Origin of the sequence: Streptomyces sp. NBC_00252 (assembly GCF_036187565.1) — a bacterium.
In the GTDB taxonomy this organism is placed as follows: Bacteria; Actinomycetota; Actinomycetes; order Streptomycetales; family Streptomycetaceae; genus Streptomyces.
The window spans coordinates 1,203,063-1,259,702 of the sequence record NZ_CP108087.1 but is presented as its reverse complement, the minus strand read 5'-3'; the positions used below and the strand labels follow the sequence as shown (position 1 = coordinate 1,259,702).

Annotated in this window: 49 protein-coding genes and 2 pseudogenes (2 of these 51 running past the window's edge); 27 read left to right on the top strand and 24 right to left on the bottom strand. The window is 71.1% G+C overall.

Going from position 1 to position 56,640, the window contains the following annotated elements; all coding sequences use genetic code 11:
- A protein-coding gene (locus tag OHT77_RS05565; protein ID WP_328826858.1) for a family 78 glycoside hydrolase catalytic domain crosses the window boundary here: on the top strand, nt 1-2,440 show its 3' portion. Its footprint begins 683 nt before the window's first position; the window shows 2,440 of its 3,123 coding nt (coding positions 684-3,123); the start codon falls outside the window, past its left edge; the stop codon is at nt 2,438-2,440.
- Here OHT77_RS05565 and OHT77_RS05560 read toward each other — a convergent pair.
- From OHT77_RS05560 to rhaI, 6 genes are all read right to left on the bottom strand, one after another.
- Nucleotides 2,413-3,081: a LutC/YkgG family protein gene (locus tag OHT77_RS05560; RefSeq protein ID WP_328826857.1), complete on the bottom strand. Its 669-nt coding sequence runs from the start codon at nt 3,079-3,081 to the stop codon at nt 2,413-2,415. The two genes, OHT77_RS05565 and OHT77_RS05560, sit on opposite strands and share 28 nt — an antisense overlap.
- A complete protein-coding gene (locus OHT77_RS05555) occupies nt 3,078-4,565 on the bottom strand; it encodes a LutB/LldF family L-lactate oxidation iron-sulfur protein (RefSeq protein ID WP_328826856.1) in 1,488 nt (495 codons plus the stop codon). Before OHT77_RS05555 ends, OHT77_RS05560 begins: the two co-directional genes overlap by 4 nt.
- Nucleotides 4,562-5,365, bottom strand: a complete 804-nt coding sequence (locus OHT77_RS05550) for a (Fe-S)-binding protein (protein WP_328826855.1) — start codon at nt 5,363-5,365, stop codon at nt 4,562-4,564. The genes OHT77_RS05555 and OHT77_RS05550 overlap by 4 nt, the downstream gene beginning before the upstream one ends.
- 73 nt (nt 5,366-5,438) lie before the next feature.
- Nucleotides 5,439-6,878: a rhamnulokinase gene (locus tag OHT77_RS05545; protein ID WP_328826854.1), complete on the bottom strand. Its 1,440-nt coding sequence runs from the start codon at nt 6,876-6,878 to the stop codon at nt 5,439-5,441.
- 8 nt (nt 6,879-6,886) lie between these two features.
- The gene (locus tag OHT77_RS05540) at nt 6,887-8,926 is read right to left on the bottom strand and encodes a bifunctional aldolase/short-chain dehydrogenase (protein ID WP_328826853.1); all 2,040 of its coding nucleotides are present in this window, start codon (nt 8,924-8,926) and stop codon (nt 6,887-6,889) included.
- Between the two features lie 115 nt (nt 8,927-9,041).
- Nucleotides 9,042-10,202, bottom strand: coding sequence for an L-rhamnose isomerase (rhaI, locus tag OHT77_RS05535; RefSeq protein ID WP_328826852.1), 1,161 nt, complete (start codon nt 10,200-10,202; stop codon nt 9,042-9,044).
- 261 nt (nt 10,203-10,463) lie between these two features.
- Here rhaI and OHT77_RS05530 point away from each other — a divergent pair, with 261 nt between their 5' ends.
- The 9 genes from OHT77_RS05530 to OHT77_RS05490 all read left to right on the top strand — a co-directional run bounded on the left by OHT77_RS05530 (nt 10,464) and on the right by OHT77_RS05490 (nt 20,223).
- Nucleotides 10,464-11,981, top strand: a complete 1,518-nt coding sequence (locus OHT77_RS05530) for a sugar ABC transporter ATP-binding protein (RefSeq protein WP_328826850.1) — start codon at nt 10,464-10,466, stop codon at nt 11,979-11,981.
- Between the two features lie 43 nt (nt 11,982-12,024).
- Nucleotides 12,025-13,065 (top strand): ABC transporter permease, encoded by a 1,041-nt coding sequence (locus OHT77_RS05525; RefSeq protein WP_328826849.1) that lies wholly within the window; start codon nt 12,025-12,027, stop codon nt 13,063-13,065.
- Nucleotides 13,058-14,032, top strand: coding sequence for an ABC transporter permease (locus OHT77_RS05520; RefSeq protein ID WP_328826848.1), 975 nt, complete (start codon nt 13,058-13,060; stop codon nt 14,030-14,032). Before OHT77_RS05525 ends, OHT77_RS05520 begins: the two co-directional genes overlap by 8 nt.
- A gap of 104 nt (nt 14,033-14,136) precedes the next feature.
- On the top strand, nt 14,137-15,219 hold the full coding sequence (rhaS, locus tag OHT77_RS05515) for a rhamnose ABC transporter substrate-binding protein (RefSeq protein ID WP_328826847.1): 1,083 nt from the start codon (nt 14,137-14,139) through the stop codon (nt 15,217-15,219).
- Nucleotides 15,220-15,250: 31 nt separating this feature from the next.
- The gene (locus tag OHT77_RS05510) at nt 15,251-15,571 is read left to right on the top strand and encodes an L-rhamnose mutarotase (RefSeq protein ID WP_328826846.1); all 321 of its coding nucleotides are present in this window, start codon (nt 15,251-15,253) and stop codon (nt 15,569-15,571) included.
- Between the two features lie 19 nt (nt 15,572-15,590).
- A complete protein-coding gene (locus OHT77_RS05505; protein WP_328826845.1) occupies nt 15,591-17,003 on the top strand; it encodes a BNR repeat-containing protein in 1,413 nt (470 codons plus the stop codon).
- Nucleotides 17,004-17,091: 88 nt separating this feature from the next.
- A complete protein-coding gene (locus OHT77_RS05500; RefSeq protein WP_328826844.1) occupies nt 17,092-18,123 on the top strand; it encodes a LacI family DNA-binding transcriptional regulator in 1,032 nt (343 codons plus the stop codon).
- A 101-nt stretch (nt 18,124-18,224) separates the two neighbouring features.
- Complete coding sequence (locus OHT77_RS05495; RefSeq protein ID WP_328826842.1) at nt 18,225-19,529, top strand: alpha/beta fold hydrolase; 1,305 nt, start codon at nt 18,225-18,227, stop codon at nt 19,527-19,529.
- 88 nt (nt 19,530-19,617) lie between these two features.
- The gene (locus OHT77_RS05490; RefSeq protein ID WP_328826841.1) at nt 19,618-20,223 is read left to right on the top strand and encodes an FxLYD domain-containing protein; all 606 of its coding nucleotides are present in this window, start codon (nt 19,618-19,620) and stop codon (nt 20,221-20,223) included.
- Nucleotides 20,224-20,247: 24 nt separating this feature from the next.
- Here the strand turns inward: OHT77_RS05490 and OHT77_RS05485 are convergent, their stop codons facing one another.
- Nucleotides 20,248-22,407, bottom strand: a complete 2,160-nt coding sequence (locus OHT77_RS05485; RefSeq protein ID WP_328826840.1) for a PI-PLC domain-containing protein — start codon at nt 22,405-22,407, stop codon at nt 20,248-20,250.
- Nucleotides 22,408-22,518: 111 nt separating this feature from the next.
- Here OHT77_RS05485 and sigJ point away from each other — a divergent pair, with 111 nt between their 5' ends.
- Both sigJ and OHT77_RS05475 read left to right on the top strand, forming a co-directional pair.
- Complete coding sequence (sigJ, locus tag OHT77_RS05480; RefSeq protein ID WP_328826839.1) at nt 22,519-23,412, top strand: RNA polymerase sigma factor SigJ; 894 nt, start codon at nt 22,519-22,521, stop codon at nt 23,410-23,412.
- A 5-nt stretch (nt 23,413-23,417) separates the two neighbouring features.
- The gene (locus OHT77_RS05475; protein WP_328826838.1) at nt 23,418-24,248 is read left to right on the top strand and encodes a pentapeptide repeat-containing protein; all 831 of its coding nucleotides are present in this window, start codon (nt 23,418-23,420) and stop codon (nt 24,246-24,248) included.
- On the opposite strand, the gene OHT77_RS05470 is transcribed toward OHT77_RS05475, so the two are convergent.
- Complete coding sequence (locus tag OHT77_RS05470; RefSeq protein ID WP_328826837.1) at nt 24,210-25,742, bottom strand: cytochrome P450; 1,533 nt, start codon at nt 25,740-25,742, stop codon at nt 24,210-24,212. The two genes, OHT77_RS05475 and OHT77_RS05470, sit on opposite strands and share 39 nt — an antisense overlap.
- Nucleotides 25,743-25,850: 108 nt before the next feature.
- On the opposite strand from OHT77_RS05470, the gene OHT77_RS05465 reads away from it, so the two are divergent.
- Together OHT77_RS05465 and OHT77_RS05460 are read left to right on the top strand one after the other, a co-directional pair.
- The gene (locus OHT77_RS05465) at nt 25,851-26,459 is read left to right on the top strand and encodes a TetR/AcrR family transcriptional regulator (protein ID WP_328826836.1); all 609 of its coding nucleotides are present in this window, start codon (nt 25,851-25,853) and stop codon (nt 26,457-26,459) included.
- 100 nt (nt 26,460-26,559) lie between these two features.
- A complete protein-coding gene (locus OHT77_RS05460; protein WP_328826835.1) occupies nt 26,560-27,285 on the top strand; it encodes a DUF2470 domain-containing protein in 726 nt (241 codons plus the stop codon).
- Here OHT77_RS05460 and OHT77_RS05455 read toward each other — a convergent pair.
- The 3 genes from OHT77_RS05455 to OHT77_RS05445 all read right to left on the bottom strand — a co-directional run bounded on the left by OHT77_RS05455 (nt 27,253) and on the right by OHT77_RS05445 (nt 31,008).
- Complete coding sequence (locus tag OHT77_RS05455) at nt 27,253-28,473, bottom strand: lactonase family protein (protein ID WP_328826834.1); 1,221 nt, start codon at nt 28,471-28,473, stop codon at nt 27,253-27,255. The two genes, OHT77_RS05460 and OHT77_RS05455, sit on opposite strands and share 33 nt — an antisense overlap.
- A gap of 138 nt (nt 28,474-28,611) precedes the next feature.
- Nucleotides 28,612-29,664, bottom strand: coding sequence for a hypothetical protein (locus OHT77_RS05450; protein WP_328826833.1), 1,053 nt, complete (start codon nt 29,662-29,664; stop codon nt 28,612-28,614).
- A gap of 90 nt (nt 29,665-29,754) precedes the next feature.
- The gene (locus tag OHT77_RS05445; protein ID WP_328826832.1) at nt 29,755-31,008 is read right to left on the bottom strand and encodes an FUSC family protein; all 1,254 of its coding nucleotides are present in this window, start codon (nt 31,006-31,008) and stop codon (nt 29,755-29,757) included.
- A gap of 115 nt (nt 31,009-31,123) precedes the next feature.
- Between OHT77_RS05445 and OHT77_RS05440 the strand changes: the two genes are divergently transcribed.
- On the top strand, nt 31,124-31,717 hold the full coding sequence (locus OHT77_RS05440; protein WP_328826831.1) for a TIGR03086 family metal-binding protein: 594 nt from the start codon (nt 31,124-31,126) through the stop codon (nt 31,715-31,717).
- A gap of 45 nt (nt 31,718-31,762) precedes the next feature.
- On the opposite strand, the gene OHT77_RS05435 is transcribed toward OHT77_RS05440, so the two are convergent.
- Nucleotides 31,763-32,329 carry a CGNR zinc finger domain-containing protein gene (locus OHT77_RS05435; protein ID WP_328826830.1) on the bottom strand — a complete coding sequence of 189 codons (567 nt, stop codon included), beginning with the start codon at nt 32,327-32,329 and terminating at the stop codon, nt 31,763-31,765.
- Nucleotides 32,330-32,479: 150 nt separating this feature from the next.
- On the opposite strand from OHT77_RS05435, the gene OHT77_RS05430 reads away from it, so the two are divergent.
- Nucleotides 32,480-33,481 (top strand): quinone oxidoreductase family protein, encoded by a 1,002-nt coding sequence (locus tag OHT77_RS05430; protein WP_328826829.1) that lies wholly within the window; start codon nt 32,480-32,482, stop codon nt 33,479-33,481.
- A gap of 2 nt (nt 33,482-33,483) precedes the next feature.
- Here the strand turns inward: OHT77_RS05430 and OHT77_RS05425 are convergent, their stop codons facing one another.
- Nucleotides 33,484-33,978, bottom strand: a complete 495-nt coding sequence (locus OHT77_RS05425; protein ID WP_328826828.1) for an FBP domain-containing protein — start codon at nt 33,976-33,978, stop codon at nt 33,484-33,486.
- A gap of 131 nt (nt 33,979-34,109) precedes the next feature.
- Between OHT77_RS05425 and OHT77_RS05420 the strand changes: the two genes are divergently transcribed.
- On the top strand, nt 34,110-35,039 hold the full coding sequence (locus OHT77_RS05420; protein WP_328826827.1) for a DUF3626 domain-containing protein: 930 nt from the start codon (nt 34,110-34,112) through the stop codon (nt 35,037-35,039).
- Here OHT77_RS05420 and OHT77_RS05415 read toward each other — a convergent pair.
- Nucleotides 34,970-35,581 carry a PAS domain S-box protein gene (locus OHT77_RS05415; RefSeq protein ID WP_443048200.1) on the bottom strand — a complete coding sequence of 204 codons (612 nt, stop codon included), beginning with the start codon at nt 35,579-35,581 and terminating at the stop codon, nt 34,970-34,972. The genes OHT77_RS05420 and OHT77_RS05415 overlap by 70 nt on opposite strands.
- 91 nt (nt 35,582-35,672) lie before the next feature.
- Nucleotides 35,673-36,104: a DUF6234 family protein gene (locus OHT77_RS05410; protein ID WP_328826824.1), complete on the bottom strand. Its 432-nt coding sequence runs from the start codon at nt 36,102-36,104 to the stop codon at nt 35,673-35,675.
- A gap of 207 nt (nt 36,105-36,311) precedes the next feature.
- On the opposite strand from OHT77_RS05410, the gene OHT77_RS05405 reads away from it, so the two are divergent.
- From OHT77_RS05405 to OHT77_RS05390, 4 genes are all read left to right on the top strand, one after another.
- Complete coding sequence (locus tag OHT77_RS05405) at nt 36,312-39,488, top strand: cytochrome P450 (RefSeq protein WP_328826823.1); 3,177 nt, start codon at nt 36,312-36,314, stop codon at nt 39,486-39,488.
- A gap of 24 nt (nt 39,489-39,512) precedes the next feature.
- Entirely contained in the window at nt 39,513-40,478 is a 966-nt protein-coding gene (locus OHT77_RS05400) for a phosphotransferase family protein (protein WP_328826821.1), read from the top strand.
- A gap of 66 nt (nt 40,479-40,544) precedes the next feature.
- Nucleotides 40,545-41,834 (top strand): ROK family transcriptional regulator, encoded by a 1,290-nt coding sequence (locus OHT77_RS05395; RefSeq protein ID WP_328826820.1) that lies wholly within the window; start codon nt 40,545-40,547, stop codon nt 41,832-41,834.
- A 31-nt stretch (nt 41,835-41,865) separates the two neighbouring features.
- Entirely contained in the window at nt 41,866-42,516 is a 651-nt protein-coding gene (locus OHT77_RS05390; RefSeq protein WP_328826819.1) for a M15 family metallopeptidase, read from the top strand.
- Between the two features lie 14 nt (nt 42,517-42,530).
- Here OHT77_RS05390 and OHT77_RS05385 read toward each other — a convergent pair whose 3' ends face one another.
- Together OHT77_RS05385 and OHT77_RS05380 are read right to left on the bottom strand one after the other, a co-directional pair.
- Nucleotides 42,531-43,493, bottom strand: a complete 963-nt coding sequence (locus tag OHT77_RS05385) for an SDR family NAD(P)-dependent oxidoreductase (RefSeq protein ID WP_328826818.1) — start codon at nt 43,491-43,493, stop codon at nt 42,531-42,533.
- Nucleotides 43,494-43,757: 264 nt separating this feature from the next.
- Nucleotides 43,758-44,780, bottom strand: a complete 1,023-nt coding sequence (locus OHT77_RS05380; RefSeq protein WP_328826817.1) for a PHP domain-containing protein — start codon at nt 44,778-44,780, stop codon at nt 43,758-43,760.
- Nucleotides 44,781-44,860: 80 nt separating this feature from the next.
- On the opposite strand from OHT77_RS05380, the gene OHT77_RS05375 reads away from it, so the two are divergent.
- Nucleotides 44,861-45,097 carry a hypothetical protein gene (locus tag OHT77_RS05375; protein WP_317771483.1) on the top strand — a complete coding sequence of 79 codons (237 nt, stop codon included), beginning with the start codon at nt 44,861-44,863 and terminating at the stop codon, nt 45,095-45,097.
- 11 nt (nt 45,098-45,108) lie between these two features.
- Here the strand turns inward: OHT77_RS05375 and OHT77_RS05370 are convergent, their stop codons facing one another.
- From OHT77_RS05370 to otr(A), 4 genes are all read right to left on the bottom strand, one after another.
- Nucleotides 45,109-46,350, bottom strand: a complete 1,242-nt coding sequence (locus tag OHT77_RS05370; RefSeq protein ID WP_328826816.1) for a ricin-type beta-trefoil lectin domain protein — start codon at nt 46,348-46,350, stop codon at nt 45,109-45,111.
- 152 nt (nt 46,351-46,502) lie between these two features.
- Nucleotides 46,503-47,105 carry a VanZ family protein gene (locus OHT77_RS05365; RefSeq protein WP_266777834.1) on the bottom strand — a complete coding sequence of 201 codons (603 nt, stop codon included), beginning with the start codon at nt 47,103-47,105 and terminating at the stop codon, nt 46,503-46,505.
- 40 nt (nt 47,106-47,145) lie between these two features.
- Nucleotides 47,146-47,808, bottom strand: a complete 663-nt coding sequence (locus tag OHT77_RS05360; protein WP_328826815.1) for a DUF4230 domain-containing protein — start codon at nt 47,806-47,808, stop codon at nt 47,146-47,148.
- Between the two features lie 287 nt (nt 47,809-48,095).
- Nucleotides 48,096-49,955 (bottom strand): tetracycline resistance ribosomal protection protein Otr(A), encoded by a 1,860-nt coding sequence (gene otr(A), locus OHT77_RS05355; RefSeq protein WP_328826814.1) that lies wholly within the window; start codon nt 49,953-49,955, stop codon nt 48,096-48,098.
- Nucleotides 49,956-50,150: 195 nt separating this feature from the next.
- On the opposite strand from otr(A), the gene OHT77_RS05350 reads away from it, so the two are divergent.
- Both OHT77_RS05350 and tuf read left to right on the top strand, forming a co-directional pair.
- Entirely contained in the window at nt 50,151-51,104 is a 954-nt protein-coding gene (locus OHT77_RS05350) for a ribose-phosphate diphosphokinase (protein ID WP_328826813.1), read from the top strand.
- Nucleotides 51,105-51,159: 55 nt separating this feature from the next.
- On the top strand, nt 51,160-52,353 hold the full coding sequence (tuf, locus tag OHT77_RS05345; RefSeq protein ID WP_328826812.1) for an elongation factor Tu: 1,194 nt from the start codon (nt 51,160-51,162) through the stop codon (nt 52,351-52,353).
- A gap of 15 nt (nt 52,354-52,368) precedes the next feature.
- Here the strand turns inward: tuf and OHT77_RS05340 are convergent, their stop codons facing one another.
- Both OHT77_RS05340 and OHT77_RS05335 read right to left on the bottom strand, forming a co-directional pair.
- A complete protein-coding gene (locus OHT77_RS05340; protein WP_328826811.1) occupies nt 52,369-52,749 on the bottom strand; it encodes an anti-sigma factor antagonist in 381 nt (126 codons plus the stop codon).
- A gap of 178 nt (nt 52,750-52,927) precedes the next feature.
- Nucleotides 52,928-53,389: a MarR family winged helix-turn-helix transcriptional regulator gene (locus OHT77_RS05335; protein WP_328826809.1), complete on the bottom strand. Its 462-nt coding sequence runs from the start codon at nt 53,387-53,389 to the stop codon at nt 52,928-52,930.
- Here OHT77_RS05335 and OHT77_RS05330 point away from each other — a divergent pair.
- Nucleotides 53,355-54,166, top strand: a pseudogene (locus tag OHT77_RS05330) (aldehyde dehydrogenase family protein); the annotation flags it as partial. The gene OHT77_RS05335 and the pseudogene OHT77_RS05330 sit on opposite strands and share 35 nt — an antisense overlap.
- Nucleotides 54,166-54,711 (top strand): annotated as a pseudogene (locus tag OHT77_RS05325) (NAD(P)-dependent alcohol dehydrogenase); the annotation flags it as partial. The pseudogenes OHT77_RS05330 and OHT77_RS05325, both read left to right, overlap by 1 nt.
- A gap of 27 nt (nt 54,712-54,738) precedes the next feature.
- Here the strand turns inward: OHT77_RS05325 and OHT77_RS05320 are convergent.
- Nucleotides 54,739-55,689 carry an NADP-dependent oxidoreductase gene (locus tag OHT77_RS05320; protein ID WP_328826808.1) on the bottom strand — a complete coding sequence of 317 codons (951 nt, stop codon included), beginning with the start codon at nt 55,687-55,689 and terminating at the stop codon, nt 54,739-54,741.
- Between the two features lie 71 nt (nt 55,690-55,760).
- Here OHT77_RS05320 and OHT77_RS05315 point away from each other — a divergent pair, with 71 nt between their 5' ends.
- On the top strand, nt 55,761-56,640 hold the 5' portion of the coding sequence (locus tag OHT77_RS05315; protein ID WP_328826807.1) for a GlxA family transcriptional regulator. The gene runs 68 nt beyond the window's last position; 880 of the gene's 948 nt are visible here — the first part of the coding sequence; it begins with the start codon at nt 55,761-55,763; the stop codon falls past the right edge of the window.

Genomic DNA, 56,640 nt, shown 5'->3' with positions numbered 1-56,640 from the left:
CGGCACCACGTACGAGTTCCTGCCCCCGGGCTGGACCAACTACGACGCCACCGTCAACTACTTCGCCTACGACGTCACGGACCTGCTCGCGGACCCGTCCCAGGTCACCCTGGCGGCCGTGCTCGGCAACGGCTGGTACAACGGCCGTATCTCCGAGAACAGCAACCACTACTACTCGGCCGACGGCAACTCCCTCGCCCTGAAGGCGAAACTCCTCGTCCGGTACGCCGACGGCTCCACCCAGACGATCGTCACCGCCCCGGACGCCGGATGGCGGGCCACCGACACCGGCCCCTACCGCACCGACGACCTCTACGACGGCCAGTCCTACGACGCCCGCAAGGAACTCCCTGGCTGGACGGCGAACGGCTTCGACACCTCGGCCTGGTCGCCCGTCGAGGCCCAAGACCCCTTGCCCGACGCCCAGTTGATCGCCTATCCCGGCGAAAGCGCCCGCCTGATGCCCGAATGGGACCTCAAGCCGGAGTCCGTCACCGTCTGCACGGGCGTCTCGGGAGAGGAGACCATCGCCAACGGCAAGGGCCGTATCGTCGTCGACCCCGCCCGTACGGTCACCGACCCCACGCGTGCGTCCACCGTCTCCGTCACCCTGCACCCCGGCGACACCGCCGTCATCGACCTCGGCCAGAACCTCGTCGGCGTGCCGCGCTACACGCTGCGCGGCCCGGCGGGCGCCCAAGTCGCCTTCAAGCCGGGGGAGATGCTCAACGACGACAGCGCGGGCGCCGACGGCCCTGCGGGCTCGGTGTACCGCGCGAACCTGCGCAGCGCCGAGGCCACCAGCACCTACATCCTCAAGGGCGACCCGGCGGGGGAGACCCACCAGGACTCGCTGACGTTCTACGGCTTCCGGTACGTCTCCGTCACCACGACCGAGACCGTCACCCTCGTCGACCTCACGGGCAAGGTCGCCACCTCCGCCCTCCACGACATCGGCACCGTCACCACCGACGACGCCGACGTCAACCAGCTGATCAGCAACGTCCGTTGGGGCCAGCGCGGCAACTACCTCTGGATCCCCACCGACTGCCCCCAGCGCGACGAACGCCTCGGCTGGACCGGAGACACCCAACTCTTCGCCGGCACCGGCCTGTACAACACCGACGCCGTCCCCTTCCTCAGCCACTTCCAGGACACCCTGATCGACTCGCAGCGCAACTACGGTGCGGGGAAAGCCCAGTTCCCCTGGGTCGCCCCCGGCCACCGCTACAGCCAGGCGCTCCCGGCCAGCGGTTGGGCGGACTGCGGGCTGGTCGTGCCGTGGACGGTGTGGCAGATGTCCGGCGACACCACGATCATCGACCGGAGCTGGGCGTCGATGACCACGTACCTGGACTGGATCCGGAGTCGCACCGGCGACACCTACGCCGGCCAGGGCGCGATCTTCGGCGACTGGCTCGCCTTCCAGATCACCAGCACCCAGCTCATCAGCGACGTCTACTACGGCTACAGCGCCCGCCTCATGGCCGACATGGCCCGCGCCACCGGCCGCACCGCCGAATCGGCCGCCTACGAGCGGCTGTTCACCCACATCAAACAGGCCTTCATCGCCAAGTACCTCGTCACCGACGCCCTCACCGGACGGCTGACCGTCCGCTCCAGCCTCGGCGACCCACCGCCCCACACCCCCGGCAACAGCGCGGGCAGGACCGAGGACGACACCCAGACCGCCCTGCTCTGGATCCTCAAACTCGGCTTCTACGACACCGAGTCGCAGCACCGCCAACTCGTCACCCTGCTCACCGACAACATCGGCAACAGCCCCGCCTACAAGGCGACCCACCCCGACAGCACCCGCGTCGACTACCCGGAGGACACCCTCGCCGTCGGCTTCCTCGGGGTGAACGTCCTCGCCCCCGTCCTCACCGCCGAGGGCCAGGTCGACCTCGCGTACCGCCTCCTCCACCAGAACGCGATGCCGTCCTGGCTCTACTCGGTGGCCAACGGCGCCACCACGGTCTGGGAGCGCTGGAACTCGTACTCGAAGGACGACGGCTTCGGCCCGGTCGACATGAACTCCTTCAACCACTACTCCTACGGCGCGATCGTGGAGTGGATGTACGAGAGCATGGCCGGCATCGCCAGAGACCCCGAACACCCGGGCTTCCAGCGGTTCCGGCTCCGCCCGCACCCCGACCCGACGGGCAGGATCACGAGGGCGAGCGGCTCACACGTCTCTCCCTACGGCGAGATCGTCAGCGAATGGGCCGTGCGGGAAGGGCAGTTGACGTACCGGGCGATCGTCCCCGCGAACACCACGGCCACCCTGCACCTCCCCACCACCGACCCGTCGACCGTCCAGGAGGGCGGCAGGCCGCTGGCCGAGGCACTGGGCGTGCAGTTCCTCGGCTTCACGGACGGCACCGCCGTCTACCGACTCCCGCCAGGGCGCTACGAGTTGACCTCCGCGCTCACCTGACCGCCCACCAGCACGACTTCAAGGGTGCGCGGACCGTGCACCCCCTCGACCCGGTCCAGCTCGATGTCACTGGTCGCCGACGGACCCGAGATCCACGTCAACGGGCGCGCGGGGTCCAGGCGTTGGAGCGCCTGCGGGACCGAGGACACCACCTGGTCCGGCACCCGTACGACACAGATGTGATGGTCGGGGACGAGCGTGATCCGGCGACGCCCCTGGTCCGGGCCGCCGTCCAGGACGATGGTGCCGGTCTCGGCGACGGCCACCGCGCACGCCGTGACGACACTGTCGACCCGGTCCAGCTCGGCCGGGGTGCTCTCACCCCGGTCCCCGACCTGTCCGGCTTCGGCCGCGGCGAGCCAGGACGGCTCCAGACCCGACGGTACGACGACCGTCCTGGACCCCCGCTCGGCGAGCAACCCGGCGATCACGCCGGGCAGTTCGGCCTCCGCGCACCGGTGCACGATCGCCCGGTAGTCGGCCAGGTTCTCCGCCAGCAGCTCCACCGTCTGCGCGACACTCCGGTCCCCGTGCTCGCGCAGATAGCCGCGCTCGAAGGCCTGCTCATAGGGCGTTTCGTCCCGTGGCACGTCCGCGAGCGCGCGCTCCACGCGGCCCAGGATCCTTTCCCTGCTGCTCACTTGGTCTCGCCCTTTCCACCGTTCGTGCGCTGCCACCAGTCGCGGAACGGCTCCGCCGGTACGGCGGGCAGATCGCGGGTGCCGGTCCATGCCCTGCCAGGTCCCGGCACGGTCCGTGGATGGAAGCGGCGGGTACGGGACGCGAGCCGCTGGCCGGTGCGCAGGGCACCCGGGTGCGTGAACGTCCAGCGCGCCGCCCGCATCGCCGCACGCTCGGCGGCATGCCCCTTGGCGGGCTGCAGGACGACCTTGTTGCCCTCGCGGGTCACCGGCCCGCCCTCCACGACCCGTTCCCGCAGATGCACCAGCACCTCGGGGATGTCGATGGCGACCGGGCACACCTCGTAGCAGGCACCGCAGAGGGAGGAGGCGTACGGCAGCGAGGCGTCGATCTCGCTTGCGGTGCCCCGGAGTTGGGGGCTGAGGATCGCGCCGATCGGGCCCGGGTAGACCGAGCCGTAGGCGTGACCGCCGGCCCGCTCGTACACCGGGCAGACGTTCAGGCAGGCCGAGCAGCGGATGCAGCGCAGGGCCTGGCGGCCGACCTCATCGGCGAGGGTGTCGGTGCGGCCGTTGTCGAGCAGGACCAGGTGGAAGGTGCGCGGGCCGTCGCCGTCGGTCGTCCCGGTCCAGGTGCTGGTGTACGGGTTCATGCGCTCGGCCGTGGAGGAGCGGGGGAGGGTCTGCAGGAACACCTCCAGGTCCTGCCAGGTCGGCACGATCTTCTCGATGCCCACGACCGAGATCAGCGTCTCGGGCAGGGTGAGGCACATCCGGCCGTTGCCTTCTGACTCGACGACGACGAGCGTGCCGGTCTCGGCGACCATGAAGTTGGCGCCGGAGACGCCGACCTTGGCCCGCAGGAACTTCTCCCGGAGATGGAGACGGGCGGCCTCGGCGAGTTCGGCGGGGGTGTCGGTCAGCCCGTCCGGGGCCGGGCGGCCCCACTCGCTCATCTCCCGCGCGAAGATCTCCCGGATCTCACCCCGGTTGCGGTGGATCGCGGGAACCAGGATGTGCGAGGGGCGGTCCTTGCCCAACTGCACGATGAGTTCGGCGAGATCGGTCTCGTAGGCGCGGATGCCCGCCTCCTCCAGCGCCTCGTTGAGCCCGATCTCCTGCGTGGCCATCGACTTGACCTTCACGACCTCCGACTCGCCCGTCTCCTGGACGAGCCGCGTCACGATCCGGTTGGCCTCGTCGGCGTCGGCGGCCCAGTGGACGGTGCCACCGGCGGCCGTCACCGACTCCTCCAACTGGATGAGGTAGCGGTCGAGATGACGGAGGGTGTGGTCCTTGATCTGCTTGCCCGCCTCGCGCAGCGCGTCCCAGTCGGACAGCTCCGCCACGGCCTTGGCCCGTTTGGCGCGGATCGTGTGGGTGGCGTGGCGCAGATTGCCGCGCAGGGTCCGGTTGTTGACGGCCTCGTGCGCCGCGACGGGGAAGGCCGGGAAGGCGGGCATTCCGACGAAGGTGCCGCTCATGCGCCCGTCTCCTCTTCCGTGACGACCTCGGCGCCGGCTTCCGTGGCGCCTTCCGTGCTGTCCTCGGTCGCGGCCAGGATCTCCGCGATGTGCACCGGCCGCATGTCGGTGTGCAGCCGTGTCATGGTGCCGCCGATGTGCATCAGACAGGAGTTGTCCGCCGCACACAGCACCCCGGCGCCCGTCGACTCGGCGTTGCGCACCTTGTCGGCGCCCATCGCCGCCGAGACATCGGCGTTCTTCACGGCGAACGTCCCGCCGAACCCGCAGCACTCGTCGGCACCCGGCAGCTCGACCAACTCCAGCCCCTTGACGGCCTGGAGGAGCTTGAGCGGCCGGTCGCCGAGCCCGAGGCTGCGCAGCCCGTGGCAGGTGGGGTGGTAGGTCACCTTGTGCGGGTAGTAGGCCCCGACGTCCGTCACCCCGAGCACGTCCACGAGGAACTCAGTCAGCTCGTACGTCTTCGGCACGACCGGCGCCAGCGTCGCCGCGAGGGTGTCCCCGCGCCCCTCGGCCCGGGCCCGCTCACCCATGCGCGGATACAGCTCCCGCACCATCGCCCCGCACGACCCGGACGGCGTGACGATCGCCTCGTACTCCCCGAAGACATCGGAGAAATGCCGGGCGAGCGGCTCGGCCTCATGGCGGTAACCAGTGTTGTAGTGCGCCTGCCCGCAGCAGGTCTGCGCCATCGGGAAGTCGACCTCGACGCCCAGCCTGGTCAGCAGTTTCACCACGGCGCGCCCGGTGTCCGGATACAGCGTGTCGTTGACACAAGTCAGGAACAGGGCGACACGCATCGCGGCTCCTTAGTGATCGGTCATCGGATGGATGCAGCGTAGTCGGCGACCACCGTCTCGGGGAGTCCCCAGTTCACCGCGCGGCGAGCCGGGCCTCCGCGGCCTGCCAGCGGGCGGTGTCGCCCTGTGGTTCGTACCGGGTCGACGCCTGCGTACGGGCGAGCAGCCGCCGCATCCCGGCCAGGTCACCGACGAGCCCGTGGGCCCGCGCCTGCACGAGGACGTTGCCGAGCGCAGCAGCCTCCGTGGGACCGGCCACCACCGGCAACCCACAGGCGTCGGCGGTCAGTTGGCACAGCAGCGCGTTCCGCGTGCCGCCGCCGACGATGTGCACGACGTCGACCGGATGCCCGGCGAGTTCCCGCGCCTCGCCGACCGCGCGCCGATGAGCGAGCGCGAGCGAGTCGAGAATGCAGCGCGTGATCTCGCCCCGGGACTCCGGCACTGGCTGCCCGGAAGCGCGGCACGCGTCGGCGATCCGCTCCGGCATCCGCCCCGGCGCGAGGAACCCCGCGTCACCCGCGTCCACGACCGACCGGAGTGCCGGCACCCGGGCCGCCTCGCGCAGCAGCTCGCCCAACTCCGGTTCACCCCAGGCCCGTACGCACTCCTGGAGCAGCCACAGCCCCATGATGTTGCGCAGATAGCGGACCGTGCCGTCGAGTCCCAGCTCGTTGGTGAAGTTCGCGGCCCGGCTCGCCTCGGTGAGCACGGGCGCGTCCAGTTCCAGTCCGACCAGGGACCAGGTCCCCGTGCAGATATAGGCGAACCGCTCCTCGACCGCCGGAACAGCGGCGACAGCTGACGCCGTGTCATGCGACCCGACCACCGTCACCGGCACCGCCCCCCGAAGCCCCGTCTCCTCCAGCACCTCGGCCCGCAACACCCCCGCGGGATCGCCCGGTTGCCGCAGCGGCGCGAACAGTCCGAGGTCGATACCGAGCCGCGAGGCGATGTCGTACGACCACTCGCGCGTCCGGGGGTCGACGAGCTGGGTGGTGGAGGCGTTGGTCAGCTCGGTGCCCTGCTCGCCGGTGAGCCAGTAGGACAGCAGGTCGGGGATGAGCAACAGGCGCTCGGCCGCGGCCAGTTGAGGCGAGTCCCGGGCCGCCGTGAGCTGGTACAGGGTGTTGAACGGCGCGTACTGCAACCCGGTCGAGGCGTACAACTCACCCGCCGGCACCGTCGCCCACACCTTCTCGGCGACCCCCTCCGTGCGGGCGTCCCGGTAGTGCACGGGATTGCCCAGCAGGGCCCCGTCCGCGTCCAGCAGGCCGTAGTCCACGGCCCAGCTGTCGATGCCGACGGAGTCGAGAGCGGGTCCCGCCGCCCGGAGCCCGTCCAGGACGCCCGCGTACAGCGCGAGGATGTCCCAGCGCAGACCCTCCGGGGTGCGGACGGGCCGGTTGGGGAAGCGGTGCGCCTCCGTCAACTCCAGGGAATCGGGGCCGACACGGCCGACCATGACGCGCCCGCTGGACGCGCCGAGGTCGACCGCGGCGTACACCTTCATGTCAGCGTTCACCGAAGGAAAGCCGCCGCGACACCGGCGTCGACCGGGACGTGCAGCCCGGTGGTGTGCGTCAAGTCGCCGCCGGTGAGGGCGAAGACGGCGTTGGCGACATGCTCCGGCAGCACCTCACGCTTGAGGATGGTCCGCTGGGCGTAGAACTCGCCGAGCTTCTCCTCCTCGATCCCGTAGGTCGCCGCCCGCTGCGCACCCCAACCACCCGCGAAGATGCCCGAGCCCCGCACGACCCCGTCCGGGTTGATCCCGTTGACCCGGATGCCGTGCTCACCCAACTCGGCGGCCAGCAAACGGACTTGATGGGCCTGGTCGGCCTTGGTCGCGGAGTACGCGATGTTGTTGGGACCGGCGAACACGGCGTTCTTGGACGCGATGTAGAGGATGTCGCCGCCGAGCCCCTGCGCGATCATCGCCCGGGCAGCCTCACGCGAGACGAGGAAGGAGCCGCGGGCCATGATGTCGTGCTGGAGGTCCCAGTCCCGGGCCGAAGTCTCCAGCAGGGGCTTGGAGATGGAGATCCCCGCGTTGTTGACGACGAGATCGACCCCGCCGAAGGCGAGCAGCGCGGCCTTGAAGGCGGCGGCGATCTGCGCTTCGTCGGTCACGTCGACGGTGACGGCGACGGCCTTGTCGGGCCCGCCCAGTTCCTCCGAAACGGCCTGCGCGTTCTCGGAGTCGAGATCCGCGACGACGACACAGGCACCCTCGTCCACCAGCCGCCGGGCGATGGCCTTGCCGATCCCGCTCCCCGCACCGGTGACGAGCGCGACCCTCGTGGCAAGCGGCTTGGGCTTCGGCATCCGCTGGAGCTTGGCCTCCTCCAACGCCCAGTACTCGATACGGAACTTCTCCGACTCCTCGATGGGCGCGTATGTGGACACGGCCTCGGCGCCACGCATCACGTTGATGGCGTTGACGTAGAACTCACCGGCGACGCGCGCGGTCTGCTTGTCCTTGCCGAAGGAGAACATCCCCACACCCGGGATCAGCACGATCGCCGGATCGGCCCCACGCATCGCGGGGGAGTCGGGCAGCGCGTGCCGCTGGTAGTAGGCGGCGTACTCCTCGCGATAGGCGGAGTGCAGCTCCTTCAGCCGCGCGATGGCTTCGTCCAGCGGGGCGGTCGGCGGCAGATCGAGGACGAGCGGCCTGACCTTGGTCCGCAGGAAGTGGTCGGGGCACGAGGTGCCGAGCGCGGCGAGCCGGGGATGCTCGGCCCGCGCGAGGAAGTCGAGCACGACGTCGGAATCGGTGAAGTGCCCCACCTGCGGCCGGTCCTGAGAGGCGACAGCGCGGACGTACGGGGCGAGCGCGGCCCCCCGCTCCCGCCGCTCGGCCTCGGGCAGCGCACCGTACCCCTCGACGACGGGCCCGAAGGGCTCCGGCTTCCCGCGCTCGACGAGGAACGCCTCGGCGGTCCGGATGATGTGCAGCGAGTTCCGCTCGCACTCCTCGGAGCTGTCACCCCACGCGGTGATGCCGTGCCCGCCGAGCACACAGCCGATGGCCTGCGGGTGGGCGGCCTTGACGGCGGCGATGTCGAGTCCCAGCTGAAACCCGGGCCGGCGCCACGGCACCCACACCACGCTGTCCCCGAAACACTCGGCGGTCAGCTTCTCCCCGTCGACGGCGCAGGCGAGCGCGATCCCGGAGTCCGGGTGCAGATGATCGACATGAGCGGCGTCCACCAGTCCGTGCATGGCGGTGTCGATGGAGGGCGCCGCACCTCCCTTGCCGTGCAGGCAGTAGTCGAAGGCGGCGACCATCTCGTCCTCGCGCTCGACCCCCGGATACACGTCGGCCAACGCCCGCATCCGGTCCAGCCGCAACACGGCCAGCCCACCCTCGGTGAGCGTCCCCAGGTCCCCTCCGGACCCCTTGACCCACATCAGCTCGACATCCCCACCGGTGACGGGATCGGTGTCGACGCCCTTCGCGGACGTGTTCCCGCCGGCGTAGTTGGTGTTACGGGGATCAGAACCAAGCCGATTGGATCGAGAGAGCAGAGCTTCTGCTTCGGGGTGCGGAGCCATGAACTTCCAGTCCTTTTCGAGAGAGGGTGAGCGCATTACCTTCAGGGGCGCGGGCAACGGCGCGACCAGCCACGTACGGCGCGCACCCGCGAACAGACGACGACCAGGCGGACGCTCAGGCGCCCCACCCCGCCTGCTGCCCCCCGACCCGCTCGACGACGATCCGCTCCTGCCACCCGCTGGAGCGATACGCCGCGATCGGATCAGGGTCGAGCCCCTGCTCCTCCCGCAGCTCCCTCAGCAACGGCCGCACATCGGTGTTGTACGCGTCCATGACCACAGCGTTGGCCCCGAGCACGTCCCCGTCCCGCTGCGCCACACCCAACGCGTCCCGATCCACCAGCAAGGCCTTCGCCGTAGCTTCCTGCACGTTCATCACCGACCGGATGATCGCCGGAATCTTCGCCTCGATGTTGTGGCACTGGTCGAGCATGAAAGCGACATCGGCGGTGAACCCGCCACCCCGGATCACCTCGTACATGATCCGGAACAGCTGGAAGGGGTCAGCCGCCCCCACCATCAGGTCGTCGTCGGCGTAGAACCGTGAGTTGAAGTCGAACGCCCCGAGCTTCCCCTCGCGGAGCAGCGTCGCGACGATGAACTCGATATTGGTGCCCGGCGCATGATGACCGGTGTCGACCACGACCTGAGCCTTCGGCCCGAGCTTCAGGCAGTGCGCGTACGCGGTACCCCAGTCCGGCACATCCGTCGAGTAGAACGCCGGCTCGAAGAACTTGTACTCCAGCAGCATCCGCTGCCCGTCCCCGAGCCGCTCGTACACCGCCGCGAGCGCCTCGGCCAACCGGTCCTGCCGTGCGGAGAGATCATCCTGGCCGGGATAGTTCGTCCCGTCGGCGAACCACAGCTTCAGATCGGCGGAGCCCGTCGCGTCCATGATGTCGACGCACTCCAGCAGATGATCGAGCGCCTTGCGCCGCACCGTCGCGTCGGGGTGGCAGACACTCCCGAGCCGGTAGTCGTCGTCCTGGAACGTGTTCGAGTTGATCGCGCCGAGCTTCAGCCCGTGGTCCTCCGCGAACTTCCCCAGCGCCCCGAAGTCGTCGACCCGGTCCCAGGGGATGTGCAGGGCGACCGTGGGAGCCACGCCGGTGAACTCGTGGACCTTCGCCGCGTCCTCCAGCTTCTCCTGCGGGGTGCGCGGTACGCCTTCCTGGGCGAAGACCTTGAACCGGGTCCCGGAGTTCCCGTACGCCCACGAAGGCGTCTCGACTGCCTGGGTCCTGAGAGCGGCCTTCACCGCGGCGAGATCGGTCACTTGAGGGCTCCTGTGACGTGCGACGGAACGACGTGTGTATGAAACGATTCAGAGAGCGAAGTTATGAGCCTCCCGTAGGGGTGTCAAGCCCTTCGGCGAAGCCTGTGTCCCGTGACTTCAATGTGACCTTTGGCTATCGAAAGTTTTTCGACGCGGACCCATTGACGTGACAAGGCTGGCGCGCCTAACGTCCCGGCAACCAAGTTGAAACCTTTCACGACGCCGTGAGGGCCCACCCCGGGCGTCGTCGAGGAGCCCCTCATGACCCACCCGTCAGACGCGGGTCCGGCCCCGGTGCTCGCGCTCAAGGGCATCTCCAAGTCCTTCGGCGCGGTACGCGCCCTGCGGGACGTGTCCCTCGAACTGTTCCCAGGTGAGGTGCACGCACTCGCCGGTGAGAACGGCGCGGGCAAGTCCACTCTCATCAAGACCCTCGCCGGTGTGCACCGGCCCGACGCCGGCCAGGTGCTGCTCGACGGCGCGCCCGTCCTCTTCCACGGCCCCGGCGACGCCCGCGACGCGGGCATCGCCGTGATCTACCAGGAGCCCACGCTCTTCCCGGACCTGTCGATCACCGAGAACATCTTCATGGGCCGCCAGCCCCGCCGCGCGCTGGGCCGGATCGACCACAAGGCCACGTACGCGGCGACCGCGGAACTGATGAAGCGGCTCGGCGTCGAACTCGACCCCGACCGCCCGGCACGCGGACTGTCCATCGCCGACCAGCAGATCGTGGAGATCGCCAAGGCGCTCTCCTTCGACGCCCGCGTCCTGATCATGGACGAGCCGACCGCGGCCCTCACCGGCAGCGAGGTCGCGCGCCTCTTCGGCGTCGTCCGTACCCTGCGCGAACAGGGCGCCGCCGTCCTGTTCATCTCGCACCGCCTGGAGGAGATCTTCCAGATCTGCCAGCGGGTCACCACCCTGCGCGACGGCGCCCTGATCTCGAGCGAGCCGATCGACGGCATGACCGAGGACGATCTCGTACGGCGCATGGTCGGCCGCGATCTCGACGAGCTCTACCCCAAGCAGGACGTCGAGGCCGGTGAAGTCGCCCTGAGCGTCAAGCGGTTGACCCGCGAGGGCGTCTTCACCGACGTCTCCTTCGACGTACGGCGCGGAGAGATCGTCGGACTCGCCGGGCTCGTCGGCGCCGGCCGCACCGAGGTCGCGCGGGCCGTCTTCGGCATCGACCGCTGGGACGCCGGCGGGGTCGAGGTGGACGGCAGGTCGCTGACGAACGGCGCCCCGTCGACCGCGATGGCCGCGGGCCTCGCCCTGGTCCCCGAGGACCGGCGGGCACAGGGCCTGGTGATGGACATGTCCATCGAGCGGAACATCGGCCTGACCGGGCTGCGGACGACCGTCAGGGCGGGCTTGGTCGACCGGGCCGCCGAGCGCAGCCGCTCCCTCGACTGGGCGGTGAAGCTGCACGTCAAGTACGCGCGGATCGCCGACACCGTCAACACCCTCTCCGGCGGCAACCAGCAGAAGGTCGTCCTCGCCAAGTGGCTGGCCACCGGCCCCAAGGTGCTGATCGTCGACGAGCCGACCCGCGGCATCGACGTCGGCACCAAGGCCGAAGTGCACCGGCTGCTCAGCGAGTTGGCCGCCGACGGCGTGGCCGTCCTGATGATCTCCTCCGATCTGCCCGAGATCCTCGGCATGGCCGACCGCGTGCTGGTGATGCACGAGGGCCGCCTCACCGCCGAGATCCCCCGTTCCGAAGCCACCGAGGAAACCGTGATGGCCGCAGCCACCGGGAGGGCCGCCGCATGAACAAGGCCTTCATGACGACCGCAGCTTTCGGGAGGGCCGCCGTATGACGGTCACCGCGCCCAATCCCGCGCCCGCCGCCGAGGTGCCCGAGTCGAGCAGCACGCGGCTCGTCGACCGGGTGTTCAAGATGCGTGAACTCGCCATCCTGGTCGTCTTCCTGGTGATGATCGGCATCACCCAGGCGGGCAACAGCGAGTTCCTGTCCGAGCAGGGCATCAAGGACCTGCTCCTCAACGCGACCATCCTCGTGCTGGTCGCCACCGGTCAGTCGCTGGTCGTCATCACCCGCAACGTCGACCTGTCCGTCGGCTCCACGCTCGGCATCACCGCCTTCGCCACCGGCACGTATCTGCAGGGCGGCGGCAACCCTGTCGTCGCGATCGTGCTCGCGGTGCTGCTGGGCATCGGACTCGGCCTGGTCAACGGGCTGTTGGTCAGTCTCGGCCAGGTGCCGGCGCTGGTCGTCACCCTCGGCACGCTCTACATCATCCGGGGCGTCGACTCCATCTGGGTCGGCTCACGGCAGATCACCGCCGCCGATCTCCCGGGCGGCTTCGTGGACTTCGGCTCCGGCGGCCTGTCGGCCGTGCCCTGGCTGGCGCTCATCGCGCTCGCCGTACTGGTCGCCACCGCCTACTACCTCAAACACTTCGGCAGCGGGCGGGAGTTGTACGCGCTGGGCTCCAATCCCGAGGCCGCGCGGCTGGCCGGCATCCCGGTCCGCAAGCGGATCCTCGCCGCGTACACCTTCTGCGGCGGGCTCGCCGGACTCGCCGGCGCGATGTACCTCGCCCGCTTCGGCAACGTCGACTCCGGCACCGGCACCGGGTACGAACTCACCGTGGTCAGCGCGGTGGTCGTCGGCGGTGTCGTCTTCACCGGCGGCTCAGGCAGCGTCTACGGCGCGGCTCTCGGCGCGCTCCTGCTGACCTCGATCAACAGTGTGCTGCCCGCCCTCGGCGTCAGTTCCGTCTGGGTGCTGGCCATCAACGGCATCCTGCTCATCCTCGCCATCGCCGTCGACCGGATCGTCGCCCTGCGTGTGGCCACCGCACTGAAGAAGAGGAACGCCCGCCATGCCTGAGTCGTTGACGCGCGCGATCCGCTGGGACACGGTCGTCGGCGCCCTTCTGATCGTCCTGCTGCTGTTCTCCTTCTCCTTCGTGGACGGCTTCGGGAACGCGCTGAACCTGTCGTTCCTGATCGGCAACACGCTTCCCATCGCGCTGATCGCCCTGCCGATGACACTGCTCGTCGTCTCCGGCGAGATCGATCTGTCGGTCGCCTCCACGGCGGGTCTTTCGGGTGCGGTGATGGGCAAGCTGTGGAACGACGGCATGACCATCGAGACGATCATCCCGATCTGCCTGCTGCTGGGCGTGGTCTGCGGGCTCGTCAACGGGCTGCTGGTCACCCGGCTCGGGCTGCCGTCGCTCGCCGTCACGATCGGTACGCTCGCCGCGTATCGGGGGATCGCGCAGATCGTGCTCGGGTCCGATGCCGTGACCGATTTCCCTTCGCAGTACCTGGACTTCGCGTCCGGGCGGCTCGGGGGCACGTTCCTGCCGCAGGCGTTCCTGCCCTTCCTCGTGCTGCTCGCCATCGCTGTGGTCGTGTTGCACGCGACGCCGTTCGGACGGTCGTTGTTCGCGATCGGGGCGAATGTGGAAGCGGCGCGGTTCGCCGGCATTCGGGTCCGGCGGCAGAAGCTGATCCTGTTCACGGTGACGGGGTTGATGGCTTCGCTGACCGGGGTGTTCTGGGCGCTGCACTACGCCAGTGCGCGCTACGACAATGCCACGGGACTCGAACTGTCCGTCGTCGCCGCGGTGTTGCTCGGTGGTATCGACTTCGACGGTGGAAAGGGGACGTTGGGAGGTGCGGTCGCCGGGGTCTTTCTGCTCGGGGCGTTGCAGAACGTGATGAGTCTGCTGAACGTCTCCGCGCAGTCGCAGATCGTTGTCACCGGTGTGCTGCTTGTTGTTTCGGTGCTTGGGCCTCGGGTTGCTCGGCAAGTGGCTGTTTCTCGGGCCGCTGCACGATCCACCTGATCGGTCGGTTGGCGGCTGCGGGTCCGATGTGGCTGGTCGCGCCGTTCCCCGCGCCCCTGAAGGGGGCGCTATCACTCAAACCTCGTATCAAAGGAACCCGTGTCATGCGTAAAACATCCCTTCGCCGTTCCCTTGCGGCCCTCGTCGCCGTCACTTCTCTCACGCTCGTCGCCACCGCTTGCGGCGGTACCACCAAGAAGGACGTCAAGGACGAGAACACCGGGGCGGCTGTCTCCGGTGGCAAGGCGGATCCCAGTGCCGCGCTCAAGAAGGGGCTGACCGTCGCCTTCCTGCCCAAGGCGGTCAACAACCCGTACTTCACCACCTCCGACAAGGGTGGCGAGAAGGCGCTGACCGAGCTGGGCGAGAAGTACAAGGAGGTCGGTACGACCAACGCCACCGACACCGCCGGGCAGGTCTCCTACGTCAACACGCTCACCCAGCAGCAGGTGAACGCGATCGCCGTGTCCGCGCAGGACCCGGGCGCGCTGTGCACCGCGCTCAAGCAGGCCATGAGCAACAAGATCAAGGTCGTCACCTACGACTCGGACACCAACCCCGAGTGCCGCAACGCCTTCGTGTCGCAGGCCAGCGCCGAGGACCTCGGCCGTACCCAGGTGCAGCTGCTCGCCCAGCAGATCGGCTACAAGGGCGAGATCGCGATCCTGTCCGCCGCGCAGACCGCGACGAACCAGAACACCTGGATCGACTTCATGAAGGACGAGCTGAAGGACCCGAAGTACAAGAACATCAAGCTGGTCAAGGTCGCCTACGGCAACGACGACGCCCAGCAGTCCTTCCAGCAGACCCAGGGCCTCCTCCAGGAGCACCCGAACCTGAAGGGGATCATCTCCCCGACCACCGTCGGCATCAAGGCCGCCGCCCAGTACCTCTCCGGCTCCAAGTACAAGGGCAAGGTCAAGCTGACCGGTCTCGGCACCCCCAACGACATGCGCAAGTACGTCAAGAACGGCACCGTCGACGGCTTCGAGCTGTGGGACCCGGCGAAGCTCGGCGCCCTCGCCGCGCAGACCGCGGTGGCGCTGTCGTCGGGGCAGATCACCGGCAAGGAGGGCGAGACCTTCAAGGCCGGCGGGACGTCGTACACCATCGGCAAGGACGGCGTGATCAACCTCGGCAAGCCGACCGTGTTCGACGCCAAGAACATCGACCAGTTCAACTTCTAGGCCCGAAGTCCCTTTCCCCAAGGGGGTGTTGATGCAGCGCGTGTGTTTCCTGCTGAAGGTCAGGGCGGACCGCCTCGACGAGTACCGCGAGCGGCACGCCGCCGTGTGGCCCGAGATGCTCGACGCACTCTCGGCCACCGGCTGGCACAACTACTCGCTCTTCCTGCGTGAAGACGGCCTGCTGGTCGGCTACGTGGAGACCGAGGACTTCGCCGCCGCCCAGGCCGGCATGGAAGCCACCGACATCAACTCCCGCTGGCAGGCGGAGATGGCGCCGTTCTTCGAGTCCCTGGACGGCGCCCGTCCCGACGAGGCGATGAAGCCCCTCACCGAGGTCTTCCACCTCGCGTGATCCCCCCACAGGAGCCGTCATGAGAAGACGCGCCGTGCTCGCCACCGCCATACTTGCGGCCGTGGCAACGCCGGGCATCGCACGGGCGGCCGACCCCGGCCCCTCCGTCACCAAGAAGAGCACCACCCAACTCGACGCCCAGGCCGTCTACTTCGTCTCGTACGACGGCCTGGTCAACAACAACTCGTTCCAGAAGAACGGCCTGTTGACCTACAAGGGCTACCAGTACGCGGCCTGGTACACCGCCGACAAGCGTGCCGTGGTGGCCCGCCGGGTCCTGGGCGCGACCGCCTGGTCCACGCTCACGCTCTCCCACACCCTCAAGAGCGACGACTCCCACAACGTCATCTCCATGGGGGTCTCCGAGGTCGACGGCCGGCTCCATCTCAACCTGGACTCCCACAGCGACGGCTTCTTCTACGTCAAGTCGGTCGCCGGCCTCCTCGACAACCCGGCGTCCACGGCGTGGACTTCGGCCGTCCTCGGCGCCGTGCAGACATCGCTGGACGGTGTCGCCCTCACCTCACAGTTCACCTACCCCCAGTTCATCACCACCCCGGAGGGCAGGCTGCAGCTCAGCTACCGCGTCGGGATCTCCGGCAACGGCCGCAACGCCCTTGCGGAGTACGACGGTTCGGCCTGGACGGCGCTGGGGGAGTGGAGCAGCTCGACCGGCACCTACACCAGCACGCATGGCTCCAGCACCGCCCGCAACATGTACCTGCACGGCATCGACTACGACGTGAACGGCCGCCTGCACTCGTTCTTCACCTGGCGCGAGCAGTCCGCCGCCGTGATGTGCAGCGGCGGCGGCATCACCAACCACGACACCGGCTACGTCTACTCGACCGACCGGGGCCGCAGTTGGCGCAACGACGCCGGAACTGTCGTAGGAACGACGGGGAGTTCGAACACCGTGGCCGTCACGGACGCGGGTCTCGTCGTCGATTCGCTCAACCCGGACCACTCCCTGATGAACCAGGAGAGCCAGTCCACCGACTCGGCCGGGCTCCCGCACGCGATCATCAGCTACGTCCCCGGGCGCTTCGGCCAGTGCACCACCGATTACGTGACCGACCGCACCGCCAACGGGCGCGCCTTCCACGTCCGCAAGAACGCGTCGGGCAGCTGGCAGAAGACCGAGATCCCGATCGCGCTCGGCTCCAGCCAACGCACCAAACTGGTCCTGGACAAGTACGACAACGCCTACGCCGTGCTGCCCTACGGCCGTGTCGCGGGCGCCTCGAAGGCCTCCGGGTACGCCGACTGGGCGCTGCTGTACGACGGCGCCGGCCTGAACGCGTTCGGCGAGGTCGTCGTCGACGAACCGCGGGTGAAGGCCGACAACGTGCTGTCGTTCATGTACCAGGAGAAGTCGAGCGGCACGACCCCCTCGGCACTCCACGTCGTCGACTTCGCCCTGCCCGCATGAAGGGCGCGGTCGGAGGAGTCGGTACAGGTCATGGCGGTAATGTGAAGACCTTCCCGCCGCCCCACGTCACCCTGGAGGTCTCCGCCTGATGGCCCAGCCGGTGGGTATCAAGGACGTCGCCCGCGCCGCCGGAGTCTCCGTCGGCACGGTCTCGAACGTCATCAACCGCCCGGACACCGTCGCCACGGAGACCCGGGCCCGGGTGCTGTCCGCGATCGACCGCCTCGGCTACGTCCGCAGCGAGTCGGCGCGCCAGCTGCGTGCCGGGCGGAGCCGGATCATGGGGCTGCTCGTGCTCGACATGGGCAACCCGTTCTTCGTGGACGTGGCCCGCGGCGCCGAGCGGGCCGCGCGGGAGTCCGGGCTCGGGGTGATGGTCTGCAACAGTGCGCAGAGCCCCGTCGAGGAGGCCGACTACCTCTCGCTCTTCGCCGAACAGCGGGTGCGGGGCGTGCTGTTGACCCCGGCCGACGCGACCGGGCGCAACATCGAGTCGTTCCGCAGGCACGGCATTCCCTTCGTGCTCGTCGACCGTGTCGCCGAGGGCACCACCGAGTGCTCGGTCTCCGTGGACGACGTCGCCGGCGGCGCGCTCGCCGTGCGGCACCTCATCGACGCGGGGCACCGCTCGATCGCGTACGTCAGCGGTCCGCCCGGCTTCAACCAGGTGCGGGACCGCCGTACCGGCGCGAAGAACGCGCTCGCCGAGGCCGGTCTCGACCCCGACGCGCTGCGCGAGCTGCCCACCGACCGGCTCGACGTGGCCGCCGGACGTGACGCCGGAGCCCGGCTGCTCGGTCTCGCCGACCGGCCGACGGCCGTCTTCTGCGCCAACGACCTCCTCGCGCTGGGTGTGCTTCAAGCCATGTACGCGGCCGGCGTCGGCGTCCCCGACGACCTCGCGATCGTCGGCTACGACGACATCGAGTTCGCCGCGGCGGCGGCCGTACCGCTCACCTCCGTGCGCCAACCGGCCGTCACCATGGGCGCGTTGGCTGCCGAACTGCTCCTGGAGGAGACCGAGGCGGAGGCGGACACGGCGGCCCGTCCGCACCAGCACCGACGGGTCGTGCTTCAGCCGGAACTGGTCGTGCGCCGCTCCAGCCTCGCTGCGCGCTGATCCGCCGGTCAGTAGGATTTCATGATCCCGGGGGTCGGATATCGGACGCACATGTGCTGAACTGTGTCGCGGCCCGCACACCGTCCGTCCCAGGAGCACCGTTGTCCGTCAGCTATCGCCAGCCCGGCGTCGTCCTCACCGACCGCCACTTCACCGTGCCCCTCGACCACGAGGACCCCGCGGGCGAGACCATCGAGCTCTACGCCCGTGAGGTCGTCGCCGGCGACAAGGCGGACCGCGAGGACCTGCCGTGGCTGGTCTACCTGCAAGGCGGACCCGGTTTCGGGGCGAATCGTTTCGTCGGACGGCAGGCCTGGCTCGGCCGTGCCCTGGACGACTACCGCGTCCTCCTCCTCGACCAGCGCGGCACCGGCCACTCCACCCCGCTCACCCGCCAGACGCTCCCGCTGTACGGCGGCCCCGCCGAGCAGGCCGAGCGCCTCACGCACTTCCGCGCCGACTCGATCGTCCGGGACTGCGAGACGATCCGCCCCGCCCTCACCGGCGGCGCCCCCTGGACCGTCCTCGGCCAGAGCTTCGGCGGCTTCTGCACGGTCAACTACCTTTCCACCGCACCCGAGGGCCTGAGCGCCGCGATCCTCACCGGCGGCCTGCCGTCGCTCGACGCGCACGCCGACGACGTCTACCGCGCCGCCTACCCGCGCATCGAGCGCAAGGTCGCCGCCCACTACGACCGCTACCCGCAGGACGTGGAGCGTGCCCGCCGCATCGCCGAGCACCTGATGCGCCACGAGCCGGTCCTGCCCAACGGCTACCGGCTGACCGTCGAGGCCTTCCAGTCCCTCGGCATCATGCTCGGCGGCAGCGACGGCAGCCACCGCCTCCACTTCCTCCTGGAGAACGCCTTCGTCCGCACCCCGAGCGGCCACGAACTCTCCGACGCGTTCCAGGAAGAGGTCCAGAACTCCCTGTCGTACGCGGGCCACCCCCTCTACGCCCTCGTCCACGAGGCGGTCTACGCGCAGGACAGCCGTCCCACCGACTGGTCGGCGGAGCGCGTGCGCGGCGAGTTCCCGCAGTTCGACGCCGCGAAGACGCTCGCGGGCGACAGCCCCCTCCTCTTCACCGGCGAGTCGATCCACCCCTGGATGTTCGACTGCGACCCGGCGCTGCGCCCGCTCCGCGACACCGCCGAACTCCTCGCCGCCCGCACCGACTGGCAGCCCCTCTACGACCCGGCGCGGCTCGCCGCCAACGAGGTCCCGGTCGCCGCGGCCGTCTACCACGACGACATGTACGTCGACGCGACCCACTCCCTGGAGACCGCCCGCGCGATCCGCGGGCTGCGCACCTGGGTCACCGACGAGTTCGAGCACGACGGCGTACGGGCGGGCGGCCCGCGGGTCCTGGACCGGTTGATCGCCCTCACGCGCGACGAGGCGTAGGGCGGGGATTTCGCCGCTGGGCGGGGTCTCCACCGGGTGGCCGTAGAGGACATGCCGGGTCGAAAATTCCGGCATAGGGTTCATTTCGATGAATACCAAGTCACTTCGCCGGGCCCGCCCGGCCGCCCTGGTCCTCGCCGTCGTCGCGGCGAGCTCGGTCGCGCTGGTGTCCTGCAGCGACGACAACGACAACAGCAGCTCGCAGGCCTCGACACCGAACACGGCCTCCTTCTCGGGCATGACACCGTCGGCCCTGAAGTCGGCCGCGTCCTCGGCGGTCGCCTCGGCCAAGGCCCGGGTCTCCGCCGCCGCGTCCTCCGCGTCGGCCGCGGCGTCCTCCTTCGAGGCCTCCGTGTCCTCCGAGGTGGCCCGCGCGAGCAAGGACGCCCAGAACGAACTGAAGGACGTCAAGGGTCAGGGCAACGCGGTGTCGGAGGTCGCCATCACCGGCAAACCGCGCGCCCAGACCGGCGGCCTGCTCGCCGTGGTCGTCAACATCACCAACAAGACCGACAAGAAGGCGTCCTACGCCGTCCAGGTCGACTTCCTCGACTCCTCGGGGAAGGTGGTGGAGACCCGCTACGTCGGCGCCGAGAACCTCGCACCCGGCGCCAAGGCCCAGCCGGTCGCCATCAGCACCAAGCCTCCGGAGCCGGTGCTGACCCCCAAGTTGGCCAAGGCGCAGCGCTATTGAGCGGTGTGCCGGGCAACAGGCGCCTCAACGCTCGGAGTTGAGCGCGTCCACGGCGCCGCCCGCGTCGCCGATCGTCGTGTAGTCGACGGCGACGAAGTTCACCGGCCGACCGCGTTCCCGCTCGCAGCGGTGGACGCGGTCGAGCACGTACTGCCGGGAGTTGACCTTCCCGGCGTCCAGACGGCTGCCGCCGTCGACGGTGATGAAGTGGTTGAGCAGGAACAGCCGTTTGTCGCTGCCACCGCGGTGCGGGACGCAGCTCATCTCCTGCGGGGTGCGGAACGCGAACGGCGTCTCCATCCCGTAGTCGTAGAAGTTCCGGTACCAGGGCGCCGGGCCGTCCGCCTGCTCGGCGAAGACGACGAGCCGGCGCCCGCTGTCGATCAGGTGGCCGAGGGTCGGCCACGGCTTCGCGGGATCCGGGTCCGGGGTGTGCACGAGATCGCTCAACCCGGCCTGCGCGAAAGCCTTCTGGGTGTCCTCGCCGCTGATCGCGTCCTGCACGATCAGGGTGACGACCTCGGTCGGATGGGCACGCATCCAGTCGCCGATCTCGCGCAGTGCGGGCACCAGGGCGACGGCACCGGCCCGGCACACGGAGTGGCACAGCCACAGTCCCGCGCGCGGCGGGTTGAACTTGTCGACGGCGGTGGCGATGAACTGCCGCTGTTCCGGGGTGAAGTCGGACTCGGCGAGCCGCTGCGTGATCTCGTCCGGCCGCTCCCAGCGGTAGGTGTCGATCTGCAGGGCGCGCACGCCGTCGTCCAACTGGGTCGAGATGCCCGGGTCCTGGAGCGGGCCGATGAACCGGTCCACGGTCGTCGACATCGCGTTGTGCGAGGTGAGATAGGCGACCTCGTCGTAGGACCGGCCGCACAGCGCCGCGCTGCCCTCGCAGGTGCGGGGCGCGACGGGGGTGACGGCGTACGGCACGAGGAGGACACCGGCGACGGCGGCACCGCCGGTGGCCAGGGCCAGCCAGCGGACGCGGGGCACGGTGACGCGCGGCCCGACCTGGAGGGCCCAGCCGACGCCGGTCAGGAGGGCACCGGCCAGGACGGGGACGAGGGCGGTCGTGAGGGCGGTGGCCGTGAGCCGGTCCAGGGCGGTGCGCTGGACGTCGTCGACCAGCCGGGCGAGGCTCGGCGGCCAGGAACCCGGCGGGTCTATCACCCGGCCGCCGCTGATCAGCCGGAACACGACGGCGAGGAGCCCGGCCAGCACCCCGCCCCCGGCGAGCGACCAGCCCAGCGGCAGCAGGCGTCGGCCGGGAGGCGCGGAGCTGCCCAGCCAGAGCACCACCAGGGTCACGACGAGCAGGGCCGCGGCGAGGGACTCCGCGAGGGCGAGGCCCACGGCTGTGTAGGCGCGGGCGTGGTGGAGGGCGGCCAGGTCGTTGCCGGACGCGGCGAGGGCGTCGGTGAGGTTCCAGGTGCCACCGTCGACGGTCGCCCGGAGCCGGTCGGCGGCCGTACGGGTGCGGTCCGTCACGACGGCGGGGGCGACGGTGGCGAGCGCGGTGGCGACGTCGCCGTCCCGCAGTGCCGTCTCCACGGCGGGGCGCAGGGCATCGCGCTCGGCGGCGGGCAGACCGCTCACCAGCGTCGCGGCCGCCTGGTCCGCCTGCGCCCCGGTCAGCGGCAGGGCGGGAAGACCGGTGGGCACGTGCCCGGCGACGACGTCTCCCAGGGCGGCGGTCAGGTCGGTCGAGAAGCGCTGGAAGTCGGGCTCGGGGCGGTCCTGGACGGAGGCGACGAGATCGCCGAAGTAGATCTGGGCGAGGTCGTTGAGGTTGGCCAGCACCGGCCGCAGGTCGACCGTGAGGTCCAGCGTGTCGCGCTTGCCGCCCAGATAGCCGGCCACGGCGTCGATCTGCCGCTCGGTGAGGTCCCGGACCGTCTCCGGTGGCAGCACCAGCCTGAGATTGGAGGTGACCTGGGCCTCCGGGACGGGCAGCCGGGCCAGGAGTCCCCGGGTGACGGCCGCCGTCTCCGGGTCGACCAGGACCTGGTCGTAGAGGCGGTCGTAGGCCTTCTGTTCGTTCAGTGCGGAGCGGTAGAAACCCGGTGAGACCACGGTCGAGCGGGCCGTGGCGGTGGTGGTGAGGACCGCCGTGGCGAGGACGGCGAGGATCAGGGCCGCGAGGCGCGGCAGCCTGCGGGACGCGACGCCGAGCGGGTCCATGGAACACATGGTCGTCCCGCCCCACCGGCCCCGCAAACGCGTGGCCATCGCGGTGGCGCACGTGTTTTGATCACCTGGGCCTTCCACTCCACGACGGGGAACGGGGACGGTGTGAACGACGACGATCTTCTGGCGGACCGCTTCGAGCGGCACCGCGGCCGGTTGCGCGCCGTGGCGTACCGCATGCTCGGCTCGGTGCCGGAGGCGGAGGACGCCGTTCAGGAGACGTGGCTGAGGCTCAGCCGGACCGGCGCGGACGGGATCAGGAACCTCGGCGGCTGGCTGACCACGGTCGTCGGCCGGGTCTGCCTCGACCTGCTGCGCGCCCGTGCGGCGCGCCGCGAGGACCCCATCGACGAGACGTTCGTGCCCGACCCGCTGCTCGGTCCCCTGACGCCCGTCGACCCCGAGGAGGAGCTGCTCCAGGCCGACTCGGTGGGCCTCGCCCTCCTCGTCGTCCTGGAGACCCTGGAACCCGCCGAACGGCTCGCGTTCGTCCTGCACGACCTGTTCGCGGTGCCCTTCGACGACATCGCCCCGATCGTGGAACGGACGTCGGCCACGACCCGCCAACTGGCCAGCAGGGCCCGCCGCCGCGTCCAGGCCGCCGGCCCCTCGGCCGACCCCGACCTCGCCCGCCAGCGCGAGATCGTCGAGGCCTTCCTCGCGGCCGCCCGCGAGGGCGACTTCGACGCCCTCGTCGCCCTCCTCCACCCGGACGTGGCCCTGCGCGCGGACTCCGGCGCCCTGATCCGGGGCGCGGCCGCCTCCAAGGCGCTGCGCGGCGCGCACACGGTCGCCGAACAGGCGCTGCTCTTCGCGCCGTTCGCCCACCACGCCCGACTCGCCCTGGTCAACGGCTCGGTGGGCGTCGTCAACGCGCCCGAGGGCCGGGTGCTCTCGGTCATGGGCGTGACCATCACCGACGGCCGCATCGCCGAGATGTACATCCTGTCCGACCCGGAACGACTGGCCCGCCTCGACGTGAACGGAACAGCACGCTGAACGACATGGAAGATCACATAGCGCCCCGCCTCGCCCTCCGCGGCGACTGCGAGCGGTGTTTCGGGCTGTGCTGTGTGGCGCTGCCCTTCATCGCCGCGAAGGACTTCGCGATCGACAAGCCCGCGGGGACCCCGTGCCCGAACCTCCGGGGCGATCACCGGTGCGGCATCCACGCCGAGCTCCGGCAGACGGGCTTCAGCGGCTGCACGGTCTACGACTGCTTCGGCGCCGGTCAGAAGGTCTCGCAGGTCACCTTCGGCGGCCAGGACTGGCGTACGGCCGACGGGGCGGGGGCCCGCCGGATGTTCGACGTGTTCCCCGTCGTCCGGCAACTGCACGAACTGCTCTGGTACTTGACCGAGGCGCTCACCCTGCCGGCCGCCGGGCCGGTCCACCCCGACCTGCGCCGGGCCCTCGACCGCACCGAGGAACTCACACGCGGCACGCCCGAAGAGCTGGGCGCGCTCGACGTGGGCGCGCACCGCCAGGAGGTCAACGTGCTGCTGCTGCGGACCAGCGAGCTGGTGCGGGCCGGGGTGCGCGGCAAGAAGAAGAACCGGCGGGGTGCCGACCTCATGGGTGCCCGCCTCAGGGGCGCCGATCTGAGCCGGGCGGATCTGCGCGGTGCCTACCTCATCGCCGCCGATCTCACGGGGGCCGACCTGCGCGGCGCGGATCTGATCGGCGCCGATCTGCGGGACGCCGACCTCACGGACGCCGATCTCACCGGGGCGTTCTTCCTCACCCAGCCGCAGGTCAACGCGGCGCGGGGGAGTGCGGGGACCAGGCCGCCGGGGTCAGTCGTCCGCCCGGTGCACTGGGCAGCGGGCCGCTGAGGCGGCCTCGTCCGGGACCGTGACCGGTGCGGTCGGCGGCGCCGACGCCGTGCGCCGGCCGAGGTGGAGTCGCAGCCCCTCCGGCATCAGCGTCAGGCGTTCCGTCACGCGCAGCCGGTACGCCGGGTCGGGGCGCAGCTCGTAGCGGCGCAGCAGCAGGCCCAGGACCAACGTCGCCTCGTGCAGGGCGAATTGGCGGCCGATGCAGGCTCGCGCGCCGGTGCCGAACGGCTTGAAGGTGTGCGGGGCGCGGGAGCGTACGGCCTTGGCGTCGAAGCGGTCCGGGTCGAACTCCTCTGCGTCCGGGCCCCATACCTCGGGGTCGCGGTGCAGCATCGGCGTCAGGATCAGCGCCCAGGCGCCTCGGCGCATCGGGTGGATTCCGGTCAACTCCGTGTCCCGGGTGGCCTCTCGAGCGTACGCGGGGGCCGTCGGCCAGAGCCGCAGCGACTCGTCGAGGACCCGGCGGACGTAGCGCAGCTTGGCCACCTGGTCGTAGCCGGGGGTCTCCGCGTCGCCCCACACCTGGTCGACCTCGGCACGGGCGCGGGCCGCGATCTCGGGGTGGCGGGCCAGGTAGTGGAGCGCGAAGGACAGGGAACCGGAGGTCGTCTCGTGGCCGGCGACCAGGAAGGTGATGACCTGACGGCGGACGTTCTCGGGGGAGAGCCGTTCGCCGGTGTCGGGGTGGGTGGTGTCGAGCATGCGGTCCAGCAGGTCGCCGTCGCCGCCTCCGCTGTCACGGCGGGCCCGCACCATCGCGTCCACCGTGTTGTTCAGGTAGGCGATGTCCGCGTCGTTGCGCCGAGTTGCCGTGCGCAGCAGAAGCGGGGCCAGCGGGGACGGTACGGAGTTGAGGCGCTGCGCGTAGCTGAGCGTGCCCACCATCGACGTCACGAAGGGGTGCGGACGGTCGCGTTCGAAGGAGCCGAAGTCGTGGCCGAAGCCGGTGCGCGAGATCGTCTCCAGGGTTAGCTTGGTCATGTCGCCGGGGACGTCCACCGGGCGTCCGGCGGCGAGTTCGCGGTCCCAGTGGTCGGTGAGGCGCTCGGCCACGGACAGCATCATCGGGTGGTAGCCCGCCATCGCCTCGCGGCTGAACCCGGGCGCCAACACATCATGCGCCAACTGCCAGTTGGGCTCGTGGTTGTACGCCGTGAACAGCCCGTCCCCGGCGACCGGCCGCAGGTTCGCCACCCCGAGACCCACGTGCTTGGCGAACCGTGACTCGTCCGCCATGTCGGCGACCTGGTCGGCGCCCCACACGAACACGAACTCCTTGCCGAACGCCTTCCGCCGGAAGATCGGGCCCAGTTGCCGGGCGTAGCGCAGCGTGTCCTGGAGGGGGGTGCGGCGGTCGGCGCCGAGGACGTCACCGAGGAACGGGACCCGGCGCGGGGGGTGCGGGATGCGGTCGAGCTCGGGCCAGCCCTGCTCGGCGTCCCGGAATCCCTTCGGCAGCCCGGTCGGCGTCACCGTCGTCGTCTCCGCCATGACGCGATCTCCCTTGAGCCAGCGGCAGGTTGAGCCTGTTGTACGTGGGTTCAATAACGGGTTTCAGTCTGATCCCGTTGTTGAACCGACGTCAAGTAGAGTGCGGGAATGGCCGCCAATCAGGGTGAGCGCACACGCCGCCGGCTCAGCACCGAGGAGCGCCGGGAGCAACTCCTCACGGTGGGCGCGCGGTTGTTCTCCGAGGACCCCTACGACGACGTGTGGATCGAGCAGGTCGCCGAGATCGCCGGGGTCTCCCGCGGGCTGCTCTACCACTACTTCCCGACCAAGCGGGACTTCTTCGCGGCCGTCGTGGAGCGCGAGAGCGAGCGCATGCTGCGGATGACGGCGGCGGTGCCGGGCGTGCCCGCGCGTGAACAGCTCGCCGTCGCCCTCGACACGTATCTGGAGTACGTGCACACCCACGCGCACGGCTACCGCGCCTTCCATCGCGCCGACGCGGCCGGGGATCAGACCGTACGGCGGGTCTACCAGCGGGCGTTGGCCGCGCAGGAGCGGCAGATCCTGGCCGCGCTGGCGGCCGATCCGGAGTTCGGGCCGACCGTGGGGGAGCGGGCCGACACGAAGCTCGCGGTGCGCGGGTGGCTGGCGTTCACCACCGCCGTCTGCCTGGAGTGGCTGCGCGGGCCGGAGTTGAGCCGGGAGCAGGTGCGCGATCTGTGCGCACGGGCCCTGTTGGGCGTCCTCTCGCCCTGAACGGCGGTTCGTCAGGGAAGTCGTGCAGATTGCGTGGCGTGGTTGGCGCGCGCCCCGATCTTCGGTAAGTTAGGCAAGGCTTACCTAAGGAGGTTCAGGGATGGGTGACACCCAATCGTGGACGGCCGCGCCCGCCGCGGCCGAGCGGGCCCGCTCGGTGCTCGCCGCCGCATGGTCCTGCGCGGTGACCGCGGAGGGCGGTCGCGAGGAGTTCGTCGGCGCGCACAGCGTCGACGACGACGGCCGCGTGCTCCTTCAAGTGCCCGAGGACAGCGCCCTGTTGGCGGCCGCGATCTGCGCGCCGCGCGGCGAGCCGTCCGCCGTCCTGGAGTTCGCCGATGTCGCACCCGTCCCCGTGCGCAACCGTATCCGGGCCCGGCTGTGGCTCGCGGGCTGGTTCGTCCCCGAGGACGACCACCTGGCCTTCCGGGCGACCCGCGTGGTGCTGCGCCCGCCGTCCGGCGCGGTCGTCGTCGACCTCGACGAGTTCGCCGCCGCCGAACCCGACCCGCTCGCCCTGGCCGAGGCTCAGCTGCTGACCCACCTCGCCGACTGCCACTCCGACGCCGTCGAGCGGCTCACCCGGCTCGTCGAGCCCGACAGCCTGCACGGCGCGGTCCGCGTCCAGCCCCTCGCCGTCGACCGGCACGGACTGACCCTCCGCATCGAGCGCACCCGCGCCCACGGCGACGTACGCCTGCCGTTCCACACGCCCGCCGACACCGTCGCCGACCTCACCGAGCGCATGCACGTCCTGCTCACCCAGGCCAGCGCCGCGTCCTGCCCGCGCCCCCTACAGGGGCAGCGCACAGACGGCGACGGGTGACGCGAACGGCGTTCCCGCGAGCTGGAGTTCACCGCTCGTGGCATCCACGTGGAACACGCTGACCGTGCTCGACTTCTGGTTCGCCGTGAACAGCAGCGTGCCGTCCGGGGAGAACGCGATCTGCCGCGGGAAGTCACCGGACACCGGCACCGTGCCGAGCAGCCTGAGCCGGGCGCCGTCCGCCTCGACGGCGTACCAGGCGAGGGTGTTGTCGCCCCGGTTGGCGAGATAGGCGTAGGCGCCGTTCGACGTGACCAGGATCTGCGCCGGGTAGTTGGTGGTGCTGCCCGTGCTGCCGCTGGGCTGCGGGGCGCCGATCGAGAGGGCGCCCGTGGCCGGGTCGTAGGTGCAGACCGCGATGGTGTCGTCGACCTCGTTGGCCAGGTAGGCGTACCGCCCACCGGGGTGGAACGTCAGGCTGCGCGGGCCCGCGCCCGCACGGGTGTGCGCCTGCGAGACCTCGGTGAGCGTGCCCTTCGCGGTGTCCAGGCGGTAGGTGTACACCGTGTCGGTGCCCAGGTCGACGGCGAGGACATGGCCGCCGTCGGGACTGGTCACGAACTGGTGCGCGTGCGGACCGTCCTGGCCGGGACCCGGCTGCGGAGTGGAGTGCTTGGCCAGCGCCGTGCGCTCGCCGAGCGCGCCCGAGGTGTCGATCGGGTGCACGGCCACGCTGCCGGACGTGTAGTTGGCGCTCAGCAACCACCGCCCGCTCGGGTGCACGGACAGATGGCAGGGGCCCGCGCCGCCGGTGCTCCGCGCGCCGAGCACCTTGCGGTCCGCCAGGCGTACGGCGGTCACCGCGCCGGCGGTCTGCTCGTCGACCGCGTACAGGGTGCGGCCGTCGGGGTGCAGGGCGAGGAACGACGGGTCGGGGACGCCGGTGAGGGTGCCCGTACCGGTGATCCGGCCGGTCGCCGCGTCGTAGGCCGCCAGGCCGATGCCCTTGCCGCCGCCGTCGACCGAGGTGTAGGTGCCGAGGTAGAGCGGGTGGGGGCCCGCGGCCTTGCCCGTGCGGTGTGCGCTGGGTGCCGGTGCGGTCGTGGAGCCGGTCGGCGGGGCGGATTCGGGATCCGCCGGTGCCGAGGCCGGGGCGGGGACCGCGACCACCGCCGCCGCTCCGCCCAGGGCGCCGATGAAACGGCGCCTGCTCCAGCCCTCGCGTGACGCCTCCGCACCACTGGTCATGCCCACACCCTCAGGTCGTCGCTCGGCTCGGTCGTCACAGCAACCTTGGCGTGCGGGGCCCGTCGAGCGCAAGACCGACAACAGGCGTTGCAGAGGGTGCAACGCCCTGCCGGATCACCAGACGCCGTCCCTGCCGGATCACCAGTCGCCGTCCTCCACCGGCTTGCCCTTCGTGTCCTTGAGCGGCTCGACCTGGCCGGGGGCGGGCGCCTGCCAGGGTTCGTGGTCGTCGCCCAGCCAGCCGCCGACCGGCTGCACCGCGCCCAGGGCGTCGGTCGGGGCGAGATCCTCGGCGTCCTGGTCGTAGTAGTCGAACCAGGGGAGCCCCGCCCGGGTGTACGCGGCCCGGTCCACCGGCGACGGCGGCGGGGCCTCACCGGTGATGCGGCGCCACTCCGGCGGCGTCACCAGGTGCACGAAGACCCGGCCCGCGGGCTGCTCGGCCCAGGACGACAGCGGGCGGTCGTCCGCGTAGACCTCCTGGCGCATCGAACCGCCGACGCCGAGGCCCATCGCGGCGGCCCGCCTGCTCGGGGCCGGGGGACCGCCGGGCGCGGGGGCGGCCTGCGCGGCCATCGGCATGGCGGGCATGCCGTAGCCACCGGTCGGCAGGGTGGCCGCACGCGTGCGCGCCTGCCGCGCGAGGCGTTGCTCGGCCTCGCGCCAGATGGCCAACTCCCGGTCGTTGAGCGAGAAGCACTGCAGTTGTACGCCGCCCCAGACCTCCTCGCCGGTGACCTGTCCCTCGACCGTCGCGCCGAGGCCGAGCGGGACCGCCACGAACTGACGGACCGTGCCCTTCCCGGAGTTGATGCCGTCGAGCCACGGCTGGCGGGGCAGCACCACGTAGTTCTGCGGGTCCCGGGACAGCCGGTCGCTCCACGGCTCGCCCGAGACCGCGCACACCTTGCCCACCCCGACCTGGAGCGCCGCCGGCCGGCGCGTGCCCGCGAAGCTCAGCCAGATGGCCTCGCGCAGATACACCGGGAGCATCACCCCGCCCCGCGCCCGCCACTCCTCGGGCACCGTGTCCGGGAAGTCCGCGACCCGCCGGACCGGGAACTCGCCGAGCCCAGGAGGCAACGGATGCGTGCCCGTCTCCGGCAGCCGCAGGGTGCGGACGAACCGCACCGCCGCACCGCCCGGCAGCTGCAAGGTGTTCCCGTCGATCCGCACGCTGCTGTCGGTCATACGCCCGCCCCCCATTGATCCGCCATGTGATCCAGTGCCGGAGGCCCGCCCGCCCCCCTGTTCGCTCGCCGAAGGCCCCCGGTGACTCCGTCACCTAGAACGATCGGCGCCCTCGCCCCGGTTCCTGCGCAGCCGGTCCGGTACGCCCACGCGCTCCCGGAGCCAGGTCAGCCAGGGCATGCGTTCACGCTGCTCGCGGGCGCAGCGGTCGAGTTCCTCGAAGAGCCGGCGTGAGCGGTGCTCGGTGTCCAGCTCGTCCAGCATGCGGTTGACCTCGGTGAGCATCGCACCCAGCAGCTGCCACTGCGAGGCATCGCGCTGGACGTCCTCCAGGAGCAGCTGGGCCAGCTTGTCGCGGGTCGCGGCGGCCGTGTGCAGCTCGGCGCTGAGCCGCGACTCCGCGGACTCCGCGCTCACCGACACATCGGTGGTCACCAGCACCGCGAAACTGACCACGGCGTCCCCGACCTCCGACAGCAGCTGCTCCACGGCGGCCCCCGTCGGCGGCGCGAACAGCGGCTCGGGTTCGCGCTCCTTCGCCAGGTCGGTGAAGGTGCGGGCGAGGACGCGGAGCACGACCGTGCAGATCTCCAGGGTGTCCAGACCGGTCCGCAGCACGATCCGGTGCAGCAGGCCCTCCCGTACGCGCGGATTGAGCCGCAGGCTGTCCTCGGCCTGCCGCAGCGCCGCGTCCACCTCGACGATGTCGTGGTCGAGCCGGCGCGCCTCGTGCAGCCGCGCGGTGGCGTGGTCGACGGGGGTACGGCCCGCCGCTTCCTCACCCATGCGGCGCATCAGCCGCCGTAGCCGCCGGGCCAGGCCCTCGATGGACTCGCCGGCCTCGTCGACCCACACCGGGGGAGCGAGCAGCAGATTGCAGCCGAGGCCGACGACCGCGCCGATCAGGGTCTCGACGACCCGGGCCCAGGCGGTGTTCCCGACCGTGGTGACCCCGAGGACCAGCATCGCGCTGATCGCCACCTCGGGCACGTACTCGTCGACTCTCACCAGCCGCCCCACCACGAGCGCGGCCACGATCAGCAGGGCCAGGCTCCACCAGGTCAGACCGACCAGCAGACTGAACGCGATCGCGACGAGCACGCCCGTGACCACGGCGGTCACCCGGCGGATGCCGTTGGTGAGGGTGGCGTACAGCGTGACCTGGACGACGAGGAGGGCGGTGAGGGGAGCGGTCAGCGGCGCGGGCTCGGGGCTCAGGCGCAGCGCGACGACGTACGCGACGGTCGCGGCGGTCGCCGACCGCAGCGTCTGGACGACCACCGGGTCCCGGTGCCGTCCCACGAGCCGCGCCAGCGGCGCCGCCCACTCCCGGACATCTCGCATCCTTGGCCTATTCCCTCTCACCAGATGCGCCGAACTTCTCTCTTGAGGACAGTAGCTGTCCGCAAGTCGTCCTAGATTGTCGGTACCGGACGGAGCCAACGGGAGGGGAACGTTCATGACGGACAACCAGGGCATCGAGGTACTGCTGCGCTCGCACGCCTATCTGCGCGAGGTCGTCACCGCCGTGCCCGACACGGCCTGGGCCGCGCCGACGCCGTGCAGCGAGTGGACAGTACGACAAGTCCTCAACCACGCCCGCATCGACCAGCAGGCCTACGGCCTCCTCCTCACCGGCGGCCGGCCCGACTCCGACCCCTTCCACCCGGAGGACGCCCTCGACGGCGACCCGGTCGCCGGACTCGACAAGGTGCTCACCATGGTGGCGGACGCGTACGCGAGCCTCCCCGCCGACGCCGAGCAGGTACCGACGCCGCTGGGCCCGATGCCCCTCGCGTCCGCCGCCGCGACGGCGGCCATGGACGCGGCCGTGCACGCCTGGGACATCGCCGCGGCCACCGGCCAGAACCGGCCACTCGGCACGGACCTCGCCGAGGGCATCCGGCCGGTCGCGGACCAGCTCGTCGACCAACTCCGCGACGCCTTCCACGTGTTCGGGCCGGCGCTCGAGACGAAGGAGGGCTACGACAAGGCCGAGGCGCTTCTCGCCTTCCTCGGCCGGGACCCGCACTGGACGCCCGCCGCGTCCTGAGGGACACCACACACCGGGACGGTGGCGGTCACCTCTCGTCCGCCGTCATTCGGTGACGGCGGCCCTGCTCCGCGACCGATAGCCCGCGATCTTCGCGAGGTTGCCGCAGCGGTCCATCGAGCACCAACGGCGGCGCCGGGCCTGGGAGTCGTCGAGGAACAGCAGCGAACACTCCGGGTTCTCGCACTCCTTGACCCGCTCCAGCAGCGGACCGCCCACCAGCAGGACGCCGTCCCGGGCCACCGTCGCCAGCGCCGCGCGCGCCGGATGTGCCGACTTCCAGCGCCGCGCGCCCAGTTGGGGCGCGAGATCCGGCCGTGCGGCGGCCTCGTTGACCCGCTCGGCATCGGTCGCCGCCGGTTCCCGCCCGGCCATCGCGTCGCGTACGACGCGGTAGAGCGCCTCGCGCAGGGTGCGCGCGTCCGCCAGCTCGCGGGCCGTGACCCGCACCGGCTCGGTCCCCGGCGACAGCTCCGCCTCCGTGATCCACGCGGCCAGCGCCGCCGCATCGGGCAGTCGCTCGACGGGGGTGCCGTGCCGCTTGCCGAGCGTCGCCACGAAGTTCAGGCAGGGGCGACCGCCGATGAACGGGAAGGCGGGCGGAGGCGTCATGGCAGCGAGCTTACCTCTCGTACACCGGTTCATGCGGTGTACGCGAGGGTGCCGGCATCCCTTGACACCGGTTCATCCGGTGTCGCATGGTGACACCAGTTCAACAGGTGTCGGCCAGAGGTCGTGGCCGCGACAGGGAGCGGGTTCGGTATGCGTGCGGTACGGATCGAAGAGTTCGGCGGGCCCGAGGTGCTGGTACCGGTCGAGGTGCCCGACCCGGTCGCGGGTCCCGGGCAGGTCCTGGTGCGGGTCGCCGCGGCGGGCGTGAACCGCGCGGACGCCCTGATCAGGTCGGGGAACTACCACCGGGCCGGACGCCCGCCGCTGATCCCCGGAGTGGAGGGCGCCGGCACCGTCGCCGCACTCGGGGAGGGCGTCACCGACTTCACGGTCGGGCAGCGGGTGGTCGCCCTCGACGGCATCAACTCACCCGGTTTCTACGCCGAGTTGGCCGCCGTTCCGGCCACGCAGGTCGCCGCCCTGCCCGACGGGATCGACCTCACCCACGCCGCCGCCCTGCCCGTCGCCTGGCTGTCGGCCTGGTACTGCCTGCGCCACCTCGCCCGGGTCACCAAGGAGGACACGGTGGTCGTGAAGGCCGCCGCGAGCGGGGTCGGCAGCGCCGCCGTGCAGATCGCGGCCGAGACCGGCGCCCGGGTCATCGCCCTCGCCGGATCACCCGAAAAGGCCGCCTGGGCAGGGGAGTTCGGCGCCCACGCCACCCTCGACACCTCGGCCCACCCCGACGACGCCGAGGTCGACGAGGTGCTGCGGCTCACCGGCGGACGCGGCGCGGACGTCGTCCTCGACACCGTCGGCGGCGCGGCCTTCGGGCGCAGCCTGCGCGAGATCGGCCAGGGCGGCCGGGTCGTCGCCCTCGCCAACGTGGCCCTGGAGGCGAGCACCGTCGACACCCGCGACTTCTACCCGAAGAACGCGTCGATCCTCGGCTTCCAGCTCACCAACCTCCAGATCCACGGCGGCTACGACCCCCGCGCCGACCTGCGCGAACTCGCCGAGCGGGTCGCGGCGGGCACCTACCGCGTGCCGATCGAGACCGTCGTACCGCTCGCCGAGGCCCGCGCCGCCCACGAGCGGCTGGAGCGTCGGGACAACCGGGGCAAGATCGTGATCGCGGTGCCGGGGGACTGACCTCAGACGTAAAGCTTGTCCAGGAACGCCGTCAGGTTGCCCACCGTCCGCTCGATCTGCTGCTCCACGGTCAGGCTCTCCTCGATACGGATGCCCGACTCGGGGATCTTCCGGCCGCGTACGTAGAGGGAGCAGGCGAGGTCGGTGCACATGTACAGGCCGACCGAGTTGCCGTCACGCCCCGCCGGGCCCGCTTTGCGCGCGGTCATCAGGGAGACCCCGCCGCCCGGGTGGGTCGTCACGCACAGCGAACACATGCTCCGGTGCAGGAAGCCGCGTTGGGAGGAGGGGAACCGCAGCGTGACCCCGATCAGCCCGTCCGCCCGCTCGGTGACGAGGTAGCTGCGGTCGGGCGCACCGGGATCTCGCCAGCCCAGGAAGTCCAGGTCGCCCCAGGGGCGGGTGTCGAGATCTCGGGGGACGGCCAGCCGCTTGGCCTCGCCCTTCGAGCAGTTGACGAAGGAGCTGCGGATGTCCTGCTCGGTGAGTGATCTCATGGGGGAGTCTCCTGGGGCGGCGCCTCTCGGGCGGTGCCGGCGCTCCGGCGCCTCTGAGGCGGTGTCGGTTTCCGAAACCTAGGGGGTCTAGGTTTCGGGTCAGGGTAATGAGGCGAGCGGTGGAGGGGCCAATGGATTTCGGGGGCGTCGAGGGTGTCGGGGCGCACCAGGCGCGGGCGCTGCGGCATGTGGCGGCGGGTTCGTCCGGTCCGGCCGTCGACCCGCGGCTGCGCATCACGCTCAACTTCCATCCCGACCGTACGGCGGGCGGCCGCCCGATCCTCGACGCGCTGGCCCAGGACGGCACCTACCACTCGCAGTTCGTCACCGGCACGAGCAACGGCGGGCTCACCGCCCACCCCGGCGGCGACCGCTGGCGCTGGGAGAGCCGGATCTTCGCCGGTGCCTACGACGAGGCGCCCGCACCCGAGCGACCGGTGTACGGCGCGCTGAACTTCCGCCGCCAAGTGGTCGGCGCCGCACCGAGGTTCGGCTCCTCGCACCTCCGGCTCACCGGTGCGGCCCTCGCCCGCGCGACCTTCTGCTACCCCGACAGCGCCGCCGAACCGACCGACTTCGGCGTCGCCTCCGGCATGCACCTGATCGCGCTCGCCGAGGCCGACGAACAGGACGCCCTGAACGACTACATCGAGACCCAGGTCCACGGAGGAGTCGACCTCGCCCGCGACACGGAGGCCCTCGTCCTGGACGCGAGCTACCGCGGCACCCCCGTCGAGACCGCCGCCCGCAGGCTGCCCTGCCCCGTCGAGTGGCACCCCGGATACCGGCTCTCCGTAAGGGAGTTGCACCGGCACGCGGACTACCGGGGCCAGGAGTACGCCGACCTCGGCGCCCGTATCGCCGAGCGCGGGATCGTCGACCCGCGCATCATCGGCGACGCGGCCCGCACCGGTTACCACGCACTCCAGGACCTGAAGATGGTCTGGCACACCCTCGCCCGCTTCGGGGCACCGGAGGGCGCGGGCACGGCCTACCGCTCGGCGGCGGCCGAGACGGGCACCGGAGGCCACACGCCCGGTGTGAGCACCCCGACCGCGTAGGCGCGGGCGACCAGTTCGGTACGGTTCGCCGCGTCCCACCGGGCCGACAGCCGCCGTAGGTGATAGGTCACGCCGTCCGTCGTGAGGCCGGTCTCGCGGGCCGTGTGGGCGGTGGTGGCGCCGCTCGCGAGGAGCGCGAGGATGCGGCCCTCGATCGGGGTGACCTGCGCGGAGGGGTCCTCGCGGGGTGCGCCGGCGCGGGGGTCGCCCTCGCCCTGGACGCGCAGCATGACCAGCAGCGCCGGGGTCTCCTCGACCGTGTCGCTGACCGGGTCGGCCGTCAACTCCCCATGGCGCTCGACGCCGTTCGGGGCCCGCCAGCGCACCGACACCTGGTAGCGCGACCGGTGCCGCAGCCGTAGCGCCTCCGCGATGCGCTCGACCTGTCCCGACTCCTGCGGCTGGAAGAGGCCGAGCACGTCCTGCCCGCGCAGCTGCCCCGGTGTCGTCCCGCACTCCGCCGCCATCGCCGGGTTCGCCGCCTGCACCGAGCCGTACACATCGCACACCGCGACCGGCACCGCGACCCGGTCGAAGAGCATCAGGGCGCGGTTGCGCCACACCACGCCCTCTCTGCGCGCCCAGTCCACCGGCACCTCCTGTCACACCTTGCCCGCCCCACCATCATGCGGCTCAGTTGCAGGTCCCGCTGCCGCTGTAACAGGGCGAGTAGCCGGCTCTCGGCGTGGGCGCGGGGGTCGGATGGCCGCGGTCCCACTCGTGCTGCATGCCGATGAGGAGGGTGAACACGAGACCCGCGGTGACGAGGTGCGACACGGTCGTCCATGGTGCGCGGGAGAGTGCCGCGAGGGCCGCCAGGGCGAGGAGGGCGTAGAGGAAGTGTTCCATCCAGGCGATGTTCGCGAGCGTGGCCGCGTCGATCCTGCCCCGGTCGCCCTGCGCGGCCCAGCCCTCCATGCCGGAGGTGAACGTCGACCAGGCGAAGAAGACGGCCTCGGCGACGAACAGGGTGATGGCGGCGAGGACGTCCGAGGCGCGGGACGTCCGGTGGGACCACGGCCATCGGCGGTGCCGGGGCGGATGTTCGGGCAGTACCTGCGTCATGGGCCCACCCTGCCGCAGCGGTCACGGGGAGCGCATGAGTACGCGCACTCAGTCGGCGCGCCCGCCTAGCCGGACCGGGGCGTCCGCGCAAGACGCCGTCCGTGGTTTCCGCTACACGATCTTGTAGTCCCATGGCGCGGTCCGCCGGGACGGGGCGAGCACGCTGGAACGCAGTACTTCCGTACCGCGAAAGGCAGTTGTCGCGCCATGCCCCCCACCGCGCCGCACCCCCAGCCCGCCGACACGCTCCCCGGCGTGCCCGTCGTCGACATCACCGCGACCGGACCCGGCCGCACCCCGATGCAGCAGATCATGGACCTGATGCGCCGTCACGGACCCGTGTTCGTAAGGCGGTTGCACGGGCGGGACGCCCTGTTCGTCAGCGATCTGGACCTGGTGGCCGAACTCGCCGACGAGCGGCGGTTCGCCAAGCACATCGGGCCCGCCCTGGAGAACGTCCGGGCCTTCACCGCCGACGGACTCTTCACGGCGTACAACGACGAGCCCAACTGGGCCAGGGCGCACGACATCCTGATGCCCGCTTTCGCCCTCGGCTCGATGCACACCTACCACCCCGTGATGCTCAAGGTGGCCCGGCGGCTCATCGAGTCCTGGGACCGGGGCGCGGGCGAAGGACGCCCGGTGAACGTGGCCGACGACATGACCCGGATGACCCTCGACACCATCGGACTCGCCGGATTCGACTACGACTTCGGGTCGTTCGAGCGGGCCGAGCCGCACCCCTTCGTCGAGTCCATGGTCCGCTGCCTGGAGTGGAGCATGACCGGGCTGGCGCGCGTCCCCGGCGAGGACCGCACGGCGGCCGACGCGGCCTTCCGCGCCGACGCCGACTATCTCGCCCAGGTCGTCGACGAGGTCATCGCCGCCCGCACCGGCACCGACCAGGCCGACGCAGGAGACCTCCTCGGGCTCATGCTCAGCGCGGAACACCCGGCCGACGGCACGACCCTCGACACCGCCAACATCCGCAACCAGGTGATCACCTTCCTGATCGCGGGCCACGAGACGACGTCCGGCGCGATGTCGTTCGCGCTGTACTACCTCTCCAAGCACCCCGCCGTGCTGCAACTCGTGCAGCGCGAGGTGGACGCGCTGTGGGGCGACACCGCGGACCCGGAACCGACGTACGACGAGGTCGGCAGGCTCACCTACACCCGCCAAGTCCTCAACGAGGCACTGCGGTTGTGGCCCACCGCCGCCGCGTTCAGCCGGCACGCGCTTGAAGACACCGTGCTCGGCGGCCGCATTCCGCTGCGGGCCGGGCAGGCCGTCACCGTGATCGCGCCGATGCTGCACCGGCAGCCCGGGTGGGGCGACAACCCCGAGCTGTTCGACCCCTCGCGCTTCACCCCCGAGGCGGAGGCGGCGCGTTCCGTACACGCCTTCAAGCCGTTCGGCACCGGTGAACGCGCCTGTATCGGGCGGCAGTTCGCGCTGCACGAGGCGACCATGCTGCTCGCGATGCTCGTCCACCGCTACCGGCTGCACGACCACGCCGACTACCGGCTCACGGTGAAGGAGACCCTCACTCTCAAGCCCGACGGCTTCACCCTCACCCTGACCCCGCGCACCCCCGCCGACCGCGATCACGGTCCGCTGCCGGGTGCGGTCGAGGCCCCTGTGACTCCCACGGCCGCCACCGCCGGCCTGCCCGCGCGCGTCCGGCCCGGCACCTCGGCGCTCTTCCTGCACGGCAGCAACTACGGCACCTGCCGCGAGTTCGCCGCCCAACTCGCCGACGAGGCAGCCGGGTTGGGATGCGCGGTCGAGGTGGCGCCGCTCGACGCGTACGCCGAAGGACTGCCCACCGACCGGCCCGTCGTCATCGCCTCCGCCTCCTACAACGGCCGCCCCACCGACGACGCCCTCGCCTTCGCGGCCTGGCTGGAGCAGCCGCACGACCTCACCGGTGTTACCTACGCCGTCCTCGGCGTCGGCGACCGCAACTGGGCCGCCACCTATCAGCACATGCCGACCCGTATCGACGCCCGCCTCGCCGAACTCGGCGCCACCCGCCTCACCGAGCGCGCCGCGGCCGACGCCTCGGGCGATCTCACCGGCGCCGTACGGGAGTTCACGGCCCGGCTGCGCACGGCACTCCTGGAGACGTACGGCGATCCCGACGCCACGGACGCCGAACCCGTGGAGCAGCTCGCCGGCTACGAGGTCCGCACCCTCACCGGCGGCCACCTGGACGCCCTCGCCGCACGGCACGGCCTCGTCCCCATGACCGTCACCGAGGCCCGCGACCTCACCGCCCCCGGCCACCCGCGCCGCAAGCGCTTCGTCCGCGTCGCCCTGCCGGAAGGCACCGGCTACCGGACCGCCGACCACCTCACCGTCCTGCCCGTGAACGCCCCGGCCCTCGTCGAACGCGCCGCCACCGCCCTCGGCGTCGACCTCGACGCCGTGCTCGACATCCGCCCGGCCCGCCCGCGCCGCGACGGCCTCGCGGTCGACCGGCCCGTGACCGTGCGCCACCTGCTCACGCACCACGTCGAGTTGCAGGACCGCCCGACCGCCGACCAGCTGGTCGCGCTCGCCGCCGCCAACCCCTGCCCGCCCGAACGCATCGCCCTCGCCGCGCTCACCGGCGACCCGCGCACGTTCGTCGAACTCGTCGAGGACCACCCGGCGTTGCGCGGCGCCCTCGACTGGCCGACGCTGCTGGACCTGCTCACCCCGCTGCGCCCCCGGCACTACTCGATCTCGTCCTCGCCCGCGGTCGACCCCGGCCACGCGGACCTGATGGTCTCCCTGCTGGAGGCACCGGCCCGCTCCGGCAAGGGCGTCTACCGGGGAACCGGTTCCGGCCACCTCAACACCGTCGCACCCGGCGACACGGTGTACGCCCGCGTCCAGCCGTGCCGCGAGGCGTTCCGCATCGACGACTCCACCCCGATCGTGATGATCGCGGCCGGCACCGGACTCGCCCCCTTCCGCGGCACCATCGCCGACCGCACGGCGGCCCTCGCGGGCGGTGCCCAACTTGCTCCGGCCCTCTGCTACTTCGGCTGCGACGCCCCCGACGCCGACTACCTCCACGCCGACGAACTCCGCGCCGCCGAGACCGCCGGAGCCGTCTCGCTCCGCCCGGCCTTCAGCGCCGCCCCGGAGGGCGAAGTGACCTTCGTCCAGCACCGCGTCGCCGCCGAGGCCGACGAGGTGTGGGCCCTACTGGACGCGGGCGCCCGGGTGTTCGTCTGCGGCGACGGCGCACGCATGGCACCCGGCGTGCGCGAGGCGTTCCGTACCCTGTACCGGGACCGCACGCCCGGCGCCGACGACACGGCCGCCGAGCAGTGGCTCAACACGCTGATGGCGGACGGGCGTTACGTCGAGGACGTGTACGCCGCCGGCTGACCGGGACGGAGAGGTGGGCGCACGGTGACGGACTCCTGGGAGCGCGCCCGACAGGCACTCGGCGCGGCGGGCATCCCGCCCGGCGACCTCGCCCACCTCCGCCCCCTCGGCGGCGGCACCTACAACCTCGTCGAGGAACTCACCCTCACCGACGGCACCCGCCACGTCCTCAAGACCGCGCCCACCGCCCCCGGCCTGTCCCACGAGCACCGACTCCTCGTCTCCGAGGCCGACTTCTACGGCGCCGCCGCCAAGGCCGGGGTGGCGGCGCCCCGCGTCGTGGTCCTCCACGGCGACACCCTGCTGATGACGCGCTGCCCCGGCGACCCCTGGGACGACACCCTCAACGGCCCCGAAGTCACCGACCTGCGCGCGGAGTTGGGACGCCAGGTGGCCCGCCTGCACGAGATCACCGGCCCCGGCTTCGGCTACCCCTCCGGCGCCCTCGGCCCCCTCGCCCCCGACTGGCGCACCGCGTTCACCACGCTCTACGCCGCCGTCCTCGACGACGCCCGCCGCTACGACGCCTGGCTGCCGGTCCCCGCCGACGCCATCGCCCGCACGGCCCGGTCGGCGTACGCGGCCCTCGACGACGTCACCGTCCCGAGTGCCGTCCACTTCGACCTGTGGCGGGGCAACATCCTCGTCGACCGCGCGAACGGAACACCCCGCATCGGTGGACTCATCGATGGCGAGCGGATGTTCTGGGGCGACCCGCTCGCCGACTTCGTCTCCCTGGCACTGCTGGGGGACATCAGGAAGGACGAGGCGTTCCTCGCCGGCTACCGGGAAGCGGGCGGGCGGGCCGAGTTCGATCGGTCGGCCCGCCTCCGGTACGCCCTCTACCGCAGCTATCTCCACCTGATCATGCTGGCGGAGGCGGTCCCCCGGAGGTTCGGCGAGGAAGAGAACCGCTGGCGGCGGGAGAACGTCGGTCCCGAGCTCATCGCGGCCCTGGGGGAGATCGACGAGACGGCCTCGACCACGTAGTGTGCATTCCATCGCCCCTTAGTTCAGGGCGTGAATTAAGAGGGTGCGGGGTTCGGAGGGAGCCACATGGCGGGGCGGAACGGGCGCACGGTACGCGACCTCAGGCGGGCCAACCGCACGGCCGTGCTGCAACGGCTGTACTTCGACGGACCCCTCAGCCGCTTCGAGCTGGGCCCGGCGACCGGACTCAGCTCGGGCTCGGTGAGCAACGTCGTCGCGGACCTCGTCGCCGACGGACTGGTCGAGGAGGCCGGCAGCGTCGACTCCGACGGCGGCCGTCCCCGGACCCTGCTCCGAGTCGCCCCGCACAGCGGCCACATGATCGGCGTCGACGTCGGCGAGACCCGCGTCCGCGTCGAGCTGTTCGACCTCACGCTCACCGAACTCGCCCGCGCCGAACGCCCGTTGGAGCAGCAGCGCTACGAGGTCGAGGTCATCGTCGGCCACATCCGCGACGGCATAGCCGAGGTCCTCGCCGCCGCCGGCAAGGCACCGGAACAGCTCCTGGGCGTCGGCATCGGCGTCCCCGGCATAGTCGAGCACACCCCGGACCGCGGCGCCGTCGTGCACGGCCAGACGATGGGCTGGGACGCGGTCCCCCTGGAGGAACTGCTCCGCAGCACCTCCCAACTCCCGGACGTCGTGCCGTACTTCATCGACAACGGTGCCAAGACCCTCGGTCAGGCCGAGATGTGGTTCGGCGGCGGCCGGGGCGCGCGCAACGCGATCGTCGTCCTCTTCGGCTCCGGTGTCGGCGCCTGTCTCGTCACTCCCGAGGTGGAGAACGGCCGGGCGGTCGAGTGGGGGCATCTGACCGTACGGGTCAGGGGGCGCCGCTGCCGCTGCGGGGCCCTGGGCTGTCTCGAGGCGTACGCGGGCGCCGAGTCGCTGCTCGACCGCTGGCGCGAGCAGGGCGGACGTCCGCCCGAGGGCACCGACGAGGAGACCGCGATGACCGCGCTCCTGGTCGCCGCCTACCCGCCCGAGGGCACCGACGCCGACCCCGTCGCGCTCGCCGTCCTGGAGGAGACCGCCGAGTACCTGGGCGCCGGACTGTCCGACCTGATCAACCTCTTCCAGCCCGAGCGCATCCTGATCGGCGGCTGGGCCGGACTCCAGCTCGGCACCCGCTTCCTGCCCGCCGTACGCCACCACGCCACCGCTTACGCGCTGCGCCACCCCGCCGGACGCGTCAGCATCGACCTCGGCCTGCTCGGCCCGGACGCGGTCACCGTCGGCGCCGCGATCCTCCCGCTCGCCGACTTCTTCGCCCGTGGCGGCCGCCGGGCCGAACCCGAACCGGAAGGCCCGCCGCCCGCCTGGCGCACGGCGCTGGAGGAACGCGCACCGCACTGAGGGGGACGGGCAGTTGGGGGATGATCACCCCATGAGCGAGATCATCCTGATGTCCGACGCCCGGGTCGCCGCCATCCCCGTCGAGGAGTGCGGAGAGCCCCTGGTCGATGTGAGTGCCGTCCTGCTGGTCGACGACCGCAAGAAGGACAGCGGCGCCGAACTCCACCTGCGCCAGAGCGTGTTGGACCGGCTCCTCGAAGCGCAGGCCCTGCTGCCCGACGGCCTGCGGCTGCTGTTCGTCGAGGGCTACCGGCCACCGTCCCTCCAGCGCCGCTACTTCGAGGACTACGGCGACGAGTTGCGCGCCGCCCACCCGGACTGGCCCGCCGACCTCATCCGGTCCGCCGCCAGCCGTTATGTGTCACCGCCGGAGATCGCCCCGCACTCCGCCGGGGCGGCCGTCGACCTGACCCTCGCCGACGCCGACGGCCGCGAACTCGACCTGGGTACGCCGATGAACGCCAACCCCGAGCAGAGCGGCGGGGCTTGCTACACCGGCGCCGACAACATCACCGCCGAGGCCGGGGCCCACCGCGCCGTCCTGGGCAAGGCGCTCGGCGCGGTCGGCCTGGTCAACTACCCGACGGAGTGGTGGCATTGGTCGTACGGCGACCGCTACTGGGCGCTGACGACCGGCGCGCCCGCCGCCCTGTACGGCCCGAAGGACCTCGACCCTTCGTGAGGCCGTGACCGGAACTATCCGGCGAACGCGTCCACACCGGTCAGGTCGGCGGACAGCTTCCACAGCCGGGCGGCCTGCTCCGGGTCGATCGCCCACTCCTTGACGCCGGTGCGCTCGCCGTCGGCGGGGGCGGGCTCGGCGACGTCGCAGTCCTCCAGGTAGACGCCGCCGAGGCCGTCCAGCTGGGGCGAGGTCGCGGCCCAGACCTGGGTGGCCGCGCCCTGCTCCGGGGTCTTGAAGAGCTCCGGGTGCAGCATGTTGCCGTCCTCGTCGATCCAGCCGCGCTCCACCATCTCCTCCGTGGCCAGGTGGCGTTGGAGCGGCGTGAGGATGCCGCCCGGGTGGAGCGCGAAGGCCCGTACGCCGTGGTCGGCGCCCAGCCTGTCGAGGTGGACGGCGAACAGGACGTTCGCGGTCTTCGCCTGCCCGTAGGCCTCCCACTTGTCGTAGTCGTGGCTCCAGTGGACGTCGTCCCAGCGGATCCCGGAGGTGTGGTGGCCGGTCGAGGACACCGAGACCACCCGGGCACCGCCCGCCGCGATGGCCGGCCACAGCCGGTTGACGAGGGCGAAGTGGCCGAGGTGGTTGGTGGCGAACTGCGCCTCCCAGCCGGGCCCGACCCGGGTCTCCGGGCAGGCCATGATGCCGGCGCTGTCGATCACGAGGTCCACCGTGCGGCCGGAGGCCAGAAAGCGGTCGGCGAAGCCGCGCACGCTCTCCAGGTCGCCGAGGTCCATCTCGTCCAGCTCGACGCCGTCGATCCCGGCCACGGCCTCGCGCGCGGTGTCGGGGCGGCGGGCGGGGACGACGACCCGGGCCCCCGCCTTGGTGAGCGCGCGGGTGGTCTCGAGGCCGATGCCCGAGTATCCGCCGGTGACGACGGCGAGCCTGCCGGTGAGGTCGATGCCCTTCAGGACGTCGTCGGCGGTGCTCTTCGCACCGAATCCGGAACCGATCTTGTGCTGTGCAGTGGTCATACCGGAACGCTACGAATTGGAGTGCGCTCCAAGTCAAGGAGAAGCCCCGGCCGTGACGGGGGAATCACGACCGGGGCGGTCAGGTGGTGGGCACGGAAGGCGGTCGCCTCGCGGCGGAAGGCTCCACAGGGCTTCAGCCGAACGATCTTCCCTGTGGGCGGAGGTTGAGGCCCGGGGACACTGTTCCCTCCGCACCCACGGTCTGTTCAACGGAGAACTACCTTTGGGTGTTCCTGTGCGGGCCCCGGCACCCGGTGATGTGCGTCACTTGTCAGAGGTCCAGTCCAGCAGTGCGTCCGCCGACCAGGTGGTCAGCACCCGTTCGGCGGGCACCCCGCACTCCTCCGCCCGGGCACAGCCGTTGATCTGCCAGTCGAGCTGGCCCGGCGCGTGCGCGTCCGTGTCGATCGAGAACAGCGTCCCGGCGTCCACGGCCTTCCGCAGCAGCCGCCTGGGCGGGTCGAGCCGCTCCGGACGGCTGTTGATCTCCACGGCCGTGCCCGACTCGGCGCACGCGGCGAACACCTCGTCCGCGTCGAACGCCGACTCCGGCCGCGCGGCACCCCCGTCCCGCCCGATCAGCAGCCGCCCGGTGCAGTGCCCGAGGATGTCCGCGTGCGGATTCCGTACGGCCGCCACCATGCGCCGGGTCATGGCGCGGGCCTCCATCCGCAGCTTGGAGTGCACGGAGACCACGACGACGTCGAGCCGCTCCAGCAGCTCGGGTTCCTGGTCCAGCGAGCCGTCGTCGAGGATGTCGCACTCGATGCCGGTCAGCAGCCGGAAGGGCGCCCAGGTCTCGTTCAGCGCCGCCACCATGTCCAGCTGCTCGCGCAGCCGCTCCGGGGACAGCCCGCGCGCCACGGTCAGCCGGGGGGAGTGGTCGGTCAGCACCGCCCACTCGTGGCCGAGCCGGGCCGCCGTACGGCCCATCTCCTCGATCGGGCTGCCGCCGTCCGACCAGTCGGAGTGGAGGTGGCAGTCGCCGCGCAGCAGCGCCCGCAGTTTCTCGCCGCCGGGGCCGGACGGGGCGGGCGCCTCGGCCTCCAGCTGCTCCAGATAGGCGGGCACCCGCCCGTCCAGGGCCTCGCGGGCCACCTGCGTGGTCTTGGGGCCGATGCCCTTGAGGGACTCCAGGGACCCGGCAGCGGCGCGTTGGGCGATCTCGCCCTCGGGGAGTGCCGCGAGGACCCTGGCCGCCGTACGGAAGGCGCGTACGCGGTAGGTGGGGGCCAGGGAGCGTTCCAGCAGGAAGGCGATCCGGTCCAGCGCCTGCACGGGATCCATCGAGCCTCCTCCCGCGAGGGGCCCCCGGCCGAACACCGTGGACCGCTCGCGTCCGCCTGATGCGTTCTAGGCTCTATTGCATGACCGAAATGTCCAGTCCGCACATCTCCAGCCCGCGGATCATGGTGCTGAAGGTGCAGCCCGGTACCCCGCCGTTCCGCATCGTGGAGATCGACGGGGAGATGGTCGCCGAGGCCAGGGGGATCACCGACGTGCTCCAGGTCGCGGCCGTGTGCGGCATCACGGTCCGCGACCTGGACGACCCGGACGTGGTGCGCTGGGTCGGTGGGGACAAGTTCACCTGGTTGCCGCACTAGGGCCTACGGAATCAGCCGACGGTCCACTTCTGGTTGGCGCCGCCCGAGCAGGTCCAGATCTGCAGCGGGGTGCCGTTGGCCGAGGTGTTGCCGGTGACGTCCAGGCACTTGTTGGCCTGCGGGTTGACGATGTCGTTCGCCGAGCTGACGGCCCACTTCTGGGCGGCGCTGCCGTTGCAGTCGTAGAGCTGCACCTTGGTGCCGTCCGCGGTGCCGCCGCTCGCGACGTCCAGGCACTTGCCGAGGGCGCGGATCGTGCCGTCGGAGCCGACGGTCCACTGCTGGGCGGCCGAGCCGTTGCAGTCGTAGAGCTGTACGGCGGTCCCGTTGGCGGAGTTCGCGCCGTTGACGTCGACGCACTTGCCGGCCAGACCCTTGATCGCCACCCCGGCGGCCGTGTTGCTCGTGGTCACCGAGACCGAGTCCACCACCAGCTGGGCCGGGAAGGCCGTGGCGCTGTTCGGGTCGCCCGGCCAGTCGCCGCCGACCGCCAGGTTGAGGATCAGGAAGAACGGCTTGTTGAAGGCCCAGGTGTTGCCGCCCACGTCGGCGGGGGTGCGGGTCTCGTAGACGACCCCGTCGACCGACCACTTGATCGAGTTGGGCGCCCAGTCGACGGCGAAGGTGTGGAAGGCGTCCGCGAAGGCCTGGCCGTTGGGCAGCGTGTAGCCGGCGCCGATGCCGTTGGCGCCGGAGTAGCCGGGGCCGTGGATGGTGCCGTGGACCGTGGAGGGCTCGAAGCCGACGTTCTCCATCACGTCGATCTCACCCGAGTTGGGCCAGCCGACCGAGCCGATGTCGGTGCCGAGCATCCAGAACGCGGGCCACATGCCCTGGCCGCGCGGGATCTTCATCCGCGCCTCGACGTGCCCGTACTGCGCGCTGAACTTGCCCGAGGTGTTCATCCGGGCCGAGGTGTACTGGCAAGTGCCGTACCAGCACTGGTAGTTGGCCGGGTTCTCCTTCTTGGCCGTGATCACCAGATGGCCCTGGCCGTCCAGGGACGCGTTGTTGGTGCCGGACGTGTAGTACTCGCGCTCGTGGTTGTTGACGTTGTCGCCGGTCTCCTGCGTCCACTTCGAGGAGTTGACGGCCGAGCCGGCCGCCCCGTCGAAGGTGTCGGAGAACGTGACGGCGTCGGCCTGGGCGGCCGACGACGAAGCCGCCCGCGCCGGACCGATCGCGGCGGACGCGACCAGTGCGGCGGACAGGGCGGCGAAAAGACATCTGCGGAGCATGCGTGGGGAGGCCACGGCGTTCCCTTCTGTACGGCGGCAGTGGGGACCGGCACGCCGACTGAGGTGGGGGGTGAAAGCGTCGCCTCTTGATTTAAGGAGTGAGATAAGGAGAGCGTCAATACCTTGGTACGGACCAGTAGTTGACTGTTACGGACGGGTAGGCCAGGTCAGGACGCGGCCTTCGGCGCTTTGGGTGCCTTCGACGCCTTTGGTGTCCGCTCCGCCTTCACCACGGGCTTCCGCGCGTGCACCGCCCGGCCCAGCTTGCGGCCCAGCAGGACCCAACCGATCAGCGCCCCCGAGGTGTTGAGGATGACGTCGTCGATGTCGAAGGCCCGTCCGGTGATCAGCGCGCCCTGCGCGAACTCCACCAGGAGCATGACGGTCGCCGTCAGCAGCAGCACCTTCAGGATGCCGCGTGCCCGCGGCGCGAACACGGGCACCAGCACCCCGAAGGGGATGCCGAGGACCACGTTGCCCCCGATCTGCTTGATGGCGTCGCGCATGGCGGGCTGGTCGAGATAGGCCTTCAAGGAGCGGCCCGGGTGCAGATTGGTGTGCACGAGGGCCTTGGACGCGGGGGACGGCTCCAGGGTGAGCTTGGCCAGTACGACCGCGAACCCCACCATGAGGACGAACCCGATCAGCATCGCCAACACGCGCACGGGGAGGGACATCTGATGGCGTCCGCGGTCGGGTCGGACCGGCTGCGGCTCGGGCTCCGCCTTGGCCTTCTTGGTGGTGCGCAGGCGCGGAACGGTACGGGCCATGCGGTGGGCCTCCAGCTTTCGATGGTTCAGCAGCGTCCGGTCAGGAGCTGTACGAGATGTTGACGTCGGTGAAGCCGAGCGAGCCGAGCAGGCCCTTGAGCATGTTGGTCGTGTTGGTCTCGGCGCGGGTGGTCAGCCCGCTGGTCTTCGCCGCCTCGCCGATGTGCTTCGACGCGAGCTTCTGCACGGCCTGTTCGCTGTTGGGGTTGTCGGAGAATACGTCCCCGATGCGGTCGAGCAGACCCCGTTGCTTGGAAACCGTGTAGGAGTGGTCCGGGTCGAGGGCCGGCTTGCCGAGCGTGGCGTGCGGCAGCTTGATGCTGGCCGAGGTGCGGTCGGAGTTGACCGTCACGTCCTGCTTGCCGAGCTTGCCCAGGTCGACATAGCCCTCGACGGTGCCCGCGCCGACGTACAGCGTGCGGGTGCCGCGGATGGCGTCCGGCAGGTACTTGGCGTCCTTCTCCAGGTCGACGACGACCTGGAAGTTGCCGGAGGCCGCGTCGTAACGGCTCATGTCCTGGATGGACTTGAGCAGGGCCGGGCCCGAGCGGTCGGTCGTCTCGGTGCCGAAGATGTCCCGGAGACCCGGGAGCACGGCGAGCCGGAGACCGGCGAACAGCACGGCGATCACGACGACGACGGCGGTGAGCACCTTCGCCCAGCCCGGCATACGCCGGGGTATACGGCTGATGGAAGTCGTCATGGGGACGGCCCTCCCTTCCTCGGTATGCGCATGCCCCCCAAATGCCCTGTCAGACAGACCTGTTGGCTGAACGGTCCATCTGGTGGGGGCACGGAGGGCGCACAGGGGTGAAAAGTCACTGTTCCGGCCGGTCGGGAGTCCCGGCCGGCCGAGGACAGCATTTCCCGGGCGGTCCGGCCCATGCGTCCCGTGACCTTTCCGGAGCACGGTCCGTTCCGTGTCGTGACACTGGCCACGCGTGCCCCGTCCGCGGTGTCCGTTTCCTGCCTCCGAGGGGTGAACGCCCTTCAGTGGGACCGCAGTTCACGATCGCCCGACGGCCGCGACCACCACACTCCCTCACCTCGTGTGAGCCCCGGAAGCGCCAGTTCCACATCACGCACCCGCCGGGCCGGCAGCTCCCCGGTGATCACCCAGGAGCCGACACCTCCCGTCGTCCCCGCGAACTCGGCGCGACAGGAAGCGAGCCGCGCGGTCACCGGCGCGAGCGCGTCCAGCGGGACCTCCGTCTCGAACATGACGTAGGGCTCGTACAGCCGCGTCCGCGCCAGCCCGAGCGCCCGGCGCAGCACGATCGGGGTGAGACCCCGGAAGTCGGCGGCCGTGCTGAGCGGGGCGGCGTATCCGGAGCGGGTGAGGGTGACCCGGTAGTCCGTCACGGGCGCGCCGTGCAGACCGCTGAGCAGGGTCGTGTGCACCGTGTCCTCGATCGCCTGGTGCAACGCCCTTGGCAGCGCGCCGAGTTCGGTCTCGTAGGCGAAGACCCCGCCGGAGCCCCGCTCGCCCGGCGCGACGCGCAGCCCGATCGTCGCCCAGTAGTGGGTGTGGTCGTGCCACGGGAACTCCTCCCAGGCCTCACCGGTCCCGGCAGGGCGTTCCAGGAACCGCACCCGGCTCGGCTCGAACTCGGCCTCGATGCCGAAGTCCTGGACCAGCGTAGCCGCGACGACCTCCTTCTGGACCTCCCCGTACAGCAGCAGCACGGTCGCCCCGGACGCGGCGGGCCGCGCGTGCAGCAACGGGTCCTGGTCGGCGAGCGCGAGCAGCGCGGACCGCAGCGCCGCCGCCTGTTCGGGTCGCCTCGCGCGGACGACGGTCTCCAGTGTCGGCGGCGCGAACTGCGGTGCGCGCTCGGTGAGTTCGCCGAGCCGGTCGCCGACCCGGATGTCCTTCGGGCCGGTCAGCGCACCGATGTTCCCGGCGGTGAGCGGACCGGCGCGGCCGATCACCTCGAGCCGCGTGATCCGCCCGGAGACCTCGACCGTCCGCCCGTCCGTGCCCTGACGACGGAACGTGAGCCGCTGCTGCGGGGCCACCTCACCGTCGTAGAGCCGCAGATACGCCGTGCGTTCGCGGCCCGGGCCGGGGCGGACCGCGAAGACCGTGCCCCTCGGGGTGCCCTGGCCGGTGGGTGAGGGCGGGATCAGGCGGATCAGGTGGTCGACGAGGGCGGGGACGCCCTGGCCGCCGAGGGCCGAGCCGTGCAGGAGGGGGTGGATCGAGCCGTCGGCGGTGCGGGTGACGAGGGACTTGAACAGGTCGTCCGGGGTGGGCCGGGGGCCGTCGACGACGGCCGCCAGGATGTCCGGGTCGACCTCCGCGAGCGCCTCGGCCAGGTCCGGGTCGCCGGACGGGCGGAGCCGCACGCGGGCCGCGGGCGTGCCGGGGCCGGTCACGTCCGTGAGCGGTACGACGTGCGGGGTCAGCCGGCGCCGGATCTCCGTGAGCAGGTCCTCGGCGCGGGCGCCCGCCCGGTCGATCTTGTTGACGAAGACGAGCGTGGGCAGCCGGAGCCGCCGCAGGGTCCGCATCAGGACCCGCGTCTGCGCCTGGACGCCCTCCACGGCGGAGAGCAGCAGGACGGCGCCGTCGAGCACCTCCAGGGCGCGCTCGACCTCCGCGATGAAGTCCGAGTGGCCGGGGGTGTCGATCAGGTTGACCTGGGTGTCGCCGGACGTGAACGCGGCGACGGCCGAGCGGACGGTGATCCCGCGCTGCCGCTCGATCGCGCCGTCGTCCGTGCGGGTGTCACCGGCGTCGACGCTGCCGAGCCGGTCGATCGCGCCGTGGTCGAACAGCAGCCGCTCGGTGAGGCTGGTCTTACCGGCGTCGACGTGGGCCAGAATTCCGATGTTCAGGGTGCGCATGCGTGGTCGAGTCCTCGAGAACCGTCGTCCAGTGGGGGAGCTGGTGGATTCCGAGGAGTCGGCGCATGCGAGGGTTCCTGACGTGAGAGGGCACGGACGCGGCCATCATGGCGTGCCGCGGCGGGCGGTCCGCAACAGGTTTTCCTGGTCAGTAGCATGAGGCACGGCCGGGAATGATCATGCGAGGAGCAGATCGTGCGAGACATCGCCGTGTTCAGCGGGAGTGCCCACCCCGAGTTGGCGAAGGAGGTCTGCGCGCACCTCGGTGTTCCGCTCAGCCCGACCCGGGTCAGCCGGTTCGCCAACGACTGCCTCGAGGTACAGCTCCAGGCCAACTGCCGGGAACGGGACGTCTTCCTGATCCAGCCCCTCGTCAAGCCGGTGCAGGAGAACCTCGTCGAGCTGCTGCTGATGTGCGACGCGGCGCGCGGGGCCTCCGCCGGGCGGATCACCGTCGTCATGCCGCACTACTCCTACGCCCGCTCCGACAAGAAGGACGCCCCGCGCATCTCGCTCGGCGGCCGGCTGGTCGCCGACCTGATGGTCGCGGCGGGCGCGAGCCGTGTGCTGGCGATGACCCTGCACTCGCCGCAGGTGCACGGCTTCTTCTCGGTACCGGTCGACCATCTGCACGCGCTGCGTGAACTGGCCGCGCACTTCCGGCAGTACGACCTTTCCCGCACCACCGTCGTCTCCCCGGACCTCGGCAACGCCAAGGAGGCCGCCGCGTTCGCCCGGCTGATCGGCGCCCAGGTGGCCGCCGGCGCCAAGCAGCGGTACGCGGACGACCGGGTCGTCATCAGCTCCGTCATCGGTGACATCGCCGACCGGGACGTCATCGTCCTGGACGACGAGATCGCCAAGGGCAGCACGGTCCTCGAACTCCTGGACCGGCTGCGGGACCTGGGGCCGCGCTCGATCCGGGTGGCCTGCACCCACGGCCTGTTCGCAGGGGGCGCGCTCAAGCGGATCGGGGAGCAGCCCGACGTCCTGGAGATCGTCTGCACCAACACGGTGCCGGTGCCCGAGGAGGAGCGCACCGAGAAGCTCCGCATCCTCTCCATCGCCCCGGCCCTCGCCGAGGCCGTACGCCGCATTCACAACGGTGAGTCCGTCAGCGCCCTGTTCGACGCGCCGCCGAACGAATAGACATGAGGGGACGGAGCAACGCTCGGCAGCACCGAGGTGATCAGGAGGACTCGCCGTGGCGAAGGCGAAGTTCGAGCGGACGAAACCCCATGTGAACGTCGGCACCATCGGTCACATCGACCACGGCAAGACCACCCTCACAGCGGCCATCACGAAGGTGCTGCACGACCGGTACCCCGACCTCAACCCGTTCACGCCGTTCGACCAGATCGACAAGGCGCCCGAGGAACGGCAGCGCGGGATCACCATCTCGATCGCCCACGTCGAGTACCAGACCGAACACCGGCACTACGCCCACGTCGACTGCCCGGGGCACGCCGACTACATCAAGAACATGATCACCGGCGCCGCCCAGATGGACGGCGCGATCCTCGTCGTCGCGGCCACCGACGGACCCATGCCGCAGACCAAGGAACACGTCCTGCTGGCCCGGCAGGTCGGCGTGCCGTACATCGTCGTCGCCCTCAACAAGACCGACATGGTCGACGACGAGGAGATCCTGGAGCTCGTCGAACTGGAGGTGCGGGAACTGCTCACCGAGTACGAGTTCCCCGGCGACGACCTCCCGGTCGTCAAGGTGTCCGCGCTGAAGGCCCTCGAGGGCGACCCGGAGTGGACCGCGTCGGTGCTCGAACTCCTCGCCGCCGTCGACGAGTTCGTGCCCCAGCCGGCACGGGACGTGGACCGGCCGTTCCTGCTGCCGATCGAGGACGTCTTCACCATCACCGGGCGCGGCACGGTCGTCACCGGCCGGATCGAGCGCGGGATCCTGAAGGTCAACAACGAGGTGGAGATCATCGGCATCCACCCGCAGAAGACCCGGACGACCGTCACCGGCATCGAGATGTTCCGCAAACTCCTCGACGAGGGCCGGGCCGGCGAGAACGTCGGACTGCTGCTGCGCGGGGTCAAGCGCGAGGACGTGGAGCGCGGCCAGGTCGTCATCAAGCCCGGATCGGTCACCCCGCACACGGAGTTCGAGGCCCGCGCCTACATCCTGTCCAAGGACGAGGGCGGCCGGCACACGCCCTTCTTCCACAACTACCGCCCTCAGTTCTACTTCCGCACGACCGACGTGACCGGAGTGGTGACCCTGCCGAAGGGCACCGAGATGGTCATGCCGGGCGACAACACGACCATGCACGTGGAGCTGATCCAACCCGTCGCCATGGAGGAGGGGTTGAAGTTCGCGATCCGCGAGGGCGGCAGGACCGTGGGCGCCGGACAGGTCACGAAGATCCTCAAGTAGCGCTCCCCGTACGGCTCATGAGGTGCCGGACGTGGTCTCCGGCTGCTCCAGGGCCGCGTCCAGCGTGGGCTGCGGCGGCAGCAGCCGGTTGAGTCCGGTGACCCGCAGGATGCGCAGCGTCAGCGGGTGCGTGCAGACCAGATGCAGCCTGCCGTCACGCTCCAGCACCCGGTGCCGGGCCCGGTACAGCAGGCGCAGCCCCGAGCAGTCGAAGAACTCGACCTGCCTCAGGTCGATCACGATCCGCGCACGGGGCCGCGCCGTCACCCGGTCCAGGTACGGCAGGATCTCCGTCGCCGCGGCGATGTCGATCTCCCCGCGGAACTCCAGGACCGTGAACCCGCGGTCCGGGTGGATCCGCAGATGCCGGGTCAGCGGCGCGGGTTCCTGCTGCACGACCACATCGCCTCCAACCGGCCCTCGGTGAAGCGGGGTTGAGCGTAGAAGCGCTCCCCGCCCTGCAAGTTACCCTCGATGGAGTGAATTTGAGCATGTTCGATTGACATATGTCTTCGAATCGAGCCAGAGCTTTCTGTGATGTGCGCGGCAGTCACGGACCGGCGCACGCCCCGGCTTACGACAGGGCCTGCCACGCCTTGGTCAGCGCCTGCCGGAACTGCTCGCTCTGATGCGCCGTGAGCTGCGCGACCATCCGCTCCTCCAGCTCCCGCACCGGCCCGGCGCAGTCCGTCAGCAGCGCGCGCCCCTCACCGGTGAGCAGGATCAGCAGCTCGCGGCGGTTGCGCGGATTGCGCTCCCGCCGGATCAGTCCGCGTCCCTCCAGGGAGCGCACCAGATCGGCGATGGACTGCGCGGTGACGAAGGAGTCCCGGGCCGGCCGCGCCGCGGACAGGCCGTCGTGCCGCTCCAGCACCGTGAGCGCGGTGCACTGGAGCGCGGTGATCCCCTGCGGCCTGACCAGCTCGTCGAGGCGGGAGCGCACGACCAGCTCCACCTGCTTGACCACGTACAGCAGGGACGGGGGCGTCTTCGTCGCGTGGATGCCGATGAGGGTTCCGGCCTGGGGTTCAGCCATGGATTCACCCGAGGCCGCCGACGGAGCGCGTACCGACGTGGTCGACCCGTCCCGGGGCCGGGTCGTCACTGGTCCGGGCTCTGCGGCCGTGAACGCGGCCGGATCCTGCACCGCGTCGCCGAGCTGATCCGCGAGAACGCAGACGAACTGGCCGAGCTGGAGAGCCTCGACATGGGCAAACCCATCACCCTGTGCCACGCCGTCGCCGTCACGAACGCGGCCGAGGACTACGAGTACTGCGCCGCCCTCGCCTTCTCCCTGGACTGCTCGACCAGGGACAACCCCCTCAACGCGCTCGCCTCCACCAAGCGCGGGCCGCTCGGCGTCGTGGCCGCGATCACACCCTTCAACTTCCCGCTGATTCTGGCCGGTTCGAAACTCGCCCCCGCCCTCGCGGCCGGCAACACCGTGGTCCACAAGCCCGCCGGCGAGACCCCGCTCAGCGCCCTCTGCATGGCCGGACTGCTCCAGCGGGCCGGAGTGCCGGACGGGGTCGTCAACGTCGTCACCGGCACGGGCCGGGTCGCGGGCGAGGCCCTGCTGCGGCACGCCGGCATCGACAAGATCGCCTTCACCGGCTCCACCGCCGTCGGCCGGCACGCCGCGAGCGTCGCAGGCGAGAACCTCACGCCCGTGACCATGGAACTCGGCGGCAACGCGGCCCACCTCGTCTTCGAGGACGCCTACCTGGAGAAGGCAGTCGGCGCGGTCATCAAGGGATTCGTCTTCAACACCGGCCAGTTCTGCATGGGCGGCCCCCGCCTCCTGGTCGCCCGGGCCAATCGTCCTTCGCCGAGCGGGCGTTGGCCGACGAACGCAGCCTGGTGAAGGCCGACCCGGACGTGCCGCTGGAGTCGATCGCCCCGCTGGGGCGTGGAGTTCAGACCGGCGTCGGCGCCGTCTGGAACGTCCTCGAACCCCGGCTCGGCGACGCCATCGTCGTGCTCGGCGCCGGAGCCGTCGGCCTCTCCGCGGTGATGGCCGCCGCGCTCACCCCGGCCACCACGATCATCGCCGTCGATGTCCTTCGCCAGGGCGCCGACGCGCTCGCCGCCCGGGGCGTACTCGTCGTCGTAGGAGCACCGCCGTTCGGCAGTGAAGTCGCCCTAGACGTCGACGGGTTGCTCCCCGGGAGGCGGATCGTCGGCCTCACCCTGGGCGACAGCGAGACGCAGAGCTTCATCCCCGCGCTCGTGGGGCTGGTGAAGGCGGGGCGGCTGCCGCTGCACCGCCTGGTCACCGCATATCCGTTCGCGGACATCGACCAGGCGGTGCGGGACATGAGCGCGGGCAAGGCGATCAAGCCGGTGCTGACCTTCTGAGTCACCGTCCCGCGCTGACCCTCAGGTTCAGTCGACCGTCAGCACCAGCTTGCCCGCGGTGCGGCCGGTCTCGCCGAGCTTGTGCGCCTCGGCGGCATCGGCGAGCGGGAACGTCCGGGCGACCGTCGCGCGCAGCTTGCCCGCCTCGACGAGTTCCACGATCGACTCCATGTCGGCACGGTCGGCGTCGACGAGCATCCTGACCGCCCGCACACCGAGCCGCTCGGCCTCGTCGGGGAACTCCGCCGAGCCGATCGGGATGATCGACACGACGACCCCGCCCGGCCGCAGCACGCTCAGCGACTTGACCCCGGTCTCGCCGCCGAGGGTGTCCAGGACGACATCGACGTCCTTGACGGCCTCGGCGAAGTCGGTCTCCCGGTAGTCGATCGCCTCGTCGACGCCGAGTTCGCGCAGGAAGTCGTGCTTGCCCGCGCTCGCCGTGCCGATCACATAGGCGCCGCGCGCCTTCGCGATCTGCACGGCCACGTGCCCGACCCCGCCGGCCGCCGCGTGGATCAACACCCGCTGCCCCGGCTGGAGTCGGGCGTTCTCGACGAGTGCCTGCCAGGCGGTCAGCGAGACCAGGGGCAGAGCGCCCGCCTGGACGTGGTCGATCCCGGCGGGCTTGTGGACGAAGCCGCGGGCCGGGGCGGCGACGTACTCCGCGTGCGAGCCGTGGCCCCACGGGTACGACAGCATGCCGAAGACCTCGTCGCCGGGCTGGAACCGGGCGACCCCGACGCCGACGGCCTCGACGACGCCGGAGACGTCCCAGCCGAGGACGAACGGGGGCTCACCGAGGAAGCCGCCGTTGGCCCGGTGCTTCCAGTCGGTGGGGTTGAGTCCGGCGGCGCGGACCCGGATCAGGATCTCGTTGGCGCGCGGCTCGGGCCGCTCGACCTGTACTTCTTCCAGGACCTCGGGACCGCCGAGGACGTTCTGTGTGATGACGCGCATGGTGTTCACAGTGCTCATGGTCAGTCAGCCTGCCGGGTCCCGCACGACAAGGAAATGGCACGATGGCCAACATTCGATACGATCGTGCCATGCAGCGTGTGGAACGGATCGTGGTCCTGGCGCTCGACGGCGTCTATCCCTTCGAGCTGGGCATCCCCAGCCGTATCTTCGGCGCGGCCGGCGGCCGCTACGAGGTGCTGACCTGTACGGTCGACGGCCGTCCGGTGCGCACCAACGCCGATTTCTCGGTCGCGGTGGAACACGGGCCGGAGATCCTGGAGACGGCGGACACGGTCGTGGTCGCCTCGATGGCCACCCCGGACATCCCGTCCGGGCTGCCCGCCGAGGTCGCCGCAGCCCTGGCCCGGATCCGCCCGGACGCGCGGATCGTCTCGATCTGCACGGCCGCGTTCGTGCTCGCCGCCGCCGGTCTCCTCGACGGCCGCCGGGCGACCACCCACTGGCAGGTCGTCGACCGCTTCCGGGCGATGTACCCGCAGGTCGACCTGGACCCGGACGTGCTGTTCGTGCAGGACGGCCGGATCCTCACCTCCGCGGGCGCGGCCTCCGGCGTCGACATCTGCCTGCACATCGTGCGCACGGACCACGGCAGCGAGCTGGCCAACGCGGTCGCCCGCAGCTGTGTCGTCCCGCCGTTCCGCGACGGCGGCCAGGCCCAGTACATCCAGCAGCCGGTGCCGGAATCCGGGGTCACCAGCACGGCCGCCACCCGCGACTGGGCCCTCACCCGGCTCGACGAGCCGCTCGCCCTGTCCGACCTGGCCCGGCACGCCGGGATGAGCATGCGCACCTTCGCCCGCCGCTTCAACGACGAGGTGGGCCTGAGCCCGGGCCGCTGGCTGATCCAGCAGCGGGTCGCCCGCGCCCGCGACCTCCTGGAGGCGAGTGACCTGTCGGTCGACCAGATCGCCGGCCGCGTCGGCTTCGCGACGGGCGCCTCCCTACGAC

What these genes read in the sequence shown, in the direction of transcription:
- OHT77_RS05555 (WP_328826856.1), bottom strand. Translation starts at nt 4,565, where the DNA reads ATGAGCGGCACCTTCGTCGGAATGCCCGCCTTCCCGGCCTTCCCCGTC.
- OHT77_RS05550 (WP_328826855.1), bottom strand. Translation starts at nt 5,365, where the DNA reads ATGCGTGTCGCCCTGTTCCTGACTTGTGTCAACGACACGCTGTATCCG.
- OHT77_RS05545 (WP_328826854.1), bottom strand. Translation starts at nt 6,878, where the DNA reads ATGAAGGTGTACGCCGCGGTCGACCTCGGCGCGTCCAGCGGGCGCGTC.
- OHT77_RS05540 (WP_328826853.1), bottom strand. Translation starts at nt 8,926, where the DNA reads ATGGCTCCGCACCCCGAAGCAGAAGCTCTGCTCTCTCGATCCAATCGG.
- OHT77_RS05530 (WP_328826850.1), top strand. Translation starts at nt 10,464, where the DNA reads ATGACCCACCCGTCAGACGCGGGTCCGGCCCCGGTGCTCGCGCTCAAG.
- OHT77_RS05525 (WP_328826849.1), top strand. Translation starts at nt 12,025, where the DNA reads ATGACGGTCACCGCGCCCAATCCCGCGCCCGCCGCCGAGGTGCCCGAG.
- OHT77_RS05520 (WP_328826848.1), top strand. Translation starts at nt 13,058, where the DNA reads ATGCCTGAGTCGTTGACGCGCGCGATCCGCTGGGACACGGTCGTCGGC.
- rhaS (WP_328826847.1), top strand. Translation starts at nt 14,137, where the DNA reads ATGCGTAAAACATCCCTTCGCCGTTCCCTTGCGGCCCTCGTCGCCGTC.
- OHT77_RS05510 (WP_328826846.1), top strand. Translation starts at nt 15,251, where the DNA reads ATGCAGCGCGTGTGTTTCCTGCTGAAGGTCAGGGCGGACCGCCTCGAC.
- OHT77_RS05505 (WP_328826845.1), top strand. Translation starts at nt 15,591, where the DNA reads ATGAGAAGACGCGCCGTGCTCGCCACCGCCATACTTGCGGCCGTGGCA.
- OHT77_RS05500 (WP_328826844.1), top strand. Translation starts at nt 17,092, where the DNA reads ATGGCCCAGCCGGTGGGTATCAAGGACGTCGCCCGCGCCGCCGGAGTC.
- OHT77_RS05490 (WP_328826841.1), top strand. Translation starts at nt 19,618, where the DNA reads ATGAATACCAAGTCACTTCGCCGGGCCCGCCCGGCCGCCCTGGTCCTC.
- OHT77_RS05485 (WP_328826840.1), bottom strand. Translation starts at nt 22,407, where the DNA reads ATGGACCCGCTCGGCGTCGCGTCCCGCAGGCTGCCGCGCCTCGCGGCC.
- OHT77_RS05475 (WP_328826838.1), top strand. Translation starts at nt 23,418, where the DNA reads ATGGAAGATCACATAGCGCCCCGCCTCGCCCTCCGCGGCGACTGCGAG.
- OHT77_RS05470 (WP_328826837.1), bottom strand. Translation starts at nt 25,742, where the DNA reads ATGGCGGAGACGACGACGGTGACGCCGACCGGGCTGCCGAAGGGATTC.
- OHT77_RS05465 (WP_328826836.1), top strand. Translation starts at nt 25,851, where the DNA reads ATGGCCGCCAATCAGGGTGAGCGCACACGCCGCCGGCTCAGCACCGAG.
- OHT77_RS05460 (WP_328826835.1), top strand. Translation starts at nt 26,560, where the DNA reads ATGGGTGACACCCAATCGTGGACGGCCGCGCCCGCCGCGGCCGAGCGG.
- OHT77_RS05455 (WP_328826834.1), bottom strand. Translation starts at nt 28,473, where the DNA reads ATGACCAGTGGTGCGGAGGCGTCACGCGAGGGCTGGAGCAGGCGCCGT.
- OHT77_RS05450 (WP_328826833.1), bottom strand. Translation starts at nt 29,664, where the DNA reads ATGACCGACAGCAGCGTGCGGATCGACGGGAACACCTTGCAGCTGCCG.
- OHT77_RS05445 (WP_328826832.1), bottom strand. Translation starts at nt 31,008, where the DNA reads ATGCGAGATGTCCGGGAGTGGGCGGCGCCGCTGGCGCGGCTCGTGGGA.
- OHT77_RS05440 (WP_328826831.1), top strand. Translation starts at nt 31,124, where the DNA reads ATGACGGACAACCAGGGCATCGAGGTACTGCTGCGCTCGCACGCCTAT.
- OHT77_RS05435 (WP_328826830.1), bottom strand. Translation starts at nt 32,329, where the DNA reads ATGACGCCTCCGCCCGCCTTCCCGTTCATCGGCGGTCGCCCCTGCCTG.
- OHT77_RS05430 (WP_328826829.1), top strand. Translation starts at nt 32,480, where the DNA reads ATGCGTGCGGTACGGATCGAAGAGTTCGGCGGGCCCGAGGTGCTGGTA.
- OHT77_RS05425 (WP_328826828.1), bottom strand. Translation starts at nt 33,978, where the DNA reads ATGAGATCACTCACCGAGCAGGACATCCGCAGCTCCTTCGTCAACTGC.
- OHT77_RS05420 (WP_328826827.1), top strand. Translation starts at nt 34,110, where the DNA reads ATGGATTTCGGGGGCGTCGAGGGTGTCGGGGCGCACCAGGCGCGGGCG.
- OHT77_RS05415 (WP_443048200.1), bottom strand. Translation starts at nt 35,581, where the DNA reads ATGCTCTTCGACCGGGTCGCGGTGCCGGTCGCGGTGTGCGATGTGTAC.
- OHT77_RS05410 (WP_328826824.1), bottom strand. Translation starts at nt 36,104, where the DNA reads ATGACGCAGGTACTGCCCGAACATCCGCCCCGGCACCGCCGATGGCCG.
- OHT77_RS05405 (WP_328826823.1), top strand. Translation starts at nt 36,312, where the DNA reads ATGCCCCCCACCGCGCCGCACCCCCAGCCCGCCGACACGCTCCCCGGC.
- OHT77_RS05395 (WP_328826820.1), top strand. Translation starts at nt 40,545, where the DNA reads ATGGCGGGGCGGAACGGGCGCACGGTACGCGACCTCAGGCGGGCCAAC.
- OHT77_RS05390 (WP_328826819.1), top strand. Translation starts at nt 41,866, where the DNA reads ATGAGCGAGATCATCCTGATGTCCGACGCCCGGGTCGCCGCCATCCCC.
- OHT77_RS05385 (WP_328826818.1), bottom strand. Translation starts at nt 43,493, where the DNA reads ATGACCACTGCACAGCACAAGATCGGTTCCGGATTCGGTGCGAAGAGC.
- OHT77_RS05380 (WP_328826817.1), bottom strand. Translation starts at nt 44,780, where the DNA reads ATGGATCCCGTGCAGGCGCTGGACCGGATCGCCTTCCTGCTGGAACGC.
- OHT77_RS05375 (WP_317771483.1), top strand. Translation starts at nt 44,861, where the DNA reads ATGACCGAAATGTCCAGTCCGCACATCTCCAGCCCGCGGATCATGGTG.
- OHT77_RS05365 (WP_266777834.1), bottom strand. Translation starts at nt 47,105, where the DNA reads ATGGCCCGTACCGTTCCGCGCCTGCGCACCACCAAGAAGGCCAAGGCG.
- OHT77_RS05360 (WP_328826815.1), bottom strand. Translation starts at nt 47,808, where the DNA reads ATGACGACTTCCATCAGCCGTATACCCCGGCGTATGCCGGGCTGGGCG.
- OHT77_RS05335 (WP_328826809.1), bottom strand. Translation starts at nt 53,389, where the DNA reads ATGGCTGAACCCCAGGCCGGAACCCTCATCGGCATCCACGCGACGAAG.
- OHT77_RS05320 (WP_328826808.1), bottom strand. Translation starts at nt 55,689, where the DNA reads ATGAGCACTGTGAACACCATGCGCGTCATCACACAGAACGTCCTCGGC.